Source organism: Phenylobacterium sp., assembly GCF_013911965.1.
Classification (GTDB): domain Bacteria; phylum Pseudomonadota; class Alphaproteobacteria; order Caulobacterales; family Caulobacteraceae; genus Phenylobacterium.
In genome coordinates this window covers 164426-219442 of sequence record NZ_JACESE010000004.1, presented here as the reverse complement: position 1 = coordinate 219442, position 55017 = coordinate 164426, and the positions used below count along the sequence as shown (strand labels likewise).

Here is a 55017-nt window from a genome sequence, read left to right as displayed (position 1 = left end):
CGATCCGCGGCTTCGGCCGCCTGACCAACGCCATCGGCACCGATCCGTCCGTGGCCCTCTATTCGGACGGCATCTTCTCCAACTCGATGGCCGACGCCTCGACCCCGCCGCTCTTCATCGAGCGGACGGAAGTCCTGCGCGGCCCGCAGGGCACGCTCTACGGCCGCAACTCCATCGGCGGCGCGATGAACGTCATCTCCAAGCGCCCCACCGACGACTTCCGCGGCGAAGTCCGCGGCACGATCGGCAATTACGGCCACTACCGCACCGACATGCTGCTGCGGGGCCCGGTCGCCGAGAACCTGCGCTTCCTGATCGGCGGCTCCTACGAGCAGCGTGAGGACGGCTTCATCGAGAACAGCGGCCCGGCCGAGGACGTGGGCAAGCTCGACCGCTGGCTGATCGAGGCCCAGCTCGAGGCCGACCTGGGCGAGAACATCACCGCCCGGATGCGCTATTCGAAGTTCAACTGGGACGACTCCTACGGCGTCGGCAACACCTACGAGAACGTCGTCTCGCCTTACGACACCGTGTCGCTCACGGGCGTGGGCACCTCGGCGCTCTACTACAACACCGCCTTCGGCTTTGCGGGGACCAATCCCGCCACGACTGACTACCTGTCGCAGAACACCAACTTCACCTCGATCGGGAAGCTCAGCGATCACCATCGCCTGCACTTCGACCTGACCTGGGACATGGACTGGGCGACGCTGAAGTACTACGGCGGCTACCAGCAATACACCTACGACACCGCTTCGGACTCCGACCTGACGCCGCGCGCCGGGCCGCAGAACATTCCGATCGATCTGGACGGCCCGGGCCCGCTGCCGGGCTTCACCGCCACCAACGTGTCCACCGACGCGCGCACCTTCTACCAGGAGCGGCAGAAGTGGTATTCCAACGAAATCAACCTGTCGTCCAACAGTGACGGTCCGCTGCAGTGGATCCTGGGCGTCTACCAGTACCACCAGCGCTATGATCAGCCGCAGGGGATCCGCGTCGTCGGCGACCCCTCCATGTTCCAGCCGCTCACCCTGGCTGGCACGCCGGCTTCGCCGAACGAGCGGGGCGCCTTCCTCTATGTGGACGGTCACATTGAGGTCGATTCCTACGCCGCCTTCGGCCAGATCGACTACGAGATCACGCCCGCCTGGACGCTGACCGCCGGTCTCCGCTACACCCAGGACGAGAAGGAAGGCTACGACATCGCCCGCTACGTGGCGCGTCTGCCGACCCTTGCGGCCAACTTCTTCCTGAACGGCGGCGTGCCGCTGCAGGTGGCGCAGGGCTTCGCCGTCGACATCACCACCCTGCAGGTGTGCGGCACCACCACGCTCGCCGGGTGCGCGGCCAATCCGGCCACGGCCGACCTGGTCGCCAATCCGGGCGGCGGCCTGCGCCGGGACCTGGCCGGCGACTGGGACGCCTGGACCGGCACGCTCGGCCTGCAGTGGGAGCCTGACAGCGCCACCAACGCCTATCTGCGCTATTCCCGCGGCTACAAGTCGGGCGGCTGGGTCGGCTCCAACGGCCTGACGCCCAACCCGTACGCCGATCCGGAATACGTGGACTCCTACGAACTCGGCCTGAAGCGCGACTTCGCCGGCAATCTGCGGGTCAATGCGGCCCTGTTCTACTCCGACTATCAGGGCTTCCAGACGCCGCTGACCGTGCCGCTCGGCACCGTGACGGCCACCCAGTTCCTGAACCTGGACGCCACCGTCTGGGGCCTGGAAACGGAAATCCAGTGGTCGCCGATCGACAATCTGCAGATGTTCCTGAACTACGCCTATCTCAACACCGAGCTTGAGACCGGCTGCTGCTTCGTCGACACCGCCGACCCGTTCGCCACCCAGCCGGGTGCCAACCCGGTGGGCGCGCCCTTGCCGAACGGCAACCGTCTCCAGTCGCTGGTCGGCAACGACCTGCCGCTGGCGCCGGAGAACAAGGTGTCCGTCGGCGGCACCTATAACTGGGACTTCGCCACCGGCACCCTGACGGCGGGCGCGACCCACACCTATACGGCTGAGAAGCAGACCACGATCTTCGCCCAGCCGGGCTATACGGCCGGCGACACGAACGTGACCGACTTCCGCCTGCTGTGGCGCGATATCGAGGACCGCTACACCCTGATCGGCTTCGTGAAGAACGCCTTCGACGAAGAGGGGCTCGACTCCTCTAACGTCACGACGCCTTCGGCGACGGGCGCGCGCCAGACGGTCAAGCCGATCTTCCCGCGCACCTTCGGCGTGGAGATCCAGTACCGCTTCTGATCCCGGCGCATCCGGGAACGGGAAGGGCGGCGCGGGCATCCGCGCCGCCCTTTTTCTTCGCCCCGAGCCCGCCCGCGAAGCGGCCGGCATAGTCCGGATGGATCATGCGGCCCCCCGCCGGGCGTGGTGGAGGAGGTGCGACGTATCGCAGTCTCTTCCAGGGGGTTTTCCACCATGCGTATCATCGCCGCCGGCTTCGCGGCCCTCACCCTCGTGCTTGCGCCCGCAGGCGCGGCGCTCGCCCAGTCGGCCAACAGCACGGTCACCCTGCCGGACGGCACGACCATCGTGACGACGATCCGGGGCCTCAACGACATCACCGTCCAGATCTCCGGCGGCCCGGACTTCGGGGCCAACCCCGCGACGGTGAACTTCACCAGCGTCGTGCCCAGCGGCTCGACCATCGACTACACCGGCACGATCAGCCAGGGCGGCACGACGACGCCGTTCAACTGCACCCTGAACACCGTCACCGAGACCGTGACCGGCTCCGGCGCCTGCGCCGTCGCGTTCGGCCAGCAGAGCAGCTCGACGCCGACGACCCCCACCACGCCGACCACGCCGACGACTCCCACCACGCCGACGACCCCGACCACGCCCACCACGCCCACCACGCCCACGACTCCGACCACGCCGACCACCCCGACGCCGCCGCCTCCGGTGGACGACGGCTCGATCACGGTGACCAATCCGGACGGGACGACGGTGCGGCTCAGCGTGCCGGAGCAGCAGCTGATCTCGGCGGCGGAGGCCGACCAGGTCGTCGGCGCCCTGATCGGCGACCGCCTGCAGTTCGGCAGCCTGGAAGGCTTCGTGAACGGCCGCCTGCGCACCATGGGTCTGGCGGCCCTGCAGAGCCAGCGTCCCATGCAGCGGACCGACCGCGGGGGCTATCGCGGCGCCTCGGCCGGCTCGGCGGCGGCGCAGGCCGGCGCCTGGGTCAACGCCACGGGCTCCTATGTCGAGGACGATCGTCCGGGCGCGTCACAGGACGGCTACGGCGGGGCCGTGGCGGTGGGCCTCGACCTGGCCGCCGGGCCGTTCGTCCTGGGCGGCTATGTCGGCCGCAGCCAGACCGACCTGGACGGGGCCAACGTCTCCTACGACTCCGACGGCTGGAACGGCGGCCTCTATGCGAGCTGGTCGGAGAGCCCTGTGCTGCGGATCACCGCCACCGTCGGCTACGGCGCCTATGATGTGGAGTACGGCCGCACCGCCGGCGCCCTGCGCACCTTTGGCGAAACCGACCGGACCCAGACCTTCGGATCGTTCTCGGTCGAGACGCAGCAGAACCTGGGCGACAACTGGGTGCTGATCCCGGGCGTCTCGGTGGCGGCGTCGCGTTCGGAGACCGACGCCTACCAGGACAACGCCAACCGCCCCATTGCGGGCAGCGAGGTGGAGATGACGCTCTTCTCGGGCGGCGCCTCGCTCTTCTATGTCGGCGGCGCCTGGTTGCCCTACGTCGCGGCCAGCTTCAACCACCAGTCGGACGACACGCCCGGAGTGGACGGCGAGTACGGCGTGATCGGGGCGGGCGTCGCCATCCCCCTGAGCGACCGGCTGAGCCTGGCGGTCTCGGGCCAAACCCTGATCGGCAAGGAGAACGAAGGCCAGTCGGTCCTGGGCTTCACCCTGCGCCGGGCCTTCTGATCCTCCGATGTGGCGGCGCCTGTCACCCCTGGCTCTGGCGTCGCTGCTGATCGCATCCCCCGTCGCCGCCCGACACGTCCACCCCCTGGGCGACGGGGGGATGCGGTTCGAAGTGACGGCGGCGGGGCGTCCCCTCGCCGCCGTCATGCCGTCCGGCCTCTCGGACCGGGAGGTTCTGACGGTGGTGATCGAGGGCGATGGCCAGGCTCATGACCGGCGCGGCCGGCCGACAGCCGACCCGACGCCGCACAAGCCGGTCGGACTGGACATCGCCCGCGCCTGGCCGGGCGGGGCCGCCTGGCTCGGCCGTCCCTGCCAGTTCGTCGCCGATCGCGCCTGCGCGCCCGCCGACTGGACGAGCGCACGGTTCTCCGAGGCGGCGGTGACGCAGCTGAGCGCCGGGATCGACGCCCTCAAGGCGCGGGCGGGGGCGGATCGCGTGGTGCTGGTCGGATGGTCCGGCGGCGGCGTCCTGGCGACGCTGCTGGCCGCCCGCCGGGACGACGTGTCGGGTCTCGTCACCATCGCCGCCCCGCTCGACCTCGCCGCCTGGACCCGCAGCCGTGGGCTTACGCCGCTGGCGGGCCTCGACCCCGCCGCCCTGCCGCCCATGCCGCAACTGCCGCAGGTCCATCTGGCCGGCGCCTTCGACCCGGTCGTGCGGCCGCAGACCACACGCGAAACGGCCCGGCGTCTGGCCGGGCCGCGGGGCCAGGTGGAGGCCTGGCGGGAAACCCATCAGTGCTGCTGGGCCAGGCGCGCCGACGCGATCGCCGAGCGCCTGGCTCGAGCCAGCCGATAAGGCCTACTTGCCGCCGAGCGTGGCGCGCAGCATCCAGGCGTGCTTCTCGTGCGCCTCGAGGCGGTCGGAGACGATGCCCGCGCTCGCCTCGTCGTCGGCCTCCTGGGCGGCGGCCAGGGCCGCCCGCGCGGTGGCGATGACCGTCTCGTGGTCGCCCACCAGGGTCTTCAGCATGCCGTCGGCGTCGTTCTCCGGGTCGCCGTCCGAGATCGAGGACAGGTTGGCGAAGGTGCGGTAGCCCTGCGGCGCGAACTCGCCCAGCGCGCGGATGCGCTCGGCGATGGTGTCGATCGCCGCCCACATCTCGGTGTACTCCTCCATGAAGAGGGCGTGCAGCGACGAGAAGTTCGGGCCGCGGACGTTCCAGTGGAAGCCGTGCGTCTTCAGATAGACCGCATAGGTGTCGGCCAGCAGCTTCGAAAGCGCTTGGGCGACCGCCGCGCGGTCCTCGGGCTTCAGTCCGGTCTTGATCTTCTCGGCCATCGAGTCAGCTCCTTCGGTTATGGCTCAGCTTGTCGCCGAACGGCCGGCGACAGCAAGGGTTCCAGTCTCCGCAGACCGCTGAACGGCGCGGGTGTCGGCCCGCGCCCAGGCGCGCTCATGGATCGCGAAGGCGATGGTCTGGAATATGGGTTCGACCATGCCGATCGCCAGGGCCGCCCGCCAATCCCGGGTCAGTACGTAGGCCACGGCGAAGGCGACGGTCAGGTGCATCACCGAATAGGTGACGGTCTTGAATGCGGTCTTCTTCATCGGCTTCGACCTTGCTGCGAATGAATCGCATATAGTCCGCCGAATGCCCATGGGAAGGGGTTGTTGCGAGTTGGTCGCAAAAAATGGCGGCCAGGTCGAAACGAAAAGGGGGCCGCCCCGAAGGGCGACCCCCTGAAAGCCGGAACGTGTCCGGGGCTTAGAAGATCTCGAAGAGACCCGCCGCGCCCATGCCGCCGCCGACGCACATGGTGACGACGCCGTACTTGGCCTTCCGCCGCTTGCCCTCATAGAGGATGTGGGCGGCGCAGCGGGCGCCGGTCATGCCGTAGGGGTGGCCGATGGAGATGGCGCCGCCCGAGACGTTCAGCTTGTCGTTCGGGATGCCGAGCGTGTCGCGGCAGTAGAGCAGCTGGGAGGCGAAGGCCTCGTTCAGCTCCCACAGGTCGATATCGTCCATCTTCAGGCCGTTGCGGGCCAGCAGCTTCGGAATGGCGAAGACCGGGCCGATGCCCATTTCTTCCGGACCGCAGCCGGCCACGGCCATGCCGCGATAGGCGCCCAGCGGCTCCAGGCCGCGCTTCTCGGCTTCCTTGGCTTCCATCAGCACGAGCGCCGCGGCGCCGTCCGACAGCTGGCTGGCGTTGCCGGCGGTGACGAACTTGCCTTCCTGGACGTAGCGGCCGCCCTTGAAGACCGGCTGCAGCTTCTGCAGGTCTTCCAGCGTCGTCTGCGGACGGTTGCCCTCGTCCTGGGCGATGGTGATCTCCTTTTCGGAGGCCTGACCCGTCGCCTTGTCGACCACCATCATCTTGGTGGTCATCGGCACGATCTCCTGGGCGAAGCGGCCCTCGGACTGGGCCTGGGCGGTGCGCTGCTGCGACTGCAGGGCGTACTCGTCCTGGGCCTCGCGGCTGACCTTGTAGCGGTCGGCGACGATTTCGGCGGTCTCGATCATCGAGACCTGCAGCTCCGGCACGTGCTCGGCCAGCCATTCGTCGCGGGCGCGGAACAGGTTCATCTTGTCGTTCTGGACGAGCGAGATGGACTCAAGGCCCGCGCCGACGGCGATCGGGGCGCCGTCGTTGATGATGTACTTGGCCGCCGTCGCCACGGCCATCAGGCCCGACGAGCACTGGCGGTCCATCGACATGCCCGAGACGGTGACCGGCAGGCCGGCGCGCAGGGCGGCCTGACGCCCGATGTTCTGGGAGGTCGTGCCCTGCTGAAGGGCGCAGCCCATGACAACGTCGTCGATCTCGGCCGGGTCGATCTTGGCCCGGGCCACGGCCGCGGCGATGGCATGGCCGCCCAGGGTCGGGGCGGTCGTGTTGTTGAAGGCCCCACGATAGGCCTTGCCGATGGGCGTCCGCGCCGCGGACACGATGACGGCTTCACGCATGGAATAGTCCTGCTTCTGCTTGGGGAGGAGAAACTAGAGGTCCTTGAAGGACTTGCCTTCGGCGACCAGCTTTTCGAGGAGCGGCGAAGGCTTGAACTGATCGCCCATCTTCGCCTGGAACTCCTTCATCTTGGCCAGCACCTTGGGCAGGCCGACATGATCGCCATACCACATCGGGCCGCCGCGATAGACCGGCCAGCCGTAGCCGTTCTGCCAGACCACGTCGATGTCGGAGGGCCGGATCGCCTTGCCCTCCTCGAGGATCTTCGCGCCCTCGTTGATCATCGGATAGATGCAGCGCTCCAGGATCTCCTCGTCGGAGACTTCGCGCGGATTGGCGCCGGTCTTGACGATGAAGTCCTTGATGACCTTCTCGGTCACCGGCGAGGGCTTGGCGTTGCGGTTCTCGTCGTAGTCGTAATAGCCCGCGCCGGTCTTCTGGCCGCGGCGGTCCATCTCACACAGGACGTCGCGGATGGACTCGCCCTTGGACTTCTCCTTCACCCAGCCGATGTCCAGGCCGGCCAGGTCGCTCATGGCGAAGGGGCCCATGGGGAAGCCGAAGTCGTAGAGGACGCGGTCGATGTCCCAGGGCATGGCGCCTTCCATGACCAGCTTCTGCGCCTCGCGCTGGCGCTGGCCGAGGATGCGGTTGCCGACGAAGCCGGGGCAGACGCCGACCAGAACGGCCACCTTGCCGATCTTCTTGGCCAGCTTCATGGAGGTGGCGATCACCTCCTTGCTGGTGTGGTCGGCGCGGACGATCTCCAGCAGGCGCATGACGTTGGCCGGCGAGAAGAAGTGCAGGCCGATGACGCTCTCGGGCCGCTTGGTGACCGCGGCGATCTCGTCGATGTCGAGGCCCGAGGTGTTGGTGGCCAGGATCGCGCCGGGTTTGCAGATGGCGTCGAGCTTGGTGAAGATGTCCTTCTTGATGTCCATGCGCTCGAACACCGCCTCGATCACGAGGTCGACGTCGGCGAGCGACTCCATCTCCAGCGAGCCGGTGATGAGCGCGCAGCGCTCCTCGACCTGCTGCGCCGTGATGCCGCCGCGCGAGGCGGTGCGCTCATAGTTCTTGCGGATGGTGGCGAGACCCCGGTCCAGCGCCTCCTGCTTCACCTCGATCAGCACCACCGGGATGCCGACATTGGCGAAGTTCATGGCGATGCCGCCGCCCATGGTGCCGGCGCCGATGATGCCGACCTTGTTCACGGGGATGGTCGGGGTGTCGTCCGGAACGTCGGGGATCTTCTGGGCCTGGCGTTCGGCGAAGAACGAATAGCGCTGGGCCGCCGACTGCGGACCGCTCATCAGCTCCAGGAACAGCTTGCGCTCGGTCGCCAGCCCCTCCTCGAAGGGCTGGTTCACCGCCGCCTCGACGCAGCGGATGTTGTATTCCGGCGCCAGGAAGCCGCGGAACTTCCGCGCATTGGCCTTGCGGAAGTTCTCGAAGATCTCGGGCTTGCCCTTGGCGGCCTCCAGCTTCTCGTTCTGGTCGCGGATCTTGCGCAGGGGCCGGCCCTCGGCGACCACCTTCTTCGCAAAGGCGATGGCCTCTTCGCGCAGCTTGTCCTCGGACACCAGCTCGTCGACCAGGCCCAGCTCCTTGGCCTCCTTGGCCGGCACGTGGCGGCCCGAGGTCATCATGGAAAGGGCGGTCTCGACGCCGACGACGCGCGGCAGGCGCTGGGTGCCGCCGGCGCCCGGCAGCAGGCCGAGGTTCACCTCGGGCAGGCCGAGCCGGGCCGAGGGGACGGCCACGCGGTAGTGGGCGCAGAGCGCCACTTCCAGACCGCCGCCCAGGGCCGTGCCGTGGATCGCGGCCACGACCGGCTTCGAGGCGCCCTCGATGGCGTCCTGGACCTCGGGCAGGGAGGCGCCGGCCATGGCGCCGCCGAACTCGGTGATGTCGGCGCCGGCGATGAAGGTGCGGCCGTCGCAGATCAGCACGATCGCCTTGGCGGCCGGATCGGCGTCGGCCTTCCGGAAGGCCTGATGCAGGCCGTCACGCACGGCCGCCGACAGGGCGTTCACCGGCGGGGAGTTCAGGGTGACGACGGCGACGTCGCCTTCGAGCGTCAGGTCGGTGACCGGGTTGATCTCTGTCATGCGCGTCCTCGATTTCAGGGGGGCCGCTTCTCCGACGGGCGACCTTGCGGATTCAAACGCGTGTTATAGGCCTGACGGGGCGGGGGCGAGTCAATCGGCCATCGCCTTGAGGATCGCTGCGGTCCGACTCACGCAAGGGCAGGCCGCACAAGGGAAAACGACAGTCAGGAGGACCGCCGATGGCGCTCGATCTCTTCACCCTGCAGGGCCGCACGGCCCTGGTCACCGGCGGCTCGCGCGGCATCGGCAAGATGATCGCCGCCGGCTTCATCGCTCAAGGCGCCAAGGTCTACATCTCTTCGCGCAAGGCCGATCAGTGCGACGCCACGGCCGAAGAGCTGTCGCAGGGCGGCGGCGTCTGCCTCTCGATCCCGCAGGACGTCTCGACCGTCGAGGGTTGCCGCGCCCTGGCCGCCGAGATCGAAGCCCGCGAAGGCAAGCTCGACATCCTGGTGAACAACGCCGGCGCCGCCTGGGCCGCGCCGTTCGAGGACTTCCCCGAGCACGGCTGGGACAAGGTGATGAACCTAAATCTGAAGTCGCCCTTCTTCCTGACTCAGGCCCTCCACGGGGCGCTGAAGGCGGCGGGCTCGCCGGATCGTCCGGCGAAGGTCATCAACATCTGCTCGATCGACGGCATCCGGCTGAATCCGCTGGAGACCTACTCCTACCACGCCTCGAAGTCGGGCCTGATCTACCTGACGCGGCGCCTGGCGGCCCGGCTGATCGCCGACAACATCGCCGTCACCGGCATCGCGCCCGGCGCCTTCGCCTCGGAAATGAACCGCGCAGCCCGCGACCATGGCGAGGCGGTGTCCAAGGCGATTCCCGCCCGCCGCATCGGCCGCGACGAGGACATGGCCGGGGCGGCCATCTATCTGGCCAGCCGGGCGGGCGACTATGTGGTCGGCGAGACCATCGCGGTCGACGGCGGCGTGGCCCTCGCCAGCCTCGGCGCGGCGGGCCTGGAGTAGCGCCGGAGGCGCGCGCGCCTTACGTGAAGGTCAGCCCTTCGGTAAACAGGGTATGTCCCGGCGCGCCTCCCCGCCCGGCGGGGCGGGGATACGGAGCCGGAGCCTTCAATGGCGCAACGTGGGGTCGCGCGCGCGACCGACCGATATGAACGCAAGCGCGAGGAAATCCTCGACGCCTCCACCGAAATCCTGAACCGCAAGGGGGTGAAGGGGCTGACGCTCAGCGTGGCCGCCGCCGCCGTGGGGCTCTCGACCACCAGCGTCACCTACTACTTCAAGCGCAAGGACGAGCTGGCCGCCGCCTGCCTGATGCGCGGGGTCGACTGGCTGGATCACGTCGCCGACGAAGCCCTGGGCGAGGCCGAGCCGGAGGCGCGCCTTCGCCGCATGCTGGCCGCGCATCTGGAACGCCTGCGCCAGACGGCGGCCGGAGAGTCGCCGCCCCTGCCGATCCTGTCGGACATCCGGGCGCTCAATCCGCCGCATCGGACCGACGTCTTCCAGGCCTACATGAAGGTCTTCCGCAAGATGCGGCAGATCTTCGACGCGCCGGACCTGGCCTGGCTGACGCGAGGGCGGCGTACGGCGCGGACCCACATGCTGCTGGAGCAGATCTTCTGGGCGGCGGCCTGGCTGCCGAAGTACGAGCCGGAGGACTACGGCCGCATCCGCGACCGCATGGTCGACATTCTGCTGAACGGCCTCGCCGTCGAAGGCGCGGAATGGGCGCCGCGCCCGCCGCCGATGAGCGAACTCGCGCCGGGCGAGGGGCAGGAGATGAGCCGTGACGCCTTCCTCCGGGCCGCCACCCGCCTGATCAACACGCGCGGCTACAAGGGCGCCTCGGTCGACAAGATCTCGGCCGAGCTCAACGTCACCAAGGGCTCCTTCTACCACCATATCGAGGCCAAGGACGACCTGGTGGTCACCTGCTTCGAGCGCAGTTTCGAAGTCATCCGCCGGGTTCAGCGCCTGGCCCTGGCGCGCGATGGCGATCAGTGGAGCAAGCTGTCCAGCGCCGCGGCCGCGCTCGCCGAGTACCAGCTCTCCGACTACGGACCGCTGCTGCGGAGCTCCGCCCTGACCAGCCTGCCCGAGGAGATCCGGGACGAGATGGTCCAGCACTCCACGCGCGTCTCCGACCGCTTCGCCTCGATGATCTCCGACGGCATAGCCGAAGGCTCGATCCGGCCGGTGGATCCCTTCATCGCCGCCCAGATGCTGAACGCCACGCTGAACGCCGGCGCCGAGCTCGGCTTCTGGGTGCCGGGCGTCCGGCAGAAGGCGGCGCCGGCCGTCTTCGTTCGGCCGATGCTGATGGGCGTCTTCAGCCGATAGGCGCCGGCTCAGCCGCCGCGCGGACCCGGCTCCTCGATGCCGTCGGCGCCCGCTTCGGCGGCCAGGCGGGCGACCGACTCCCGGTGGCCTTCGCGGGTGATGCCGTAGAAGGCGACGAAGGCGATGGCCGCCGCATAGAGCGCGCCCAGGATCGGAACGTAGAGCAGGCCGAGGTCGCGGATCACCTCGTCGGGCACCTGGCCCGGCTGCGCCCCCTGCGGGAAGGCGATCAGCAGCAGGATCAGGCTGGAGGCGAAGATGCCGATGCCCGAGACCGCCTTGTTCACGAAGCTGGCGGCGGCGAAGAACAGGCCCTCGGACCGGCGGCCGGTCTTCAGTTCGGAATTCTCCACCACGTCGGCGATCATCGAGGAGATGAGGATCGAGGCGGTGATCGAAAGCCCGGTCGAGAGTGTCGTCTGCACGAACAGGATCGGCACGATGATCGGGTCGCCGTTCTCCGGGAAGACGCCCAGGAGGCGCAGGGTGATGGGCGTCGCCCCGATCACGAAGGACAGCACCTTGGTCACCTGCGCCGCGCCCTTCTTGCCCATCTTCAGCGACAGGGGCGCGGCCAGGCCGAACGCGATGGCCGCGGAGATGAAGTTGCCGATGGCGAAGATCGAGATCTCCCGCGCCGTCAGCTCCCAGAAATAGGTGTTGAAGTAGAGGTTGAGCGACAGCACCAGGCCGCCGGCCATGGCGTTGAACAGGCCCGCGCAGATCAGCACCAGGAACGGCTTGTTGGCCAGCGTCCCGGCCATCTCCTTCATCGTCTGGCCGAAGGTGAGCTTCCGCTGCGGCGGCGTCACCAGGTCGGGGATGTGCCGGTGCGTGCCGATGGCCGAGACCAGGATGGCGAACAGCATGACCGCGGCCGCGCAGAGGCCATAGTTGACGTAGCCCGCCGGGTTGAGCTGGCCCACCGGATGCTCGGCGTCGGGGCGCAGAAAGACCTGGAAGGCCGCCAGGGTCATGGCCAGCCCGCCCCACCAGGCGAAGAAGTAGCGGTAGCTCAGGACCTTGGTGCGCTCGTCGTAGTCGGTGGTCAGTTCGGCGGCCAGGGCGGTGGAGGGGATCTCGTAGAGGGTGATGAAGGTGCGGATCATCACCGCCACGACGAGCAGGTAGAAGAACAGCGCCGTCTGCGACATCTCCGGCGGGTTCCAGAGCAGGCCGTAGGTGATCGCCACGGGCAGGGCGGCGGCGTACATGAACGGGTGTCGCCGGCCCCAGCGGCTGCGCCAGTTGTCCGACATCTGGCCGATCACGGGATCGGAGATGGCGTCGAAGATCATGGCGATCATGATCACCAGCCCGACCATCTGGGCCGGCATGCCGATGACCTGATTGTAGAAGATCAGCAGCAGGTAGGAGAAACCCTGGTCCTTCACCCCGAAGGCCACGGTGCCGAAGCCGTAGAAGAGCTTGGTCGGCAGGCTGAGCCGCTTGGCGGCGGGGCGGACGGGGGCGTCGGTCACGGCGTCATCCTGGACATGGCGGCGCCGGAACGCGGCGCATACGAAACACGGCGGCCCCGGTTTCCCGGCGCCGCCGCGCATCTAAGTTGCGGCCAAGCTCTGCGACAAGGCCAAAGAGGTTCGCGCAATCCCTTGCGCCTCAAGGGATCAGCCGCGCGGAACCGGCGGCGACTCCGGCCCGGCGGGGCCCACGGCGGCGGGCGTCCCGGTTTCGGCCTCCGCCCCGGTGGTCCGGGCCTTCAGCGCCGCCTCCTCCAGCTTGCGCAGGTTCTCCTCGTGCGTCGCCCGGTCGATGCGGAAGAGGAACAGGCAGCCGATGGCGATGGCGTAGAAGATCAGCAGGGTGGGCAGATAGATCAGCGCCATGTTGCGCAGCACCTCCTCGTCGACCCCGCCGCGCTGGGCGTTCTGCGGGAAGGAGACGGTGGCCAGCACCACGCCGGAGACGAAGACGCCGAGCCCTGAGACCATCTTCTTGAAGAGGTTGTCGGCCGAGAAGAGCAGGCCCTCCGAGCGGCGCCCGGTCTTCACCTCGGCGTCCTCGACCACGTCGGCGATCATGGAGGCCAGCATGACGCCGGTCATCATCGCCATGGCCCCGTTGGCCAGCACGTCGACGAAGAGGATGTAGAAGAGGATGTCGCTGCCATTGGGCGGCATCAGCCCGACCAGGCGAAGGGCGATGGGCCCCAGCAGGGCCAGAACGGCGCCGGCGAACATGGTGATCGCCCCGTTCCGCTTGCCCATGGCCGCGGCCACCTTGGGCGCGAGCGTCACGCCCACCATGCTGGCGATCACGCCGGCGACGGTCAGCAGCGAGAGCTGCGCCTGGTTGAGCTCCCAGAAGTAGATGAAGAAGTAGAGCTCCAGCCCGCCCTTCACGCCCAGCGACAGGGACATGAACATCCCCGAGATGGTCAGGACGACGAAAGAGCGGTTGTTCAGGGTGTGGGCGACCTCGCGCGCCATGCCCTTCAGCGTGACCTTCCGGGCGGGCGGCTGGCGCAGATAGGGGATCTGGCGGTGGGTGCCCGCCGTCGAGGCCAGGATGATGAGGAAGATCATCCCCGCGGCGAACAGGGCGTAGCTGAAGTAGCCGTCGCGGGCCAGGACGCCGCCCGTGCCGTCGGGGTTCTCCTTCAGGAAGACCTGATAGGCCAGCAGGGTCATGCCCAGCCCGCCGACGACGCTGAAGAAATAGCGCAGGGAGATCAGGCTCGTGCGCTCGTCGTAGTTCTTGGCGAGTTCCGGGGCGAGCGCGCTGGACGGCAGCTCGAAGAAGGTGTCGAACAGCCGGATCGTCAGCAGGCAGGCGAGCATGAAGGCGAAGATCTGCGCCTGCTCCCAGCCCTGCGGCGGATTCCAGATCAGGAAGAAGGCCACCGCCACCGGCAGGGCCGCGGCGTACATGAAGGGATGGCGCCGGCCGAGCTTGGAGCGGAAGTTGTCCGAGATCTGGCCGACCATCGGGTCGACGAAGGCGTCGAAGATGAGCGCCACCATCAGGGCGGTGGACACCATCTGCGGCGGCAGGCCGATCACCTGATTGTAGAAGATCAGCAGGAAGGTCGACAGGCCGCGCTGCTTGATGGCGCTGGCGGCGCCGCCGGCGCCGTAGAGGATCTTGGTCGGCCAGTTCAGGCGCGGGGCGTCAGCCACCGGCGCGGAGGTCGCGGTCGCGGTCATGTGAAGCCCCTCAAGCCTTGGACGTCGCAGGCGGCGCGCCGCCGGAGAGGGTTCCGTAACCGGCTTCCTCGGCCAGGCCGGCCTCCTCGGCCCTTGCGCCCGCCTCGTCCAGCTTGCGGAGGTTCTCCTCGTGCTTGGCCTTGTCGATGTTGAAGAGCGAGAGGCAGACGATGCCCATGCCGTAGAGGAAGGTGACCACGGGCAGGTAGATCAGGCCCATGTTCTGCAGGATCTCCGGAGAGACCTCGCCGCGGCGGGCGCCTTCGGGGAAGCTGACCCAGGTGAGCACGGCGCCGGCGATCAGCACGCCGAGGCCCGAGACCACCTTCTTGAAGAGGTTGTCGGCCGACAGCAGAAGCCCTTCGGACCGGCGGCCGGTCTTGACCTCGGCGTCCTCGACCACGTCTGCGACCATGGCGAAGAGCATCACCCCCGTCGCCACGGCCATGCCGGAGTTCAGGAAGGTCTCGCCGATCAGGATGGCGAACAGCAGGTCCGTGCCGTTGGCCGGCATCAGGCCCACCAGGCGCAGGGTGATCGGCGCGATGCCGACGGCCAGGGCGCTGGAGAACATCAGGATCGCGCCGTGCTTCTTGCCGAGCGCCCGGGCCACGTGCGGAGCCACCGCCACGCCCCCCAGGCTGCCGGCCACGCCCACCGTGGCGAGGAGGGCGAGCTGGCTCTGGGTCAGCTCCCAGAAATAGAGGGCGAAATAGATCTCCAGGCCGTTCTTCGACCCGGCCGCCACGGCGATGAACATGCCGGTCAGGGTGGCGATGACGAAGGCGCGGTTGTTCAGCGTGTGCGCCACCTCCCGGGCCATGGCCTTGAAGGTGATCTTCCGCGTGGGCGCGGCGCGCAGATAGGGAATGCGGCTCTGGGTGCCGGCCGTGGACACCAGGATGACCACGAAGATCAGCAGGGAGGCGACCACGGAATAGGCGAAATAGCCTTCGCGGGCGAGGATCCCGCCGGAGCCGTCGGGGTTCTCGGCCAGGAAGTACTGGTAGGCCGCCACCGTCATGCCCAGGCCGCCGATGACGGTGAAGAAGGCGCGCATGGAGGTCAGGCTGGTGCGCTCATCATAGTTCCGCGTCAGCTCCGGCGCGAGCGCGCTGGAGGGCAGTTCGAAGAAGGTGTCGAACAGGCGCACGGTCAGCAGGCAGACCACCAGCCAGCCGACGATGGCCTGGTCGCTCCATCCCCCCGGCGGATTCCAGAGGAGGAAGTAGGCGACCGAGACCGGAAGGGCGGCCGCATACATGAACGGGTGACGCCGGCCGAGCTTGGATCGGAAATTGTCGGAGATCTGGCCCACCAGAGGATCGACGAAGGCGTCGAAAACCAGGGCCATCATCAGGACGCCGGCCACCGTCGCCGGCGGCAGGCCCACCACCTGATTGTAGAAGACCATCAGGAAGGTCGCCAGGCCCCGCTGCTTCACCGCATTGGCCACCGAGCCCAGCGAGTAGAGCAGCTTGGTGTGCACCGGCAGCGGGGGGATTTCCGAGGGTGTCGCCGTCATCAAAATCTCCGGGCGGCAAAGGCTGAAATATGTGGGCAGGGCATGGGGCGGCGCTGAAATACGGGTGCGCCGGAGCGGCGGCGACGAAGGCCGCGGAATTCGGAAGGATGGGCGGTTTCGACCGGCGGCATCTGGCTCAGCCGACGGGGACCGTCTGAGGGGACGGGCAGGTCACAGCGCATTCCTCCTGCCGGGCGTCTTTCGGCCCGGTCGTTCTTGCATCGCGTCCGGTGGGGCGGCCCCGCAGGGGAGCGTCCGACCGCGCGATCAGGCGCAAGCGTGCGGGAGCGCTATCGCAGCGTCAACGCTTATGATCTTACAAGTCTGACACAAATTATCCGATGTGCGCCAACGGGTTGCGGCGGCCCGATCAGTCGCCTCGCCACAGCGCCGCCACGCTGCGGCCGCGCCGCGCCCGATGCAGCGGCGCAGCACGGCCCGGCGGGCCGTTCTTGTGCGCGGTACAGCGTCCGCCGCGTCAGAGCGTCAGCACCACCTTGCCCACGTGACCGCCGGCTTCCAGATGGGCGTGGGCCAGGTCGGCCTGGCTCAGCGGAAAGGTCTTGTCGATCTGCGGGCGCACCTTGCCGGCCGCGATCCAGGGCCAGACCGTCGCTTCCACCGCCGCGGCCAGGCGCGCCTTCTCGTCGGCGTCGCGCGGACGCAGGGTCGATCCGGTGACGACCGCCCGCTTCTGCATCAGCTGACCGATGTTCAGCTCGGCCTTTCCGCCGCCGAGGGAGGCGATGAAGACGATGCGCCCGCCGGTGTTCAGGGCCGCGACGTTCTTGGCGAAATAGTCGCCGCCGACCATGTCGAGGATCACATCGACCCCGCCTTCGGCGCGGGCGACCTCGGCGAAGTCCTCGGCCGTGGCGTCGATCGCCACGTCGGCGCCGAGGTCCTTGGCCTGGCGGGCCTTGGTCGCACCCCGGGCGGTGGCGATCACCTTGGCGCCGGCGGCCTTGGCCATCTGGATCGCCGTGGTCCCGATGCCGGAGGTGGCGCCGTGGACCATGAGCGTCTCGCCCGCCTTCAGTCCGCCATGCTCGAAGACGTTGGCGTAGACGGTGAACACGGTCTCCGGCAGGCCGGCCGCCTCGACGGCGCTCAAGCCTTGAGGAATGGGCAGGGCGTGGCGGGCGTCGCAGACGGCGTACTGCGCATAGCCGCCGCCGCCCAGCAGGGCGCAGACCCTGTCGCCGACCTGCCAGCGGCCGGCGGCTGCGACCACCTCGCCGGCGATCTCCAGGCCGAGCGTGTCCGGAGACCCGGCGGGCGGCGGGTAGTAGCCCAGGCGCTGCAGGATGTCGGGGCGGTTCACCCCGGCGGCCTCGACGCGGACCAGGATCTGGCCGGGCCCCGGGGCCGGCGTGGGCGTCTCGACCACGTGCAGCGCCTCGGCGGGACCTTTGCCATCCTTGACGGCGACGGCGGTCATCTGGTCGGGGATGGTCGTTTGACCCATGGGTGTGGCCTCCTCGTGCTTGCGCTCTGATCGGCGTTGGGGCTTGGATAGACCCTCGGGGGGACCGGAGGCAAAGGGGAGGCGGCCCAGGCGATGGACGAACCTGCCGAGGCGCGCATGGGCCGGGGCCAGCGGTTGGCCGAGGCCGCGCGCGAGGATCTCGAACTCTACGGCGTGGAGGAACTCGAGGCGCGGGTGGCCCTTCTGGAGGCGGAGGTCGCCCGCACGCGGGCCCAGATCGACAAGAAGCGGGCGGGACGCGCGGCGGCCGACGCTCTTTTCAGGACGAGTAGCGAGTAGTCGCCGGCCCGCCGGCCCTGCGCCCATTCCGGGGCGTGACGCCATGGCGCAGGGTGGGGGATGGCACGGGGGTTGCACACCGCAGGACCACGGACGATGGCTCGTCCGGCAGTGCGGCAGTCAGGGGCTTGATGATGATTATGAACGAACTCAACGCGCAGGAGACGCCCTGGCGCGCCGATGTCGTCCAGGACTTCGCCCGCTCCGAACTGTTCGAGCGCACCTTCCTGGAAGGCATGGAGCTGGTCGAGATCACCGCCGCCTATCTGGACGGGGCGGGCCGGCAGGAATCCAAGCGCCTGGACCGCAGCGCCGCCCTGGCCTACGCCGCCGAGAGCATGCGCCTCACGACCCGCCTGATGCAGGTGGCGTCCTGGCTGCTGGTGCAGCGGGCCGTCAAGGAAGGGGACATGGCCCCTGAGGCCGCCTGCGAGGACCGCTACCGTCTCGCCGCTGACGCGCCGCGGGGACCGGCCGAGGCGCTAGAGCTGCTGCCGGCGGGCCTGGTCGAACTGGTGGAACGCTCCGAGCGGCTGTTCGAGCGCGTCCGCCACCTGGACCGCCGCATGTATGTGGATGCGGGCGAGGTCGCCGGCCCCAATCCGGTGCTGAGCCAGTTCGACCGTCTCAAGAGCGCCTTCGGCGCCGCCTGAGCAGGGGCGGTTTCAGGCACGGAAAAACGCCGGAGGCGCAGGCCTCCGGCGTTTTTCGTGTCCGCGGTGCGTGTCCGGCCGCCGGAGCGGCCGGGAACGGCTTACTTGCGGGTGAAGGCGCCGAACTTGGCGTTGAAGCGCGACACGCGGCCGCCGCGGTCCAGCAGGGTCTGCGAGCCGCCGGTCCAGGCCGGGTGCGTCTTCGGATCGATGTCCAGGTTCAGGGTCGCGCCTTCCTTCCCGTAGGTCGAACGGGTCTGGTAGGTCGTGCCATCCGTCATCACCACCGTGATGAAGTGATAGTCCGGGTGGGTGTCTTGTTTCATCGCGAGGACAACCGACGTAAGAGCAGCAGGTCATGCGCAGCCGGGCTTAAGGGCCGGCGCGCAAACGAGCCGCGCGTATACAGAAACGGCGGCCCTGAAGCAAGGGCGCACGGATTCCATGAGTGACATCACCCCCCAGCCCGACCCGTCCGAGGCTCCGGCCGAGGGACGGCCCGGCGCCGGGGCGGAACTGGCCCAGAGCCTGGACGAGGCGGCCGCGCGGCGGCCGCGCAGCCGCAATGTCGGCGCCCTGCGCCGCCTCCTCCCCTATGCCCGCCGCCATGGCGCCGACGCCCTGGGCGCGCTCGTCTTCCTGCTGACGGCGACGGCGGCCACGCTGGGCCTTTCGGGCGCAGTGCGCCTGCTGGTGGACGGCCTCACCCGGCCCGGCGTCGCGGCCGAACGGGTCGATCTCTGGTTTCTGCTGATCGGGGGCGTGGCGCTGGCGCTCGCGGCCTCCTCGGCGCTGCGGTACTTCTTCGTCACCAAGCTCGCCGAGCGGATCGTCGCCGACCTGCGTCAGGCGGTCTATGGCCACATCCTGACGCTCGACCCGGGATTCTTCCTGCGCCTGCGGACGGGCGAGGTGCTCTCGCGCCTGACCACCGACATCCAGATCGTCGAGAACCTGCTGGGCGCCTCGGTCTCCTCGGCCTTGCGGAACCTGCTGACGCTGATCGGCGCCGTGGCCCTCCTGGTCTGGGTCAGCCCCCGCCTGACCGGCCTGGTGCTGCTGATCTTCCCGGTGATCCTTGCGCCGCTCTTCCTCTTCGGACGCCGCGTGCGCCGGCTGACCGTCTCCACCCAGGACCAGTTCGCCGGCGCCGTCGGCCAGGCGGGCGAGACCCTGGAGGCGCTCGAGACCGTCCAGGCCTTCGGAGGCGAGGCCGGAGCGTCGCGGCGCTTCTCCGGCGCGGTCGAGGCGGCCTTCTCGACCTCCCTGCGCCGCATGCGGGCGCGGGCGGTGATGACGGCGCTGGTCATCGGTCTCGTCTTCGGCGGCGTGGTGGCGGTCTTCTGGCTGGGCGTGCATGCCGGCCTGCGCGGCGAGATGAGCTGGGGCGCGCTCTTCCAGTTCGCCTTTCTGGCGGTGATGGCCGCCGGCTCGGTGGGCGCGCTCGGCGAGACCTGGGGCGAGGTGCAGAAGGCGGCCGGCGCCATGGACCGCATCGCCGAGCTGCTCGACGCCCGGCCGACCATCGCCGCGCCGGCTCGGCCGACCGCCCTGCCGGTCCCGGCGCGGGGCGAGATCGGCTTCGAGGACGTCACCTTCGCCTATCCGGGCCGGCCGGAGCTTCCCGCGCTCCGGGGCTTCTCCCTGAGCGTCCGGCCGGGCGAGCGGGTGGCCCTGGTCGGGCCTTCGGGATCGGGGAAGAGCACGGTCTTCCGCCTCCTGCTCCGCTTCTACGATCCGCAGACCGGCGTGATCCGTCTGGACGGCGTCGACCTGCGCCAGGCCGATCCTCGCGAGGTTCGCGCCCGCACGGCTCTGGTGGCCCAGGACTCGCCGCTCTTCTCCGGCTCGGCCGCGGAGAACATCGCCTTCGCCCGCCCGGACGCCTCGCCGCAGGAGATCGCCGCCGCCGCCCGGGCGGCCCAGGCCGAGAGCTTCGTGGCCGCACTGCCCCAGGGGTTCGATACGCCGCTCGGCGACCGCGCCCGCAGCCTCTCGGGCGGCCAGCGCCAGAGGCTGGCGATCGCCCGCGCCCTGGTCCGCGAAGCGCCTGTCCTGCTGCTCGACGAGGCGACGAGCGCGCTGGACGCCGAGAACGAACGCCTGGTCCAGCAGGCGCTGGACGAGGCCATGAGCGGCCGCACCACCCTCGTCATCGCCCACCGTCTGGCCACCGTGCTCAAGGCCGACCGGATCGTGGTCATGGACGAAGGCCGGGTGGTCGAGGAGGGGACGCACGCCGAGCTCTCCGCGCGCGGCGGGCTCTATGCGCGCCTGGCGGCCCTGCAGTTCGGCGAGGCGGCCTGAGGCCTCAGCCGTCGAACACCTCCGCCCGCACCCGGGCCGCCAGGTCCGGGAAGTCGGTGAAGACGCCGTCGACGCCGGCGGCGTAGAGGGCGCGCAGGATGGCCGCGGCGTCGCCGTGGGCGGCGGGGTCCTGGCCCTTCTGCAGGACCGGCGGCAGGAAGACGTTCTCCGCGCGCACCGTCCAGGGATGGACCTGCATGCCCGCGGCCTGCGCCTGCGCGATCAGGGGCGTGGGCGCCAGGTCGGGCGTGCTCATGTCGAGCACCATGCGAAGCTCCGGCCCGAAGCCGTCGGAGAACTCGGCCAGTTCGGCCAGCAGGTTCTCGGGCAGGGGCCCGGCGCCGGCCAGCATGACCGTCGGGGTCTTCGACAGGCCGCGGAAGGCGCGCAGCGGCCCGGGTTCGAAGCACTGGACGAAGACCGGCGCGTCGCGGGCGTCCAGGCCGTTGTCCTTCAACGCGCCGACCAGGGTCTCGACCATCGGCAGGCCGATCTTCCCGAAATAGGTCGGATGCTTCATCTCGGGATAGACGCCGATCGTCCGGCCGGTCCGGACGCTTTCGGCGCGGGCCAGGTCGACCACCTCCTGGAAGGTCGGGATCGTCTCCTGGCCGCTGAAGGCGGCGCTCTGCGGCCGCAGCTTCGGCAGGCGTTCGACCGCACGCAGGGTCTTCAGCTCGGCGAGGGTGAAGTCCTCGGTGAACCAGCCTTCGATCGTGGCCCCGTCGATCGTCTTCTTCGTCCGGCGGCCGGCGAATTCCGGACGGCTGGCGATGTCGGTGGTCTCGGAGATCTCGTTCTCGTGACGCGCGACCAGCACGCCGTCCCTGGTCATGACCAGGTCGGGCTCGATGTAGTCGGCGCCCTGCTCGACCGCACGGCGATAGGCCATGGGCGTATGCTCCGGCCGCTCCCCGCTGGATCCGCGGTGAGCGATGACGATGGGGCGTTTCGCCGGCGCCGCGAAGGCCGGCGCGGCGAGAGCGGCCAGGGAGACGGCGGCGAAGCCGCGGCGGGTCAGGCGTGTCATGCCCGCGGTCTAGCCTGGGCCTGTGACGTTTCCGTCAAGCTTCCCGGCCGGGGTCTCAGGCCGCCGCGCGCAGGCGCTCCAGGAGCTGCGGATGCAGTTCGAGATTGGCCGCGCAGACCGAGCGGGCGGCGAGCACGTCCTCGCCGCCGTCGGCGTCGGTCACCTTGCCGCCGGCCTCGGTGATCAGCAGGATCCCGGCCGCCAGGTCCCAGGCGCTGAGGTCGCGCTCCCAATAGCCGTCGAAGCGGCCCGCGGCGACATAGGCCATGTCCAGCGCGGCCGAGCCGAAGCGGCGGACGCCGGCCACGCGCTGGCTGATCTGGTGCAGCTCCTTCAGGAACTTGGCGTGCTGGCCGTGGCCCAGGAAGGGGATGCCGGTGGCGAAGACCGCCTCGTCGAAGCGCTTGCGCGCCGCCACCCGCAGGCGGTGGTCGTTGAGGAAGCAGCCCTTGCCCTTCTCGGCCCAGAACAGCTCGTTGGTCACCGGATTGTAGGTCACCGCCGCGACGATCGCCCCCTCGCGCTGAAGGGCGATGTTGATGGCGAAGTGCGGGATGGCGTGCAGGAAGTTGGTGGTGCCGTCGAGCGGGTCGACGATCCAGGTGTGGGTCTTGTCGGTCCCCTCCACCATGCCGCGTTCCTCGCCGAGGAAGCCGTAGCCGGGGCGTGCGGCGGTGAGCGCCTCGAAGAGGGTCTGCTCGGCCTTGATGTCGGCGGCCGAAACGAAATCGGCGGCGCTCTTCTTGGAGACCTGCAGTTCGGTCAGTTCGCCGAAGTCGCGGTTGAGCCCGCGCGCAGCCTTGCGGGCCGCATCGGACATGACTTTCAGGAGTGCGGTTTGGGTGGCCACGGTCTTATCCAGTGCGCGCTTGGTCCGCCGGCAGGTCGGGCCTGGCGTCGTCTCGGGCGGGAAATCGGCGGCGGAACCTAGTCGGGCGACCCGCCGGTGGCAAGGCGCGCCCGTCGCTCTAGCCCGCGCGCGATGGCCGCATCGAGGGCCGCGACCGCCCGGGCCGGGCCTTCCGGATGGTTCCAGACCCCGCCGGAGACGGCCAGGAAGTCGGCGCCGGCGGCGGCCAGGTCCTCGGCGTTGTCGGCCGTGATCCCGCCGATGGCGACGCAGGGGACCTCCATCGTCTCCTGCCAGATGGTGAGGATCTCCGGCTCGGCCCGGGTCTTGGCCGCCTTGGTGGCGGTGGGAAAGAAGGCGCCGAAGGCGACGTAGTCGGCGCCGGCCTCGGCCGCCTCCATGGCCAGGTGGCGGCTGTCGTGGCAGGTCACCCCGATCATGGCGTCGCGGCCCATGATCCGGCGGGCCTCGTCATAGGGCATGTCGTCCTGGCCGATATGGACGCCGTCGCAGCCGAGGCGGGCGGCGAGGTCGGGCCGGTCGTTCAGGATCACCGCGACGCCGCGGCTCTGGGCGATCGGGGCGAGCGCGTCGACGGCGGCGGCGACGATCTCATCGGGGGCGTCCTTCAGGCGGATCTGCAGGGCGGCGACGTCGCCGGCGTCCAGCGCATGGGCGAGGTCGCGGCCGAAGGCCGCCAGATCGGAGATGACGGGGGGCGTGATCAGATAGAGGCGGCAGTCGGGCGCGGTCATGGCGGGCTTCTAGCGGCGATGGTCGGCCATGGGGAGGGGCTCATTCGAGACCGAGCAGGGCGCGCAGGGCGTAGGCCACGGCCGCGGTGGCGCCGAGACCGGCCAGGGCCAGGCCGGCGAACCAGGCGAGGCGTCGCCAAAGCGGCGCCGGCGCAGCCTCGTCCTCCGGCGGACCCTCAATGATATCCGGCATCGGCCCCGACCTTGCCGCGGAAGACCCAGTAGACCCAGATCGTATAGGCGATGATCATCGGCAGCAGGATGGCGACTCCCACCAGCATCAGGGCCAGCGCATTGTCCTCCGAGGCCGCCTCCCGATAGGTCAGGTCGTAGGGGACGATGTCGGGGAAGAAGCCGACGGCCAGGCCGATATAGCCCGACAGGAAGACGATCAGCGAGCCGAGGAAGGGCTGCAGGTGGCTGTGGCGCTTCAGGCCCCGCACGATCAGCAGCAGGCCCGCCAGGCCCAGCAGGGGGATGGGCGAAAGCAGGCCCAGCCGGTCGAAGTCGTAGTCCCCGATGGCGAACCCCCAGCGCGCCGCCACCTGCGGGTGGACGAACAGGGTGGCCAGGCTGACGGCGCCCAGCAGGACCGCCGTGGCGATCGCCGAGCGCCAAGCCCAGCGGCGTGCGTCGCCGTGCAGCTCGTCCTCGGTGCGCCAGATGAGCCAGGTGGCGCCCAGCAGGGCGTAGCCCGCCACGAGGCCCACCGCCACCAGCAGGGTGTAGGGGGTGAGCCAGTCGAGGGGGCCGCCGCCGAAGGCCTCTCCGTCCAGCGAGACGCCCTGGATGAAGCCGCCCAGGACGAGCCCCTGGGCGAAGGCCGCCGCGGTGGAGCCCGCGGCGAAGGCGGCGGTCCAGAAGGCCTTGCCGCGTTCGCCGCCGCGGGGCCGGAACTCGAAGGCCACGCCCCGCAGGATCAACGCCATCAGCATCAGCAGGACCGGCGCGTACAGGGCCGGCATGAGCACCGCATAGGCCACGGGGAAGGCGGCGAAGAGGCCGCCGCCGCCGAGGACCAGCCAGGTCTCGTTGCCGTCCCAGAAGGGGGCCACCGTGTTCATCATGACGTCCCGGTCGCGCGGCGAGCGCGCGAAGGGGAACAGTATGCCCAGGCCCAGATCGAACCCGTCGAGCATGACATAGAGCAGGACGGACAGGGCGATGATGCCGGCCCAGATGAGCGGCAGGTCGAGGGTCATGGACGATCCTCCCCATTCGGGTCGGCCTTGTCGCTGGCCTTGTGGCCCGGCTCGCCGGGATCTTCCGGCGCGGCGGCCAGGGCCCAGCCGGGCGGCCGATGCGGCGTCGGCGGCTCTTCGTGGACGCCGGTGACCGGCCCTTGCGCCAGCAGCCGCAGGATGTAGAGGGCGCCGACGCTGAAGACGACGGCGTAGACCACCAGGAAGGCGAGCAGCGAGGTGGAAACCTCGCCGGCCCCGATGGGGGAGACGGCGTCCTCCGTGCGCAGGACGCCGTAGATGACGTAGGGCTGGCGGCCGATCTCGGCGACCATCCAGCCGGCGATGACGGCCACGAAGCCCATGGGCGACATCAGCACGCAGGATCGCAGGAAGGCGGCGGCGTGGATGATCTTGCCGCGCCAGCACAGCCAGGCGCCCCAGAAGCCGAGGCCGATCATGGCCACGCCCAGGCCGACCATGACGCGGAACGCCCAGAAGACCGGCAGCACCGGCGGCTGGTCCTCGCGCGGGAAGTCCCGCAGGCCCTGAATCTCGGCGTCCGTGGCGCCGCCGGTGATCCAGCTGCCGAGCTTGGGGATGGAAAGCTCCCAGTGGTTGCCCTGGATGTCACGGTCGGGCCAGGCGACGATGTGGAAGGCCTGCTCGGAGCGGGTCTCCCAGAAGCCTTCGATGGCGGCGAGCTTGGCGGGCTGGTGCCGCTCCACGTCCTTGCCCGACAGGTCGCCGACCAGCAGTTGCATGGGGGCGACGATGGCCAGCATGCCCACGGCCATCCTCAGGGCCAGGGCGGATTCGCCTTCGCCCGGATCGCGCAGCAGGCGGTAGGCCGAAGCCCCCGCCACGACGAGGGCGGTGGTCAGATAGGCCGCCAGCACCATGTGGACCAGGCGTTCGGGGAAGGTCGGCGAGAAGATCACCTGCAGCCAGGAGACGGCCCGCAGGCCGGTCTCCACCGTACCTTCGAAGCCGGCCGGCGACTGCATCCAGCTGTTGGCCGAGATGATCCAGAAGGCCGACATCAGCGTGCCGAGGGCGACGAGCACGGTGGCCAGGAAGTGCAGCCGCGGCCCCACCTTTTTCCAGCCGAACAGCATGACCCCCAGGAAGGACGCCTCCAGGAAGAAGGCGGCCAGCACCTCGAAGGCGAAGAGGGGGCCGATCACCGGGGCGGCGACGGCCGAGAAGACCGCCCAGTTGGTGCCGAGCTGGTAGCTCATCACCACGCCGCTCACCACGCCCATGCCGAAGGAGATGGCGAAGACCTTCACCCAGAAGAGATAGAGGGACTTGAAGGCCTCGTTCTTGGTCACCAGCCACAGGCCCTCGAGTACGGCCAGGTAGCTCGCCAAGCCGATCGTGAAGCTGGGAAAGATGATGTGGAACGCGATGGTGAACGCGAACTGGATGCGTGACAGCAGCAGGGCGTCGAAATCCATTCCGTCCCTCATTTCCCCGGCCGGAACTGCGTCCGGCGACCCGTCGGCGACCTAACGTCCTGCCCCGCCCGAAGGGTCCCGCGACATACGGTCGCGCTTCCCCGGGCTGCGACGGCGCGTCGCTCTGCAAATGAGTTGCAACGACGTTCGCATCTGGTAAACCTGTCGGCGTGTCTTGGGGAGTCGGTCGTCTCGTGTACGTCTGCAACTGTAACGGCATCCGGGAACGCGAGGTTCGCGCCGCCATCGCAGCGGGGGCCTCCCGGCCGGCGGAGATCTTCAAGGCCTGCGATGCGGCGCCTCAGTGCGCCCGCTGCGTGTGCGAGATGCGCGAAATCCTGCAGGAACAGCGGGAAGCGCTGCGTTACGCGGCCGAATAGGCCGCCGCCAAGGTCTCGCCACAGAGCGAGAACAACACCGCAAATCAGTTGCAAACATAGGCTTTGACAACTCGGTCCTCGCGAACGAGTTTGCCGGTCGAATCCTATTCCGTGCAAAGATCAGGGGTGCGCCATGCAGGGCGACAAGGCGATCATTCGGCTTCTCAACGCCGTCCTCACCAACGAGCTTACGGCGGTGAACCAGTATTTCCTGCATGCGCGCATGTTCGAAAACTGGGGCCTGAAGCGCCTTGGCAAGATCGTCTATGAAGAGTCGATCGGCGAGATGAAGCATGCCGACATGCTCATCAAGCGCATCCTCTTCCTCGACGGCCTGCCGAACCTGCAGGACCTGCACAAGCTCAAGGTGGGCGAGACGGTCGGCGAGTGCATGTCGGCCGATCTCGATGTCGAGCTGGGCGGCCGCCAGACGCTGATCGAGGGGATCAAGCTCTGCGAATCCTCGGCCGACTTCGTGTCCCGCGAACTGCTGCGCGAGATCCTGTCGGACACCGAGGAGCACATCGACTTCCTCGAGACCCAGCTGAACCTGCTGAAGTCGCTCGGCGAGCAGAACTATATGCAGTCGGCCATGGGCGAGATGGAGGGCGAGGGCTGAGGCCCGCCGCTCCACCGAGGGACCGAAAATAGAAAAGCGCCAGCCAGGACAGCCTGGCCGGCGCTCTTCGTTCTGACGGGCGCTCCGCCTATTCGGCGGCCTGGCGGGTGACCCCGATCTTGGGATCGAGTTCGCCCGAGGCGTAGCGCTTGGCCATGGCCGACATCGGCAGCGGCTTGATCTTGTCGGCCCAGCCGGCCGTGCCGAACTCCTCGAAGCGCTGGCGCACCACGGCGCGCATCGCCTCCATGGCGGGCTTCAGATACTTGCGCGGGTCGAACTCCGAGGGGTTCTCGGCGAACACCTTCCGGATGGCGCCGGTCATGGCCATGCGGTTGTCGGTGTCGATGTTGATCTTGCGCACGCCGTGCTTGATGCCGCGCTGGATCTCTTCCACCGGCACGCCCCAGGTCTGGGGCATCTCGCCGCCGTACTTGTTGATGATGTCCTGCAGTTCCTGCGGCACCGACGAGGAGCCGTGCATCACCAGGTGGGTGTCGGGCAGGCGGCGGTGGATCTCCTCGATCACGTTCATGGCCAGGACGTCGCCGTCCGGCTTGCGCGTGAACTTGTAGGCGCCGTGGCTGGTGCCCATGGCGATGGCCAGGGCGTCGACCTGGGTGGCCTTCACGAATTCCACGGCCTGGTCGGGATCGGTCAGGAGCTGATCGTGGCCGAGCTTGCCCTCGAAGCCGTGGCCGTCCTCCTTCTCGCCCATGCCGGTCTCAAGGCTGCCGAGCACGCCGAGTTCGCCCTCCACCGAGGCGCCGACCCAGTGGGCCATGTCCACCACGTTGCGGGTCACGCGGACATTGTAGTCGTAGTCGGCGGGCGTCTTGGCGTCGGCCATGAGCGAGCCGTCCATCATCACCGAGGTGAAGCCGAACTGGATGGCCGTGGCGCAGGTGGCCTCGTTGTTTCCGTGGTCCTGGTGCATGCAGATCGGGATATGCGGATACATCTCCGCAAGGGCGTCGATCAGGTGCTTCAGCACGATGTCGTTGGCGTAGGAGCGCGCGCCCCGGCTCGCCTGGATGATGACCGGCGCGTTGACCGCGTCGGCGGCCTCCATGATCGCCAGGCCCTGTTCCATGTTGTTGATGTTGAACGCCGGCACGCCGTAGCTGTGCTCGGCGGCGTGATCGAGAAGCTGTCTCAGGGTAATCCGGGCCATCGCCGTATCCGTCCGTTTCTCTTCTTGTCTCTTACTGGCTCAGAGCCGCCACGCCGGGCAGGGTCTTGCCTTCCATCCATTCAAGGAACGCGCCGCCGGCCGTCGAGACGAAGGTAAAGTCCTCCGCGCAGCCCGCCGCGTTCAGAGCCGCCACCGTATCACCGCCGCCGGCCACGGCCACCAGCCCGCCGGACTTGGCCAGGCCCGCGGCGTGTTTTGCCGCCGCAACGGTCGCCTTGTCGAAGGGCGGCACCTCGAAAACGCCCAAGGGGCCGTTCCAGATCAATGTGGCCGAGGCGTCCATGGCCGCGATCAGGCGAGCGAGCGTCTTGGGGCCCGCGTCGAGGATCTTCTCCTCGGCGCCGACGGCGTCCAGGGCGCGAACATGGCTGTCGGCCCCCGGCGCGACTTCCGTCGCCACCACGACGTCCAGCGGCAGCAGCAGCTCGCAGCCGGCCTGTTCGGCCGCGGCCATGATCTGGCGGGCGGTGTCGCCCAGGTCGTGCTCGCAGAGCGAGCCGCCCACGTCCACGCCCTTGGCCGCCAGGAAGGTGTTGGCCATGCCGCCGCCGATGGCGAGCGCATCGAGCCTGCCCACCAGATTGTTCAGCAGGTCGAGCTTGGTCGAGACCTTGGAGCCGCCGACGACGCCCAGGACCGGCCGCTTCGGCGCGCCGAGGGCGGCGTTCAGGGCGTCCAGCTCGCGGCGCATCTGCTCGCCCGCATAGGCCGGCAGCAGGCGGGCCAGGCCCTCGGTCGAGGCATGCGCCCGGTGGGCGGCGGAGAAGGCGTCGTTGACATAGAGGTCGCCGTTGGCCGCCAGAGCCTGGGCGAAGTCGGCCGCGTTCTTCTCCTCGCCGGGATGGAAGCGGACATTCTCCAGCAGCAGGACGTCGCCGTCCTTCATCGCGGCGACGGCCGCCGCGGCGTCGTCGCCCACGCAGTCCTGGGCGAAGGCCACGTCGCAGCCCAGCACCTCCGCCAGCGGCCGCACCACCGGAAAGAGGCTCATCTCCGGCACGCGCTGGCCCTTCGGCCGGTCGAAGTGGGCCAGCAGGATGACCTTGGCGCCGCCCGCCCGCAGCTTGTCCACCGTCGGCTTGGCGGCCTTCAGACGGGTGTCGTCGGTGACCTCGCCCTTGGCCATGGGCACGTTGAGGTCCACGCGGACCAGGGCGCGTTTTCCGGAGAGGGCGGCGTCGTCTAGGGTCTTGAAGGTCATGGGGCCTTTGGCGGTCCGGGAGAGGGGCTTTGCGGGCCCGACCGTCCGGACCGCCGGCGGCCCGAGGTCGAAGCCCTCTTCGGCGGCGGTGCTCGGTCCTTGACTAGATCAGCTTAGCCATGGCGAGCGCGGTGTCGCTCATGCGGGTCGAGAAGCCCCACTCGTTGTCGTACCAGGAGAGCACGCGGCCGAGCTGGCCTTCGATCACCTGGGTTTGGGGCAGGGCGGCCGTCGAGGAGGCGGCCACGTGGTTCAGGTCGATGGAGACCAGCGGGTCGTTCGACACCGCCAGCACGCCCTTCAGGGCGCCCTCGGCGGCCGCCTTCAGCGCGGCGTTGATCTCGTCCTTGGTCACGCTGCGGCCCGGAACGAACTTCAGGTCCACGACCGAGACGTTCGGCGTCGGCACGCGGATCGAGGAGCCGTCCAGCTTGCCGTTCAGTTCCGGCAGCACCAGGCCCACGGCCTTGGCCGCGCCGGTGGAGGTCGGGATCATGGACATGGCCGCGGCGCGGGCGCGGTAGAGGTCCTTGTGCATGGTGTCCAGGGTCGGCTGGTCGCCGGTGTAGGAGTGGATCGTGGTCATGTAGCCACGCTCGATCCCGCACAGCTCGTGGATCACCTTGGCGATCGGGGCCAGGCAGTTGGTGGTGCACGAGGCGTTGGAGACCACCAGGTCGTCCTTGGTCAGGACGTCGTGGTTGACGCCATAGACGATGGTCTTGTCGGCGTTGTCGCAAGGCGCGGAGACCAGCACGCGCTTGGCGCCGGCTTCCAGGTGGGCGGACGCCTTGTCCTTGGAGGTGAACAGGCCCGTGCATTCCAGGGCGATGTCGACGCCCAGATCCTTGTGCGGCAGCTCGGCCGGGTTGCGGATCGCCGTCACCTTGATCGGGCCGCGGCCCACGTCGATCGTGTCGCCGTCGACCTTCACCTCGCCCGGGAAGCGGCCGTGCACGCTGTCGTAGCGGAAGAGGTGGGCGTTGGTCTCCACCGGGCCCAGATCGTTGATCGCCACCACTTCGATGTCGGTGCGGCCATGCTCGATGATGGAGCGCAGGACGAGCCGGCCGATGCGGCCGAAACCGTTGATGGCGACGCGGACGGTCATGTGGAGTTCTCCTGCGATCTTGAGGCCGGACGGCGGCGATTTCCGATTGAATTGCGGGGGTTTTGTGCGGGCGCCCGCGCGCGAGTCAAGGCTTAGTGAACCCGATCCGGCGCGGGGCCGGGCGAAAGTGGCGGACGCGCCGCCTCAAGCCCTGCGCAAGCGGTGAATCACCCGGTGTTTCAGATCGATCTGCGTCGCCTCGCCGACGGAGGCGATCCCCTCAACCGCCGCGGACGACGCGCACCTTGTCGGCCGCCTCGACGGCGCGGGCGCGGGCGGCCTCCGCCGTTTCGGCGCGGGCGAGCGCCACGCCCATGCGCCGGCGCTCGAAGGCCTCCGGCTTGCCGAACAGGCGCAGGTCGGCGCCCGGCACGGCGAGGGCTTCGGCGACGCCGTCGAAGGCGACACCCTTGGCGTCCATCCCGCCATAGATCACGGCGCTGGCGCCGGGCTCGCGCTGGGCCACGTCCACCGGCAGGCCGAGGATGGCGCGGGCGTGCAGGGCGAATTCGCTCTGGTTCTGGGTGGCCAGGGTGACGAGGCCGGTGTCGTGCGGCCGCGGACTGACCTCGGAGAACCAGACCTCGTCGCCCTTCACGAAGAGTTCGACCCCGAAGAGGCCGAGACCGCCGAGGGCGGCGGTCACCCGGCCGGCGATCTCGCGGGCGCGCTTCAGCGCCGCCGGGCTCATGGCCTGGGGCTGCCAGCTCTCCACATAGTCGCCGCGCACCTGACGGTGGCCGATGGGGGCGCAGAAGTGGGTGGAGACCTCCCCGTCGAGGCCGCGCGCCCGGACGGTGAGCTGGGTGATCTCGAAGTCGAAATCGATGCGGCCCTCGACGATGACGCGGGCCTGCTCGACGCGCCCGCCTTCGAGGGCGTAGCGCCAGGCTCCGGCGACGCCCGCCGGATCCTCCACATAGGACTGGCCCTTGCCCGAGGAGGACATGACCGGCTTGACGAAGCAGGGATAGCCCACCGCCGAGGCGCCGGCGGCCAGCTCCGCCTCGGTGGAGGCGAAGGCGTAGGGCGAGGTCGGGAGGCCGAGCTCTTCGGCCGCCAGTTTGCGGATGCCCTCGCGGTTCATGGTGAGCTGGGTGGCCCGGGCCGTGGGGATGACGGTCGCCAGGCCGTCGGCTTCGATGCGGGCCAGCTCGTCGGTGGCGATGGCCTCGATCTCCGGCACGATCAGGTGCGGCCGTTCGGCCTCGACGAGGGCGCGCAGCGCCGCCGCGTCCGTCATGGCGACGACGTGCGCGCGGTGCGCCACCTGCATGGCCGGCGCGTCGGCATAGCGGTCGACCGCGATCACCTCGCAGCCGAGCCGCTGCAGCTCGATCACCACCTCCTTGCCGAGCTCGCCCGAGCCCAGCAGCATCACCCTGACGGCGCTCGGCGAGAGGGGCGTGCCCAGGCGCATGGCGGAGGTCCCTTAGAGCTTGGCCTTGACCGCGGCGGCGAGCGCCTCGGCGGTGATGCCGAACTCCTTGTAGAGCCGGTCATAGGGGGCGCTGGCGCCGAAGCCGCTCATGCCGACGAAGACGCCGTCCTCGCCGATGAACCGCTCCCAGCCCAGACGCACGGCGGCTTCCACCGCCGCGCGGATCTTGGAATGGCCGATGATGCGGGCCTTGTAGGATTCGTCCTGCGCCTCGAAGAGCTCCCAGCAGGGGACGGAGACCACGCGGGTGGGCACGCCTTGCGCCTGCAGCAGGTCGCGGGCGGCGACGGCGATGGAGACTTCCGATCCGGTGGCGAACAGGGTCGCCTGCGCCTCGCCGCCCTCGGCCGCGCGCAGCTCGTAGGCGCCGCGGGCGCTGAGGTTCTCGTCCGCCGCCTCGAGCCGGACCGCCGGGACTTTCTGGCGCGAGAGCGCCATGATCGAGGGCGTGGTCTTGGTCGACAGGGCCAGCTTCCAGCACTCGGCGGCTTCCACCGCGTCGGCCGGACGATAGACGTTCAGGTTCGGCATGGCCCGCAGGGACGCCAGATGCTCCACCGGCTGGTGGGTGGGGCCATCCTCGCCCAGGCCGATGGAGTCGTGGGTCATCACATGGATCACCCGCACGCCCATCAGGGCGCCGAGCCGGATGGCCGGACGGCTGTAGTCGGAGAAGACGAGGAAGGTGCCGGAATAGGGGATGACGCCGCCGTGCAGCGCCATGCCGTTCATGGCCGCGGCCATGCCGTGTTCGCGGATGCCGTAGTGGACGTAGCGGCCGGCATAGTCGGGCGCGTCGAAGGCGGGCGTGCCCTTGACGAAGGTGTTGTTGGAGCCGGTCAGGTCGGCCGAGCCGCCGACCATTTCCGGCACCGCGGGGACGAGCTGCTCCAGCGCCGAGCCCGAGTGCACGCGCGTGGCGTTGGCGGGCTTGGCGGCCGGCAGGTCGGCGAGATAGGCGTCGAGCCGTTCGAAAGCGTTCTCCGGCAGGTCGCCGGCCATGGCGCGCTTGAACTCGGCCCCGAGCGGGGCGGCGGCCAGCTTCTGCTCCCAGGTCTTGCGCGCCTTGCGGCCCTTGCGGCCGGCGGCGCGCCAGGGCTTGTAGACCTCGTCGGGGATGACGAAGGGTTCGCTGCTCCAGCCCATGGCCTGGCGGGCGTCGGCGATTTCGTCGTCGAATAGGGTGTAGCCGTGGCTGTGGGGGTCGCCTTCCTTGCGGCCCGCGCCCTTCGAGATCTTCGTCTTGCAGGCGATCATGGTCGGCTTGTCCTGCCGCATGGCCCAGCGCAGGGCCCCGGCGATCTTGCCGTAGTCGTGACCGTCGATGGCCTTCACCGCCCAGCCGGCCGCCTTGAAGCGGGCCATCTGGTCGCCGGTCTCGGAGATGGTCGCCTCGCCGTCGATGGTGGTGTTGTTGTCGTCGAAGAGGACGGTCAGCTTGTTGAGCCTGAAGCGGCCGGCCATGGAGATGGCCTCCTGGCTCACGCCCTCCATCAGGCAGCCGTCGCCGGCGATCACCCAGGTGCGGTGGTCGACCAGATCATCGCCGAAGCGGGCGGCCAGATGGCGCTCGGCCATGGCCATGCCGACGGCGGTGGCGATCCCCTGGCCGAGCGGGCCGGTGGTGGTCTCCACGCCGGGCGTGTGGCCGTATTCGGGGTGGCCGGCGGTGGTGGAGCCCCACTGACGGAAGTTCTTCACCTCCTCCATGGTCACGGCCTTGAAGCCGGTGAGGTGGAGAAGCGAATAGAGCAGCATCGAGCCGTGGCCGGCCGAGAGCACGAAGCGGTCGCGGTCGGCCCAGTCCGGGGCGGCGGCGTCGTACTTCATGAACTTCGACCAGAGCACGGTCGCCACGTCGGCCATGCCCATGGGCATGCCCTGGTGACCGGACTTGGCGTTGTGGACGGCGTCCATGGACAGGACGCGGATGGCGTCGGCCATGGTTTGGAGCGGAGCGGGCATGGGCTGCGTTCTGCGGAGGCTGCTGGAAGTCAGGGGCGAGGCGAGGGCGCGGGGTGGCACGCGACGGGAGCGGGGTCAAGAAATGCGCCGCTTTCGGGCCCCGCCCGGCGCAGTCTATAGATTAACGGTCACACTTCAGGAGTCCCGTATGATCCGAGATCCCGCGAGCGAAAGCGCCCTCGACCAGGCCGCCAGGCGGCTGGAGCGCGCGGTCGCCCTGCTGGAGCAGCGGATTGGCGAGCGCCTGTCGCGCGCGGGGGCCGAGGCGGGGGGGCTGTTCGACCAGGACCGCTCCAAGCTGGCGGCCGACCTGGACGAGGCGCGCGCCCGCCAGCGCGAACTGGAGGCCGCCGGCGCGGAGGCCTCTGCGGCGCTCGGTCGCGCCATCGGCGAAATCCGCGCGGCGCTCGAAGAGCCGGCGGAGGAGGCGCCTTTCGATCTGACGCCCGAGGACGACGATTCGGATGCGGCGAGGGAGCACTGAGCCATGGCCCAGCTGACCATCGATGTGAACGGCCGGCCCTATCAGGTGGGCTGCGAGGACGGCCAGGAGCCGCACCTGCTGGAGCTCGCCCGCCTGTTCGACCGCCAGGTGCGCGCGGTCTCCCAGGACATGGGGCAGCTTTCGGAGACGCGGCTCTTCCTGATGGCGGCCCTGCTGCTGGCCGATGAGCTGTGGGATTCGCGCAGCCGGATGGCCTCGGTCCAGGCCGAACTCGCCCGGCTTCAGTCCGATCACGCGCGCATCGAGGCCAAGGCCGTCGCCGCCCTCGACGCGGCGGCCAAGCGCATCGAGAAGCTGGCCGCCGAATAGTCCGCATCCGCCGCTTGTGGCCGGCGGGGCGGCTCCCTAACTTAGCGCTCCGGCGGGTCTTGCTGCGGCTCGCGTCGAAGGCAACCTAATTCCAGCGACCTTAATTGTCTCGAAGGGAGCTGTCCCTGTCCGGAGCCGTGGCTTCGGGCAACACGGCGCCCACCTGGTTATCCAGGTCGAGGGAATTAAAACGTCCTTCACGGCTCACGCGGCGCCGCCACCGACTTTCCCTTCGGCCGCCTTTTCCCTTCGGCCAAGGGTTCGGCTAAGACCTTGGCCGTGACCGACCTTCCCCTCGACAAGGCGCAGATGCGCCGCCGCTACCGGGCGCAGCGCGTACGACTGGCCGCCGCCGATCCCGACGCCGCCGTGCGCGCCGCCCAGGCGACGCCGCTGGAGCGCCTGCCGGGTCTGGTGATCGGCGGCTATCTCGCCCAGGGCTCGGAGCTTGATCCCGCCCCGCTGATGGCGCGGCTGGCGACGGCCGGCCGCCGCCTGACCCTGCCCGCCGCCGCCGACCGCTCCGGGGCGCTGGTCTTCCGGGCCTGGATGCCGGGCGATCCGCTGGCGCCCGACGCCTTCGGCATCCCGGCGCCGCTGCCCGAGGCCGAGGTGCTGACGCCGGACCTGCTCATCGTGCCGCTGCTCGCCTTCGACCGCGCCGGCGGGCGTCTGGGGCAGGGGGCCGGCATCTATGACCGCACCATCGCGGCGCTTTCCGGCGAACGCACCCCCTACCTCGTGGGTTACGCCTATGCCGGCCAGGAGGCGCCCCGGGTGCCCATGGAGCCGCACGACCAGCCGCTCGACGCCATCGCCACCGAGGCGGGCTTCGTCGAAGTGCGATAGGATAGATTTATGCGTTTCGCCTTTTTCGGAGATGTGGTCGGCCGTTCAGGTCGCGACGGCCTGGCCGACCACCTGCCCATGCTGCGCCGACGGCTCGGCCTGGAGTTCGTCATCGTCAACGCCGAGAACGCCGCCGCCGGCTTCGGCATCACTGAGAACACGGCGCGGGAGCTGTTCGAGTCCGGCGCCGACTGCCTGACGCTCGGCAACCACTCGTGGGACCAGAAGGAGGCGCTGACCTTCATCGTCCGCGAGCCGCGGCTGATCCGGCCGTTGAACTACCCCATCCTGGCCGATGCGCCCGGTCGGGGCGCCAATCTGTTCGAGACCGACTCCGGACGCCGGATCCTGGTCATCAATCTGCTGGGCCGCGTCCACATGGACTCCCTCGACGACCCCTTCGCCGCCGTGGACCGCGAGCTGGAGAAGGCGCCCATGGGCCTGGCCGCCGACGCCGTGGTCGTGGACATGCACGCCGAGGCCACCAGCGAGAAGATGGCCATGGGCCATTTCTGCGACGGCCGCGCCAGTCTGGTGGTCGGCACCCACACCCATGTGCCCACCGCCGACTGCCAGATCCTGCCGAACGGCACCGCCTACCAGACCGACGCCGGCGCCTGCGCCGACTATGACAGCGTGATCGGCAACCAGAAGGAAGAGCCCCTGCGGCGCTTCACCACCCGCATCTCCGGCGGCCGCTACAAGCCGGCCGAGGGCCCGGCCACCGTCTGCGGCGTCTTCGTGGAGACCGACGACGCCACGGGCCTCGCCCGCCGGATCGAGCCGATCCGCGTCGGCGGCCGGCTGACGGAGACCATCCCGCACGTCGAGGCCGTTTCGGCCTGAGCCCTCAGTCCCTCCGCCGCGGCGGTCCGCCCGGCGGGTTGGGCAGGGTGTCCAGCGTCAGGACCCCGTCGCCGTCGGCGTCGAGCAGGGAGAAGCGCCGGCTGGCCGCCGCCCGCCACTCCTCCAGCGAGACACGGCCGCTCAGGTCGGCGTCGGCGCCGCGCACGGGCTGGGGGATGTTGAGAAGGGACCAGCGGGCCGCGCCGTCGCGGCGTTCGCCGCCGGCTTGTGGGCCCTTGCCCAGCAGGCCGCGGAGTCCGCCGTCGCCGCCGCCCGGCGGAGGTCCGCGGCGCCCGCCCTCGGGCCGCCGGCCGGCCGGTCCGCCGCCGAAGGGGCCGGCCAGGCGGGTGATCTCCGGGACGACGTCGCGCTCATAGGCCTGGTTCTCGAAGCCGTCGATCGTGCCGTTGCCGTCGGCGTCGAGCACGGCGAAGAAGCGTTCGGCGTCCAGCCGGAATTCCGCCTCGGTCAGCAGGGTGTCGCCGTCCCGGTCGGCCCCGGCGAACCATGCCGCCCGACCGTCGCCCTGACGGAACGGCTCGCCCGCGGGACTGATGAACAGCCGGCCGCCGCCTGGAGGGCCGTCCGGCTCCGGGGGCGGGCGCTCGCCTTCCAGGGGTTGAGCCAGGGCGCCCGTCGCCCACAGACAGCCGGCGGCCAGCATGATCCAACGCATGTCTCGTCCCTCGAACTCGGCCCGCCCCGGCTGGGCTGTGGCGCGCGGTTGCGGCGGAATTTGGCCCTCGGGGTGACGTTCGGGCGCGATTGGTTGATGATGCCCGCACAATTTGCGTCCTGGGGGGCCCGCATGCTGGCCAGATTCATCGTCCGCGCCATCTTCGCCGCCATCGGCCTTTGGCTGTCGTCCATGCTGGTGGCCGGCGTCGCCTTCACCGACATGGGCAGCCTGATCCTGGCTGCGGTGCTGCTGGGCGTCGTCAACGCCATCCTGCGGCCGGTCCTGTTCATCGTGACCCTGCCGCTGACCCTGCTGACGCTGGGCCTCTTCCTGCTGGTGCTGAACGCGGCGATGATCGGCCTGGTGGCCGTCATGCTCGACGGCTTCATGGTCGACGGCCTGTGGCCGGGCCTCGTCGCCGCCGTCGTCACCGGCGTGACGAGCTGGATCGGCCACATGATCCTCCGCGAGGACCAGAAGGGCGCGTGAGCCCGCCGGCCGACGACAGGCTGATCCGCCGCATCCTGCGCGTCGACCATGGCGGGGAATACGGCGCCGTCCGCATCTACCGCTCGCAGCTGGCCGTCGCCCGTTGGCGTACGCCGCGCCTGGCCCCCTTCCTGGCGGAGATCCTCGAACACGAAGAGGCGCACGAAGCGCGGTTTCGCGCCCTGATGCCGGCGCGCGCGGCCAGGCCGTGCCGGCTGATGTGGCTCTGGGGCGTGGGCGGCGGCGCTTTGGGGCTGCTGACAGCCCTTCTCGGCTCGCGGGCCGTGCTTGCCTGCACCGCGGCGGTCGAGCGCACGGTCCACGTGCATCTCCAGGACCAGATTCGGGCCGTCTCCGACCGCGACCCGGAGCTCCGCCGCACGCTGCAGGAGATCCTGGCGGAGGAGGAGGCGCACCTCGCCTTCGCCGAGACGAGGCTGCCGCAGGGGCGCCGAGGTTGGCTCGAGCCGCCGATCGCCGCCGTGACCGAGGCGCTCATCTGGCTGTCCACGCGCGGCGAGTCCGCGCGTCTGGCCCGCGCGCTCGACCCATAGAAAAAGGGCGGAGCCCGGAGGCTCCGCCCTTCGTCCTGTCAGCTCTGGAGGGCCGGACTTAGAAGTCCATGCCGCCCATGCCGCCCATGTCGGGCATGCCGCCGCCGGCCGGAGCGTTCTTCTTCGGCGCTTCGACGATGGCCGCTTCGGTGGTGATCAGCAGACCGGCGACCGAAGCCGCGTCCTGCAGGGCGGTGCGCACGACCTTGGCGGGGTCGATGACGCCGGCCTGGACGAGGTCGACATACTCTTCGGTCTGGGCGTTGAAGCCGAAGGTGGCCGAGTTGGAGTCCAGCACCTTGGCGACCACGATCGAGCCTTCCACGCCGGCGTTCTCGGCGATCTGACGGATCGGGGCCTGCAGGGCGCGGCGGACGATGGCCACGCCGGCTTCCTGGTCGTCGTTGTCGCCCTTGAAGCTTTCGAGGACCTTGGAGGCCTTCAGCAGGGCGACGCCGCCGCCCGGGACGATGCCTTCCTCGACCGCGGCGCGGGTGGCGTTCAGCGCGTCGTCGACGCGGTCCTTACGCTCCTTCACCTCGACCTCGGTGGCGCCGCCGACGCGGATCACCGCGACGCCGCCGGCCAGCTTGGCCAGGCGCTCTTGCAGCTTTTCCTTGTCGTAGTCCGAGGTGGTGTCCTCGATCTGCTTCTTGATCTGGGCCACGCGGCCTTCGATGCCGGCCTTGTCACCCGAACCGTCGACGATGGTGGTGTCGTCCTTGGTGATGGTGACCTTCTTGGCGCGGCCGAGCATGTCGAGCGACACGTTCTCGAGCTTGATGCCCAGGTCTTCGCTGATCAGCTGGCCGCCGGTCAGGATGGCGATGTCTTCCAGCATGGCCTTGCGGCGGTCGCCGAAGCCCGGCGCCTTGACGGCGGCGACGCGCAGGCCGCCACGCAGCTTGTTGACCACCAGGGTGGCCAGAGCCTCGCCTTCCACGTCCTCGGCGATGATCAGCAGGGGACGGCCCGACTGGACCACGGCTTCCAGGACCGGGAGCAGGGGCTGCAGGCTGGAGAGCTTCTTCTCGTAGAGCAGGATGAGCGGCTCTTCGAGATCGGCCTCCATCTTGTCGGCGTTGGTGATGAAGTAGGGCGACAGGTAGCCGCGGTCGAACTGCATGCCTTCGACGACGTCGAGTTCGGTCTCGGCGGTCTTGGCTTCCTCGACGGTGATGACGCCTTCGTTGCCGACCTTGTCCATGGCCTTGGCGATCATCTCGCCGACCTCAGTGTCGCCATTGGCCGAAATGGTGCCGACCTGGGCGATCTCGGAATTGGCCGAGACCTTCTTGGCGTTGGACTTGATCTCTTCGATGACCTTGGTGACGGCCTTGTCGATGCCGCGCTTCAGGTCCATCGGGTTCATGCCGGCGGCCACCGACTTCAGGCCCTCGGTGACGATGGCCTGGGCCAGCACCGTGGCGGTGGTGGTGCCGTCGCCGGCCTTGTCGTTGGTCTTCGAGGCGACTTCGCGGATCAGCTGGGCGCCGAGGTTCTCGAACTTGTCAGCCAGTTCGATTTCCTTGGCCACCGACACGCCGTCCTTGGTCGAACGCGGAGCGCCGAAGGACTTCTCGATGACGACGTTGCGGCCCTTGGGGCCGAGCGTCACCTTGACCGCATTGGCCAGGGTGTTGACGCCGCGCAGCATGCGGTCGCGGGCGTCGGCGGAGAAATAGACGTCTTTCGCAGCCATCTCTTCTTCTTTCGTCTTGAGGCCGGATGGGCGCCGCTCCGGATCTGCCGGTAGACCGCGCCGCAAAGGGCCGAAGGGTTTGCGCCCGCCGGGGTCGGCGGGCGGGACGTCAGCTCGATCCGGGCGTTACTCGACGACGCCCAGGATGTCGCTTTCCTTCATGATCAGCAGGTCTTCGCCCTCGAGCTTGATCTCGGTGCCCGACCACTTGCCGAACAGCACGCGGTCGCCGGCCTTCACGTCGAGCGGCTGGATCTTGCCGTTCTCGTCGCGAGCGCCCGGGCCGACGGCGATGATCTCGCCTTCCTGCGGCTTTTCCTTCGCCGTGTCGGGGATGATGATCCCGCCCTTGGTCTTCTGTTCTTCCTCGACGCGCCGCACGAGGACGCGGTCTCCCAAAGGACGAAACGCCATGTTGGTCTTGCTCCGTTCGGAACTATCTGAATTGCGGTGACGCGAGCCTCCGGCTGGCTGTTAGCAGCCACCCAGTCCGAGTGCTAACGTCGGCCGGGAGGTAGGTAAGACGCGGCCCGGAGTCAACACTCCGCACGGCGGTTGCGCGAACGCCCTTTACATCGTGGACGCGAACAGTCTTTCGCGCTTAGCTGTTAACCTCTTCGGGCAAGGAGGGGTTGGCCATGAGCCTTTCGTCCTATTTGCACGAGACCGTTCGCGAGGGCCGGCTGAGGGTGGATCTGCCGGGCGGGCGGTCGCTGAACCTGGGAGACGGCTCCGGACCGCCGTTGCGCGTCCGGATCAACTCGCGCCGATGGCTGGCCCGGATCGCGGCCGATCCCGATCTGCGCGTCGGCGAAGCCTATATGGAAGGCGGCCTCCTCCTGGAGGAGGGCGGCCTTTACAATCTGGTCGATCTGATCGGGCGCAACGCCCGCTATCGCCGTCAGCCGCGGCCTGGCCCCTTGGCCCGCTGGTGGCTCGACCGGCGGCTTCAGGCCAACGCCCGGCGGGCCGCGCGCCGCAACGTCGCCCACCACTACGACCTGTCGGTGGATTTCTACCGCCGCTTCCTCGACGCCGACCTGCAGTATTCCTGCGCCTATTTCCCCAGGCCCGGCGCCAACCTGGAGACCGCCCAGTGGGTCAAGAAGAAGCGTCTGGCCGACAAGCTGCTGATCTCTCCCGGTCAGCGGGTGCTCGACATCGGCTGCGGCTGGGGCGGCCTGGCGCTGTCCATCGCCCAGCAGACGGGCGCGCAGGTGGACGGGGTGACGCTGTCGACGGAACAGCTGGCCACGGCCCGGGCCCGGGCCGAGGCGGCCGGTCTGGCCGAACGGGCGCGGTTCTCGCTGACCGACTACCGCGACGTGGCCGGCCCCTATGACCGCATCGTCTCGGTGGGCATGTTCGAACATGTCGGCCGGCCCAACTACCAGGCCTATTTCGACCAGGTGGCGCGCCTCCTGACCGACGACGGCGTGGCCGTCGTCCATTCCATCGGCCGCTCCGACGGGCCCGGCTTCACCCAGGCCTGGGTGGCCAAGTACATCTTTCCGGGCGGCTATATTCCAGCCCTCTCCGAAGTGCTGCCGGCGGTGGAGCGGGCGGGCCTGGTCGTCTGCGACATCGAGATCCTGCGTCTGCACTACGCCGAGACCCTGCGCTGCTGGCGCGAGCGGTTCACCGCCCAGCGCAAGGAGATCGCCGCCCTCTACGACGAGCGTTTCTGCCGGATGTGGGAGTTCTATCTCTGCGTCAGCGAAATCGCCTTCCGCCACCGCGATCACATGGTCTTCCAACTGCAGCTCGCAAAGCGCGTGGACGCCGTGCCGATCACCCGCGACTATCTGGAACGTGGAGAGCCCGTGGGCGCCGCCGGCCTGCGCCGGGTCGCGTGAGGCTCGGCAGAGAGGGGCGAAAATGATCGACCACATGACGCTGCATGTCAGCGACTTCGTCCGGTCGCGGGACTTCTACGGCAAGGCGCTGGCGTCGCTCGGCGCGCGGGAGCACATGGGCGACGGCCAGGCCTATGCAGGCTTCGGCGTCGACAAGCCCAGCTTCTGGATCGGCCTGGGGCAGGTGGGCGAGCCGACCCACGTGGCCTTCGCCGCGCCCGACCGGAAAACGGTGGACGCCTTCTACGCCGCCGCGATCGCCGCGGGCGGACGCGACAACGGCGGCCCGGGTCTGCGGCCGCACTACCATCCCAACTATTACGGCGCCTTCGTGCTCGACCCCGACGGGCACAATATCGAGGCCGTCTGCCACCGGCCCGAGTAGGCCTGAGGGCGCGCTGCCCGGTGCTTGGCCGAAGAGTGCGTCTTTCCGATCACAGCCTGGCCGGCGCAGGCGGACTCTGTCCGAACCTTAACTGGAATGAAGCCATGGCGGCCCCCATATGCAGGCCATGGTCAAGCTGTTCAAACTTCTTCCGGCGCTCGTCGCCCTGGCTGGCGTCATCAGCCTGTTCCTGCTCACCCAGCGGTCCGGCATCTGACGCCGCCGCCGGGGCGGCGTGCTTGACGACTGCGCCCGGGCCGTCCCAATGCGCAGGTCATGGCGAAAACCGACACCGTCCAGGCGGGCGCGACCCGCGGCCGCCGGCCCAAGGGTCAGGGGCCGGACCTTCGGGAATCCATACTCGACGCGGCCGAAGAGCTGTTCTCGCGGCACGGCTTCTATGGCGTGACCGTACGCCAGGTGGCGGCCGAGGCGGGCGTCGACACCGCCCTGATCCACTACTATTTCGGCGCCAAGCGGCAGCTGTTCGATGCGGTGTTCGCGCGCCGGGCCGAGATCCTCAACCGGGTCCGGCTGGAGGCCATGGCGGCCTACCAGGCGGCGCATCCGGACGACATGCGGGTGGAGGGGGTCATCGAGGCCTTCATCGGGCCCCTGCTCGACCTCTCACTGACCCAGGATCCCGGCTGGAAGAACTATTTCCGTCTCGTGGCCCTGGTGAACAACACGCCCGCCTGGGGCGGCGAGACCATGCACCGGTTCTTCGATCCCGTCGTCCACGCCCTGATCGACACGCTGAAGGCCGCCCTGCCGGAGGCCGAGGTCAAGGACCTGTACTGGTGCTATCAGTTCCTCACCGGGGCGATGATGCTGGCCCTGTCCGAGACGGGCCGCATCGACCAGCTCTCGGAAGGCCTGTGCCGGTCCTCCGACCTGCAGGCGGTGCGCGAGCGGCTGTTCACCTATTGCGCGGCCGGGCTGGAATCGGTCGTGCGGCGCCGCGCGTGAACCGTGGCCCTCCCGGGCGCCGCAACGGCACTGTTGCGGAATTTCATCAGGTGACGAAACTTTCCACGCTCGCAGGGGCCTGGCCCCTGGCGCGGCCGGCGCAAGTGTGGCCACACTCCTCGGAATTCACCACCTGGTGAGATTCGGGCGACGCCGCGCATCAAGATGCGGCGCGCTGGGGAGGAAAACATGAAAGCCATCTTCAAGGCTGCGCTCCTGGCGAGCGCGGCGATCACGGCGACGCCTGTCGCCGCCGCGGCTCAGGCGACGTCGCAGGGCCCCTCCGTCGTCGACGAGCTGGTCGTCACCGCACGCCGCCGCGAGGAAAGCCTCAAGGACGTGCCCGTGGCCGTGACCGCCGTCACCGGCGAGCGCCTGGCCGCCACCGGTGCGACGGACATCACCAACCTGCAGCAGACCACGCCGAACCTGACGGTGCAGGTCGCGCGCGGGTCGAACTCCACGCTCATCTCCTTCATCCGCGGCGTGGGCCAGCAGGACCCGCTCTGGGGCTTCGAGCCGGGCGTCGGCCTCTATGTGGACGACGTCTATGTCGCCCGGCCGCAGGGCGCGGTGCTCGACATCTTCGACATCGAGCGCATGGAGGTCCTGCGCGGACCGCAAGGCACCCTCTATGGCCGCAACACCATCGGCGGGGCGATCAAGTACGTCACCGCCAAGATCGAGGGCGATCCCGAGCTGAAGCTGAAGGGCCAGTTCGGCTCCTATGACCAGCGCGACTTCATCGGCTCGGCCAAGGGCATGGTGTCCGACACCCTGGGCGTGGGCCTCACCTGGGCCAGCTTCAACCGAGACGGCTACGGGACCAATCTGAACACCGGCGCCGAGCACTACAACAAGGAGGTCGCCGCGGCCCGAGCGACGGTGGAGTTCTCGCCCACGCCGGACCTCTTCTTCCGGCTGGCGGGCGACATCGTCACCGACCGGTCGAACCCCCGCCACGGCCACCGGGAGACCCCGGCCTTCAATTCGCTGAACCAGCCCATTCCCGGCGGCGAGGTGCTGCCGGACGTCTACGACACCCGCGCCGGCTCCGGGGACCACAACCTGGTGGAAAGCCGCGGCGTTTCGCTGCTCGGCGAATGGTCGGTGAGCGACACTCTGACCTTCAAGTCGATCAGCGCCTATCGCGCCGGCGAGACCGAGGGGACGATCGATTTCGACACCCTGCCGGCGCCCTATCTGGACATCCCGGCCCGCTACAACGACCACCAGTTCACCCAGGAACTGCAGCTGCTCTACACCGGCGACCGGGTGCAGGCGGTCGGCGGCCTCTACTATCTGAACGCCACGGCGGCCGGCGCCTTCGACACCATCCTCAGCCAGGCCAATCTTTCCATCGCCACGGCCGGCTATGTGGACACCGAGAGCTGGTCGGCCTTCGCCGACGTGACCTACGCCTTCACCGATGCGCTGAGCCTGTCGCTCGGCGGCCGCTACACCCGCGACGAGAAGACCGGCCGCGTCTATCGCCAGAACTTCACCGGCGTCGGCTCGCCCCTGTTCGGCAACAATCTGGCGGTTCCGGGCCTGCTGCGTTCGGACTTCACCAGCACCGACACCTACGAGAAGTTCACGCCGCGGGTCAGCCTCAGCTACGACCTCAACACCGAGCTGACCGCCTACGGCTCCTACAGCCAGGGCTTCAAGTCGGGCGGCTTCGACATGCGCGCCGACGCCATCCTCACGCCGGATTCGCGCGACGGCTACGATCCTGAGACGGTGGACTCCTACGAGCTCGGTCTGAAGGGCTACTTCTTCGACCGCCGGCTCAGCCTGAACACCGCGGCCTTCTACGCCCAGTACCAGGATCAGCAGGTCACCCTGCAGACGCCGGTCGGGGCCTCCATCGCCAGCCAGGTGCTGAACGTGGGCGAGTCGCACATGTCCGGCGTCGAGCTGGAGGGCGCGGCCTTCTTCACCCCCGACCTCAGCGCCAATTTCTCGGTAGGCTACATCAAGGCCGAGTTCGACGAGTACCGGGCGCTGAACCCGCTGACCGGCCAGGTCGAAGACTTCGCCGACAGCCGGGTGTTCCAGAACACGCCCGAATGGACCGGCGCGGTCAGCCTCACCTATCGCCGCGACCTGGGCGAGATGGGGCAGATCTCCTTCATTCCGGCGGCCTCCTACCGCTCGTCCTTCTCGATGTTCGAGACGCCGTCGATCCTCGATCAGGGCTCCTACTGGCTCTACGACGCCAGCCTCGTCTGGACCTCGCCGGACGAACGCTACCGGGTCGGCCTGCACGGCAAGAACCTGGCCGACGAGCGCTACCGCGTGGGCGGCTACACCTTCCCCGGCGGCCTCTTCGCCAACTCCGTCACGGCCTATTACGGCCCGCCGCGGACGGTGATGCTGTCGCTGGAAGCCAAGTTCTGAGGTTCCTTGGCCCGGCGCCCTGCGGCGCCGGGCGCCTGTCTGTCCGCGCGGAGATCCGATGGAGACGCCGACCCCGGCCCAGCCGTCCAGCCGTTACCGCATGATCGTGCTCGGCCTGCTGATCCTGGCCTACACGCTGAACTTCCTGGATCGGCAGATCCTCGGCATCCTCGCCGGCCCCATCAAGGCCGATCTCGGCCTGACCGACAGCCAGCTCGGCCTCATGGGCGGGCTGGCCTTCGCGCTTTTCTACACCGCGCTCGGCGTGCCGGTGGCCTGGCTGGCCGACCGGTGGAGCCGGACCTGGATCATGACCGGCGCCCTGGCTCTGTGGAGCGGCTTCACCGCCCTCTGCGGCCTGGCGACCGGCTTCTGGACGCTCTTCCTCGCCCGCATGGGGGTGGGGGTGGGCGAGGCCGGCGGGGTGGCGCCGGCCTATTCCCTCATCTCCGACTATTTTCCGAAGTCGCAGCGGGCGCGGGCGCTGGCGGCCTATTCCTTCGGGATCCCTATCGGCTCGGCCTTCGGCATCCTGTTCGGCGGCCTGATCGCCCACGCCATCGACTGGCGCGCCGCCTTCGTCATCGTCGGCCTGGCCGGCATCGCGCTCGCCCCCATCTTCCGGCTGGTGGTCAAGGAGCCCCGGCGCGGCGCCTTCGACGAGGCGCCGCCGGCGCCGGCGGAGACGCCCGCCGGATCGGTGGGGCCCCTGCTGCGCAAGCCCAGCTTCTGGCTGATCTCGCTGGGGGCGGCGGCCTCGTCGGTCTGCGGCTACGGCATCGCCTTCTGGCTGCCCTCCTTCTTCGAGCGCAGTCTCGGGATGAGTCTGGTGGACCGCTCCCTCTTCCTGGGCGCCATCACCCTGGTGGGCGGTCTGCTGGGCGTCTGGGCCGGCGGCTGGCTGGGCGACCGGCTGGGCGCCCGGCGGCCGGCGGCCTATCTGCTGGTGCCGGCGGCGGCCTTCATCGTCGCCCTGCCGTGCTTCTTCCTCGCGGTGCAGACCCAGTCCCTGGCGCTCGCCTTCTTCCTCTTCCTCATCCCCCAGGGCCTGAACCTCGCCTGGCTGGGGCCCGTGCTGACGGCGGTCCAGCATCTGGCGCCGGCGGCGCAGCGGTCGGTGGCCTCGGCCTGCTTCCTGTTCGTCAACAACCTGATCGGGCTGGGCCTCGGCACCTGGTACTTCGGCGCCGTATCCGACGCCCTGACGCCGCGCTTCGGTCTCGAATCCCTGCGCTACGCCATCTATTCGGGCCTCGGCTTCTACCTGGTCAGCGCCCTGCTGTTCGTCATCGGCGCGCGCCGCCTCAGCCGCGACTGGGTGGCCTGAGGCGGCGCGGCTCAGGCGCTCAGCGCGAGCCGACGGGCACGCGCTCGGCGTCGCGCTCGGCCCGGACCTTGGCGGCCAGATCGCCGTACCTGGCCAGCTCCAGGCGGGCGATGGTGCGGGCATGCACCTCGTCGGGACCATCGGCGATGCGCAGGGTCCGCTGGTTGGCGTAGGACCGGGCCAGACCGAAGTCGCTGGAGACGCCCGCGCCGCCATGAGCCTGAATGGCGTCGTCGATCACCTTCAGAGCCATGGTCGGGGCCTGGACCTTGATCATGGCGATCTCCATCCGCGCCACCTTGTTGCCCGCCTTGTCCATCATGTCGGCGGCCTTCAGGCAGAGCAGGCGGGTCATCTCGATGTCGATCCGCGCCCGGGCGATGCGCTCCTCCCACACCGAGTGTTCGGCCACCGCCTTGCCGAAGGCGGTGCGGGTCAGCAGGCGCTTGCACATCTTCTCCAGCGCCACCTCGGCCGCGCCGATGGTGCGCATGCAGTGATGGATGCGGCCGGGCCCCAGACGGGCCTGGCTGATCTCGAAGCCGCGCCCTTCACCCAGCAGCAGGGCGTCCTCCACAGGCACGCGGACGTTCTCCAGCACCACCTCGGCATGGCCGTGCGGCGCGTCGTCGAAGCCGAAGACCGGGAGCATGCGCACGATCTTCATCCCCGGCGCGTCCATGGGCACCAGGACTTGGCTCTGCTGCTGGTGCTTGGGCGCGGACGGATCGGTCTTGCCCATGACCACGGCCACCTTGCAGCGGGGATCGCCGACGCCGGAGGACCACCACTTGCGGCCGTTGATGACGTAGTCGTCGCCGTCCCGCTCGATGCGGGTCTCGATATTGGTGGCGTCGGAGGAGGCCACCTGCGGCTCGGTCATCAGGAAGCCCGAGCGGATCTCGCCCTCCATCAGCGGCTTCAGCCAGCGGTCCTTCTGGGCGCGCGTGCCGTAGCGGTTGAGGATCTCCATGTTGCCGGTGTCGGGCGCCGAGCAGTTGAAGACTTCCGAGGCGAAGCTGACCCGACCCATGATCTCGGCGATGGGCGCGTATTCAAGATTGGTCAGCTGCTCGCCCTCGAACACGAAAGTGTCGTCCACGTGCGCCACGCCGGAGGAGGGCGGCATGAACATGTTCCACAGCCCGGCGGCCCTGGCCTTGGCCTTCAGCTCCTCGACGACGGGGATCACCTTCCAGGGATCGCCCTCGGCGTGCTGGCGCTCATAGACCGGGACGGCCGGGTGGACGTGCTCGTCCATGAAGGCGGAGACCTTGGCGATCAGGGCCTTCTGGCGGGGGGAATAGTCGAAGTCCATGGCGTCGCGCCTTCCGATTCAAACAATTGTTTGAATTCTCCCTAGCGCTTCGCCTCGAACGATTGTTTGATATCCCGCAATTCTCGGCCGATGCTGCGCGCCAATCGAAAGCGCCATCGCCTTTTAGCCCGTGGGAGGACCTCCAGATGACCGTCACCGCCGAACGCGAACAATCCAGCTTCACGCTCAGCCCGCAGGATGAGCTCAACGACCTGCGTATGTCGGACAAGGCCATTCCCCTGCTCAACCACGTCAAGCGGTTCATCAAGGAGGTGGTCCAGCCGATGAGCGAGGAGTTCCACCGCCTGGGCGAGGGCAAGACCGACATCTGGTCCTATGCGCCCGGCCAGCTGGAGGTGCTCGAAGCGGCCAAGGACAAGGCCAAGGCTGAGGGCCTGTGGAACTTCTTCCTGCCCGACGCCCATACCGGCGAGGGGCTGTCGAACCTCGACTACGCCTATATCGCCGTCGAGCTCGGCAAGAACCCGATGGCGTCCGAGGTGATGAACTGCGCCGCGCCGGACACGGGCAACATGGAGGTGCTCGAACGCGTCGGCACGCCCGAGCAGAAGGAGAAGTGGCTGAAGCCCCTGCTGGAAGGGAAGATCCGCTCGGCCTTCGCCATGACCGAGCCGGACATGGCCTCCTCCGACGCCAAGAACATCCGCATGCGCGCCACGCTGGTGGGCGACGAGTACGTCATCAACGGTGAGAAGCACTACATTTCCGGCGCCGGCGATCCGCGCTGCAAGGTGATGATCACCATGGTGCAGACCGATCCCGACGGCCCGCCGCACCTGCGCCAGTCCCAGATCCTGGTGCCCATGGACACGCCCGGCGTGAAGGTCATCGGGCCGATGAACGTCTTCGGCGACCCTGACGCGCCGCACGGCCATATGCACATCGTCTTCGACAATGTGCGGGTGCCCAAGGAGAACATGCTGCTGGGCGAAGGCCGCGGCTTCGAGATCAGCCAGCTGCGCCTGGGTCCGGGCCGTATCCACCACTGCATGCGCGCCATCGGCCAGGCCGAGCGGGCGCTCGACCTGATGATCACCCGCGGCCTGACCCGCGAAGCCTTCGGCAAGCCGATCATCCAGCTGGGCGGCAATATCGAGCATGTCAGCCGCGCCCGCATCGAGATCGAGGCCATGCGCCTGATGGTGCTCAAGGCCGCCAAGGCCATGGACATCCTGCCCCGTGACGAGGCCCGCATCTGGATCCACATGGTCAAGGCCATGGTGCCCGAGCGCGTCTGCCAGATCATCGACCAGGCCATCCAGATGCACGGCGCGCTCGGCGTCTCGCAGAAGACGCCGCTGGCCAAGATGTACGCCTCGCAACGCACCCTGCGCCTGGCCGACGGCCCGGACGAGGTCCACCACATGGTGGTCGGCCGCAACGAGGTCCGCCGCTATCGCGACATGCCGCAGGATCCCTCGACCCCGGCGGTGTTCCGCAACTGATCGAAGCCTCATCGCAGGCTTGCGAAGGCCCCGGCGATCCGCCGGGGCCTTTTTCGTGGCCGCAAGCTTGGCCGGGGACCGCGACGGGTGTAAGCCGCGCGGGACCGCCGCGCATGGCGTGGCGTCCTCCATCGAGGCTCGGCTGCGGCCGGCCATGTCCGGGCGTTCGCCGCTGGCGGCTCGCAGCGCCCCATCCGTCCCGCGCGCGACGCGCTGCGGACCGGCGATCGGCGGCGGCCTGTGCCCTCCGTCGGGGCCGGCCGCTCCATCGGAGGACCAAAGCCGTGCCCCTCATCTCCATGCTTTTCATCCTGGTCGCGGCCTTCGCCACGGCCACCCTCTCGGGCGTCTTCGGCATGGCCGGCGGCCTTGTGCTGATGGGGGCGCTGGCGCTGGTCCTGCCGGTCTCGGCCGCCTTCGTCGCCCACGGCGTGCTGCAGCTCGTCGCCAACGGCTGGCGGGCCATCCTGCACCGCCGCCACGTCCGCTGGGACATCGTCGGCTGGTATGCGCTCGCCTCGCTGATCGCCGCCGGCCTCGTGTCGCTGCTGGCCTTCACGCCGTCCAAGCCGCTGCTCTTCCTGCTGCTGGGTCTTGTGCCCGGCCTCACCTGGCTGCCGCAGACCTGGCTGAGGCTCGACGCCGCCCGCCCGCCCCAGGCCTTCGCCTCGGGCTTCCTGGTCACGGGGCTGAACCTGCTGGCCGGCGTCGCCGGGCCGCTGCTCGACATCTTCTTCGTGCGCACCGAGCTCACCCGCCACGCCATCGTCGCCACCAAGGCGGCGACCCAGGTCTTCGCCCACCTGGCCAAGATCGTGGTCTATGGCGCGCCGCTGCTGATCGGCGCGCGCGAGGCGGCGCTGCCGCCGCTGTGGGTCTTCGCCCTGGCCGTCCCGCTCTCCATGACCGGCACCTATGTGGGCGGCCTGATCCTGGAGCGGATGAGCGACGTGAACTTCAAGCGCTGGACGCGCTGGATCGTCACCGCCGTCGGCCTCTTCTACCTGGCCCAGGCGGCCCAGCTCGTCCTGGCCGGGCGATGACCCCAGGGCTCGTCGCCTTCGTCCTGGCGGCGGTCTTCGCCGCCTCGGCCATTTCCGGCCTGTTCGGCATGGCTGGCGGCTCTCTGCTGATGGCGGCGCTGACCTACGCCCTGCCGGTCGGCGCGGCGCTCGCCCTGCATGGGGCCGCCCAGCTCGTCTCCAACCTGGCGCGGGCCGGGATGAACTGGCGCCACGTGCGCTACCGCACCCTCGGCTGGTTCGCCCTGGGCGCCGGCGCCGGCCTGGCGCTCCTCAGCCTCGTCGCCTACCAGCCCTCGCGGGCGGCCCTGTTCATCGCCATGGGCCTGCTGCCGGCGCTCGTCTGGATTCCGGCCCGGTGGGTCCCGCTCGACGCGGCCCGCCCGAGCCATGCGGCGGCGGGAGGGTTCCTTGTCTGCGCCCTGGCGCTGACGGCCGGCGTCTCCGGCCCCTTGAGCGAGCTCTTCCTGATCCGCTCCAGCCTCACGCGCCATCAGGTGATCGGGACCAAGGCGGCCATGCAGGTGTTCGCCCACCTGGCCAAGCTCCTCTTCTACGGCGGCGCCCTCCTGTCCCTGGACGGCGGGGAGGGCGTCCAGGCGGGGCTTCTGGCGGGCGTGGCGGCGGCGGCGGTTCTGGGGGCGTTCGCCGGACGCCGCTTCCTCGACGCCCTGTCGGAAGACCGCTTCCGACGCTGGCGGCGGTGGATCTTCACCGTGCTCGGGGCAGGTTTCCTGATCCAGGGCGTGGCGCTTCTGGCGGGGGCGTGAGGGCAAAAAAAGAGCCGCGGCCCAAGCCGGGCGCGGCTCTGAAGGTATAGGGAGGAAACGCCCAAAAGGGCGAGGCTGAGATAAGCCTATCGCCGGCAAACGCAATAGGGCATTTCGCAAATTTCTTCGTTCCAGAATGTCGCAGGCGCAAAAATGAGGCTTCCGCCCTCCATCATGCAGCATCGCCGTGTCCGCCTGGAGCCGCTCGGCGAACAGCATCGCGCCGACCTGCGGCAGGCCTGCGACGCCGACCCGGCGCTGTGGCGGGATCTCTACCCCTTCTCCATGGCCGGCGAGCATTTCGGCCCGGCCTGGGACAGGCTGATGCGCCAGGCGCAGGACGGAAGCTGGATTCCCTTCGCCGTGCTGGTCGACGGCGTCTGCCTCGGCATGACCAGCTACATCGCCCCGGACGAGGCCAATGCGACGGTCGAGGTCGGCGGCACCTACTATGCGCCGGACGCCCGCGGCGGCGCCGTCAATCCGGCGGCCAAGCGCCTGATGCTGGCCCACGCCTTCGCGGCCGGGGCCCGGCGGGTTCAGTTCAAGGTGGATGCGATCAACGCCCGCTCCCGCGCCGCCGTCCTCAAGCTGGGGGCTGTGCAGGAGGGCGTGTTGCGCCAGGACCGCATCACCTGGACCGGCCGCATCCGCGACACGGTGGTCTTCTCGATCCTGGCCGACGAATGGCCGGCCGTGCGCGAACGGCTGGACGAACGGCTGGCGGCGTTCGGCTAGCGCCGCCAGCCGTCCAGACTAGGCGCTCGCCGCCGTCCGCTCCGTGGCGTCGGCGAAGAAGACCTTGTCGGCGTTCTTGGCCACGTCCTGGGCGGTGTAGGGCTTGCCGGGATTGAAGCCGTCGGTCTGCATCATCTTGATCTCGCGCACGCCGCGCGAGGAGACGCCCAGCACCTTGCCCGAATGATCGGCGGCCAGGTCGGAGACCATGTAGAGCACGCCGGGCGCGATGTTCTCCGGCAGGCTCATCGGATCGGGCTCCTTACCCTGGCGGCCGGGCAGGTCGGCGGTCATGCGGGTGAAGGCGCCCGGCGCCAGGCCCATGACGCGGATGCCGTACTTCCGCCCTTCGATGGAGAGCACGCGCATCAGGCCGTAGATGCCGGCCTTGGCCGCCCCGTAATTGGCCTGGCCGAAGTTGCCGTAGAGGCCCGAGGTCGAGGAGGTCAGCACCATCACGCCGGGATGGTTGTTCTCCTTCATCCACTTCCACACCGGCCAGGCGCAGCAATAGGTCCCCTTCAGGTGGACCTTCACCACCAGGTCCCAGTCCGCTTCGGAGGTGTTGGCGAAGGTCTTGTCGCGCAGAATGCCGGCGTTGCAGACGAGGATGTCGATCTGGCCATAGTTGTCGAGGGCGGTCTTCAGGATGTTCTCGCCGCCGGCCAGGGTGGAGACGTCGTCCCCGTTGGCCACGGCCTCGCCGCCGGCCTCGCGGATCTCGTCGACCACCTTCTGCGCGGCGCTGCGATCGGCGCCGGACCCGTCGCGCGACCCGCCCAGGTCGTTGACCACGACCTTGGCGCCTTCCTTGGCGAACAGCTTGGCGTAGGCCTCGCCCAGGCCGCCGCCCGCGCCGGTGACGATGGCCACCTTCCCATCGAGCAGTCCCATGAAAACGTCCTCCCAAATGCGGCAATTCTTATGGGAGGTATTCTCCCGCCCTCCCGGGGCGGAAGGCAAGGCGCCTCAGCCGCTCGCAGAGCCCTTGGCGCGACGGGCGCGGAAGAAGCCGCGCAGCAGATCGGCGCTATCCTCGGCCAGCACCCCGCCGGTGACCTGCGGCCGCCAATGGCAGGTCGGCTGTTCGAAGAAGCGCGGGCCATGGACCACGGCCCCGCCCTTGGCGTCCTCCGCGCCGAAGACGACGCGGCCGATGCGGGCGTGGCTTATGGCGCCGGCGCACATGGCGCAGGGCTCGAGCGTCACCACCAGGGTCAGGCCGGTCAGCCGGTAATTGCCCCGTTTCCGGGCGGCCTCACGCAGGGCGACGATCTCGGCGTGGGCGGTCGGATCGTGGGCCCCGATCGGGCCGTTGGCGCCGATGGAGATCACCTCGCCCGTGGCCGGATCGACCACGCAGGCGCCGACGGGCGTTTCGCCGCGTGCGGCGGCGTCTTGCGCCGCTTGCAGGGCGATGCGCATGGTGCGGTGATCATGGTCCACGAACGGCAACGAACTCCGCGTCCCCCTTCCGGTCAAGCCAAGGCTGCTTACGACCCCGCCGACGAGACGCGGGGCGGGGGAACGCACGACCCCTCCGATGGCGGCGGCGAACGCGTCGCCAAGGCCCTGGCGCGCGCCGGCGTCGCCTCCCGTCGGGAGGTCGAACGGCTGATCGCCGCCGGCCGCGTGGCGCTCAACGGACAGGTTCTGACCACGCCGGCGGTGAAGGTGGAGCCCGGCGACATCCTCACCGTCGATGGCGAGGTGGTCGACGAGCGCGAGCCCGCGCGCCTCTTCCGCTACCACAAGCCCGCCGGCCTGGTGACCACCCACGCCGATCCGCAGAACCGGCCCACCGTCTTCCAGGCTCTGCCGGAAGGTCTGCCGCGCCTGATCTCGGTCGGGCGTCTCGACCTCAACACCGAAGGCCTGCTGCTGCTGACCAACGACGGCGAGCTGGCGCGCGCGCTGGAGTTGCCGGCCACCGGCCTGCAGCGTCGCTATCGCGCCCGCGCGCACGGCCGCATCACGCAGGACAAGCTCGACACCCTGAAGAACGGCGTAACCGTGGAGGGGGTGCGCTACGGCCCGATCGAGGCCCGGATCGACAAGGCCAGGGAAGGCCCGCAGGGGGCCAATGTCTGGATCAGCCTGACGCTCAGCGAGGGCAAGAACCGCGAGGTCCGGCGGGTCTTGGAGTCGCTCGGCCTGAAGGTGAACCGGCTGATCCGCCTCTCCTACGGACCCCTGGCGCTCGGCACGCTGGATGTCGGCCAGATCGAGGAGGTCGGCCCGCGCGTGCTGCGCGAGCAGTTCGCCGGCTTCATCGCGCCGGAGAACATGCCCAAGGGCGATCGGCCGGCCTACAACCCGCCGCGGCGGGCCAGCGCCGGCGCCGGCCGGCGGAGCCAGGCGGCGGCCGACGAGTCGGCCGTCGTGCCTGAGCCGAAACCGGCGGCGAAGAAGACCTACAAGCCGGGCTGGGCCAAGCCGAAGGCGCCTGCGCGGCCGCATGCGGCGAAGGGGCCGCGTCCGGTGAAGGGCAAGCCGCGCTCGGCCGCCGACGACCGCGTGATCGAGGCCAGGCCCGGCCGGGCCGAACGGGCTGGGGCTCCGAAATCCGCCGTCGGCACGTCTGGCGGCAAGCCCCCGGCCGGCAAGGCCCGGACCGGCCCGCCGCGTCCGGGCGGACCCAAGCGCCCCGGCCCGCGCAAGCCGAACCGCCGGGGCTAGGCGGATGCGCATCGTTTCGGGCGAGTTCCGCGGCAAGACGCTGGCCGCGCCGGCGGGCGCGACGACGCGGCCGACCTCCGATCGCGCGCGCCAGGCGGTCTTCAACATACTCGAGCACGCGCCCTGGTCGCCGGGCCTGCGGGACCTGCGGGTCATCGACCTGTTCGCCGGCTCGGGCGCGCTCGGCTTCGAGGCGCTCTCGCGCGGGGCCAAGTTCTGCCTGTTCGTGGAGACCGACGAGGCCGCCCGCGGCGCGATCCGCGAGAATGTCGACGCCA

General features: G+C 69.4%; 53 protein-coding genes and 1 other RNA gene (2 of these 54 only partly in view). 28 read left to right on the top strand and 26 right to left on the bottom strand.

The features are described 5' to 3' along the window. The 3 genes from H2041_RS06020 to H2041_RS06010 form a co-directional block, all read left to right on the top strand. A protein-coding gene (locus tag H2041_RS06020) for a TonB-dependent receptor (RefSeq protein WP_293410578.1) crosses the window boundary here: on the top strand, nt 1–2273 show its 3' portion. The gene continues 268 nt to the left of window position 1, outside the view; only the last 2273 of its 2541 coding nucleotides appear in the window; its start codon lies off the left edge, out of view; it ends in the stop codon at nt 2271–2273. A 174-nt stretch (nt 2274–2447) separates the two neighbouring features. Further along, a complete protein-coding gene (locus H2041_RS06015) occupies nt 2448–3926 on the top strand; it encodes an autotransporter outer membrane beta-barrel domain-containing protein (RefSeq protein ID WP_293410576.1) in 1479 nt (492 codons plus the stop codon). Nucleotides 3927–3933: 7 nt separating this feature from the next. After that, entirely contained in the window at nt 3934–4728 is a 795-nt protein-coding gene (locus H2041_RS06010) for an alpha/beta hydrolase (protein WP_293410574.1), read from the top strand. A gap of 3 nt (nt 4729–4731) precedes the next feature. Here H2041_RS06010 and H2041_RS06005 read toward each other — a convergent pair whose 3' ends face one another. The 4 genes from H2041_RS06005 to H2041_RS05990 all read right to left on the bottom strand — a co-directional run bounded on the left by H2041_RS06005 (nt 4732) and on the right by H2041_RS05990 (nt 8953). Next, nucleotides 4732–5211: a Dps family protein gene (locus H2041_RS06005; RefSeq protein ID WP_293410572.1), complete on the bottom strand. Its 480-nt coding sequence runs from the start codon at nt 5209–5211 to the stop codon at nt 4732–4734. 24 nt (nt 5212–5235) lie between these two features. Continuing rightward, a complete protein-coding gene (locus H2041_RS06000) occupies nt 5236–5481 on the bottom strand; it encodes a DUF2061 domain-containing protein (protein WP_293410570.1) in 246 nt (81 codons plus the stop codon). 157 nt (nt 5482–5638) lie between these two features. Further along, on the bottom strand, nt 5639–6841 hold the full coding sequence (locus H2041_RS05995) for an acetyl-CoA C-acyltransferase (protein ID WP_293410568.1): 1203 nt from the start codon (nt 6839–6841) through the stop codon (nt 5639–5641). 33 nt (nt 6842–6874) lie between these two features. Beyond that, nucleotides 6875–8953 carry a 3-hydroxyacyl-CoA dehydrogenase NAD-binding domain-containing protein gene (locus tag H2041_RS05990; protein ID WP_293410565.1) on the bottom strand — a complete coding sequence of 693 codons (2079 nt, stop codon included), beginning with the start codon at nt 8951–8953 and terminating at the stop codon, nt 6875–6877. Between the two features lie 179 nt (nt 8954–9132). Between H2041_RS05990 and H2041_RS05985 the strand changes: the two genes are divergently transcribed. After that, entirely contained in the window at nt 9133–9927 is a 795-nt protein-coding gene (locus tag H2041_RS05985; protein WP_293410562.1) for an SDR family oxidoreductase, read from the top strand. 108 nt (nt 9928–10035) lie between these two features. Further along, a complete protein-coding gene (locus tag H2041_RS05980; protein WP_293410560.1) occupies nt 10036–11265 on the top strand; it encodes a TetR/AcrR family transcriptional regulator in 1230 nt (409 codons plus the stop codon). A gap of 8 nt (nt 11266–11273) precedes the next feature. Here the strand turns inward: H2041_RS05980 and H2041_RS05975 are convergent, their stop codons facing one another. The 4 genes from H2041_RS05975 to H2041_RS05960 form a co-directional block, all read right to left on the bottom strand. Beyond that, nucleotides 11274–12746, bottom strand: a complete 1473-nt coding sequence (locus tag H2041_RS05975; protein WP_293410557.1) for an MFS transporter — start codon at nt 12744–12746, stop codon at nt 11274–11276. A gap of 147 nt (nt 12747–12893) precedes the next feature. Next, nucleotides 12894–14432, bottom strand: a complete 1539-nt coding sequence (locus H2041_RS05970) for an MFS transporter (RefSeq protein WP_293410554.1) — start codon at nt 14430–14432, stop codon at nt 12894–12896. A gap of 10 nt (nt 14433–14442) precedes the next feature. After that, a complete protein-coding gene (locus H2041_RS05965; protein WP_293410552.1) occupies nt 14443–15957 on the bottom strand; it encodes an MFS transporter in 1515 nt (504 codons plus the stop codon). 478 nt (nt 15958–16435) lie between these two features. Beyond that, nucleotides 16436–17425: an NAD(P)H-quinone oxidoreductase gene (locus H2041_RS05960; protein WP_293410549.1), complete on the bottom strand. Its 990-nt coding sequence runs from the start codon at nt 17423–17425 to the stop codon at nt 16436–16438. Nucleotides 17426–17518: 93 nt separating this feature from the next. Between H2041_RS05960 and H2041_RS05955 the strand changes: the two genes are divergently transcribed. Then, on the top strand, nt 17519–17725 hold the full coding sequence (locus tag H2041_RS05955; RefSeq protein WP_293410547.1) for a DUF1192 domain-containing protein: 207 nt from the start codon (nt 17519–17521) through the stop codon (nt 17723–17725). Between the two features lie 140 nt (nt 17726–17865). Next, nucleotides 17866–18378: a DUF1465 family protein gene (locus H2041_RS05950; RefSeq protein WP_293410545.1), complete on the top strand. Its 513-nt coding sequence runs from the start codon at nt 17866–17868 to the stop codon at nt 18376–18378. A 101-nt stretch (nt 18379–18479) separates the two neighbouring features. On the opposite strand, the gene rpmE is transcribed toward H2041_RS05950, so the two are convergent. Further along, on the bottom strand, nt 18480–18704 hold the full coding sequence (rpmE, locus tag H2041_RS05945) for a 50S ribosomal protein L31 (protein WP_293410543.1): 225 nt from the start codon (nt 18702–18704) through the stop codon (nt 18480–18482). A 118-nt stretch (nt 18705–18822) separates the two neighbouring features. Here rpmE and H2041_RS05940 point away from each other — a divergent pair, with 118 nt between their 5' ends. Next, nucleotides 18823–20685, top strand: a complete 1863-nt coding sequence (locus tag H2041_RS05940; protein ID WP_293410540.1) for an ABC transporter transmembrane domain-containing protein — start codon at nt 18823–18825, stop codon at nt 20683–20685. Between the two features lie 4 nt (nt 20686–20689). Here the strand turns inward: H2041_RS05940 and H2041_RS05935 are convergent, their stop codons facing one another. The 6 genes from H2041_RS05935 to H2041_RS05910 all read right to left on the bottom strand — a co-directional run bounded on the left by H2041_RS05935 (nt 20690) and on the right by H2041_RS05910 (nt 25961). After that, nucleotides 20690–21715, bottom strand: coding sequence for a glycerophosphodiester phosphodiesterase family protein (locus H2041_RS05935; RefSeq protein ID WP_293410537.1), 1026 nt, complete (start codon nt 21713–21715; stop codon nt 20690–20692). 55 nt (nt 21716–21770) lie between these two features. Next, complete coding sequence (locus H2041_RS05930; protein ID WP_293410534.1) at nt 21771–22565, bottom strand: inositol monophosphatase family protein; 795 nt, start codon at nt 22563–22565, stop codon at nt 21771–21773. A gap of 77 nt (nt 22566–22642) precedes the next feature. Further along, nucleotides 22643–23320 carry a thiamine phosphate synthase gene (gene thiE, locus H2041_RS05925; protein WP_293410532.1) on the bottom strand — a complete coding sequence of 226 codons (678 nt, stop codon included), beginning with the start codon at nt 23318–23320 and terminating at the stop codon, nt 22643–22645. A gap of 40 nt (nt 23321–23360) precedes the next feature. Continuing rightward, nucleotides 23361–23513, bottom strand: coding sequence for a hypothetical protein (locus H2041_RS05920; protein ID WP_293410530.1), 153 nt, complete (start codon nt 23511–23513; stop codon nt 23361–23363). Further along, nucleotides 23497–24522 carry a cytochrome d ubiquinol oxidase subunit II gene (gene cydB, locus H2041_RS05915; protein WP_293410529.1) on the bottom strand — a complete coding sequence of 342 codons (1026 nt, stop codon included), beginning with the start codon at nt 24520–24522 and terminating at the stop codon, nt 23497–23499. Before cydB ends, H2041_RS05920 begins: the two co-directional genes overlap by 17 nt. Continuing rightward, entirely contained in the window at nt 24519–25961 is a 1443-nt protein-coding gene (locus H2041_RS05910; protein ID WP_293410528.1) for a cytochrome ubiquinol oxidase subunit I, read from the bottom strand. The genes cydB and H2041_RS05910 overlap by 4 nt, the downstream gene beginning before the upstream one ends. Nucleotides 25962–26155: 194 nt before the next feature. Here H2041_RS05910 and H2041_RS05905 point away from each other — a divergent pair, with 194 nt between their 5' ends. Together H2041_RS05905 and bfr are read left to right on the top strand one after the other, a co-directional pair. After that, complete coding sequence (locus H2041_RS05905; RefSeq protein WP_293410526.1) at nt 26156–26341, top strand: (2Fe-2S)-binding protein; 186 nt, start codon at nt 26156–26158, stop codon at nt 26339–26341. A 133-nt stretch (nt 26342–26474) separates the two neighbouring features. After that, nucleotides 26475–26960 carry a bacterioferritin gene (bfr, locus tag H2041_RS05900; protein WP_293410524.1) on the top strand — a complete coding sequence of 162 codons (486 nt, stop codon included), beginning with the start codon at nt 26475–26477 and terminating at the stop codon, nt 26958–26960. 88 nt (nt 26961–27048) lie between these two features. Here the strand turns inward: bfr and fba are convergent, their stop codons facing one another. The 5 genes from fba to tkt all read right to left on the bottom strand — a co-directional run bounded on the left by fba (nt 27049) and on the right by tkt (nt 33873). Further along, nucleotides 27049–28134, bottom strand: coding sequence for a class II fructose-bisphosphate aldolase (gene fba, locus H2041_RS05895; RefSeq protein WP_293410521.1), 1086 nt, complete (start codon nt 28132–28134; stop codon nt 27049–27051). Nucleotides 28135–28165: 31 nt separating this feature from the next. Then, nucleotides 28166–29356 carry a phosphoglycerate kinase gene (gene pgk, locus H2041_RS05890; protein ID WP_293410519.1) on the bottom strand — a complete coding sequence of 397 codons (1191 nt, stop codon included), beginning with the start codon at nt 29354–29356 and terminating at the stop codon, nt 28166–28168. Between the two features lie 103 nt (nt 29357–29459). Next, entirely contained in the window at nt 29460–30467 is a 1008-nt protein-coding gene (gene gap, locus H2041_RS05885; RefSeq protein WP_293410516.1) for a type I glyceraldehyde-3-phosphate dehydrogenase, read from the bottom strand. Nucleotides 30468–30687: 220 nt separating this feature from the next. Further along, on the bottom strand, nt 30688–31887 hold the full coding sequence (gene purT, locus H2041_RS05880) for a formate-dependent phosphoribosylglycinamide formyltransferase (RefSeq protein ID WP_293410514.1): 1200 nt from the start codon (nt 31885–31887) through the stop codon (nt 30688–30690). A gap of 12 nt (nt 31888–31899) precedes the next feature. Beyond that, on the bottom strand, nt 31900–33873 hold the full coding sequence (gene tkt, locus H2041_RS05875) for a transketolase (protein ID WP_293410512.1): 1974 nt from the start codon (nt 33871–33873) through the stop codon (nt 31900–31902). A 148-nt stretch (nt 33874–34021) separates the two neighbouring features. On the opposite strand from tkt, the gene H2041_RS05870 reads away from it, so the two are divergent. From H2041_RS05870 to H2041_RS05850, 5 genes are all read left to right on the top strand, one after another. Next, the gene (locus H2041_RS05870; RefSeq protein WP_293410510.1) at nt 34022–34357 is read left to right on the top strand and encodes a DUF4164 family protein; all 336 of its coding nucleotides are present in this window, start codon (nt 34022–34024) and stop codon (nt 34355–34357) included. Between the two features lie 3 nt (nt 34358–34360). After that, entirely contained in the window at nt 34361–34687 is a 327-nt protein-coding gene (locus H2041_RS05865) for a cell division protein ZapA (RefSeq protein WP_293410508.1), read from the top strand. Between the two features lie 56 nt (nt 34688–34743). Beyond that, nucleotides 34744–34906: non-coding RNA, 6S RNA (gene ssrS, locus H2041_RS05860), on the top strand. 60 nt (nt 34907–34966) lie between these two features. Continuing rightward, nucleotides 34967–35536 (top strand): 5-formyltetrahydrofolate cyclo-ligase, encoded by a 570-nt coding sequence (locus H2041_RS05855; RefSeq protein WP_293410506.1) that lies wholly within the window; start codon nt 34967–34969, stop codon nt 35534–35536. A 9-nt stretch (nt 35537–35545) separates the two neighbouring features. Then, nucleotides 35546–36382 carry a TIGR00282 family metallophosphoesterase gene (locus H2041_RS05850; protein ID WP_293410504.1) on the top strand — a complete coding sequence of 279 codons (837 nt, stop codon included), beginning with the start codon at nt 35546–35548 and terminating at the stop codon, nt 36380–36382. Nucleotides 36383–36386: 4 nt separating this feature from the next. On the opposite strand, the gene H2041_RS05845 is transcribed toward H2041_RS05850, so the two are convergent. Next, on the bottom strand, nt 36387–37058 hold the full coding sequence (locus H2041_RS05845; protein WP_293410502.1) for a hypothetical protein: 672 nt from the start codon (nt 37056–37058) through the stop codon (nt 36387–36389). A gap of 135 nt (nt 37059–37193) precedes the next feature. Here H2041_RS05845 and H2041_RS05840 point away from each other — a divergent pair, with 135 nt between their 5' ends. Then, nucleotides 37194–37550 (top strand): phage holin family protein, encoded by a 357-nt coding sequence (locus H2041_RS05840; RefSeq protein WP_293410714.1) that lies wholly within the window; start codon nt 37194–37196, stop codon nt 37548–37550. Next, nucleotides 37547–38104, top strand: coding sequence for a demethoxyubiquinone hydroxylase family protein (locus tag H2041_RS05835; protein WP_293410500.1), 558 nt, complete (start codon nt 37547–37549; stop codon nt 38102–38104). Before H2041_RS05840 ends, H2041_RS05835 begins: the two co-directional genes overlap by 4 nt. 58 nt (nt 38105–38162) lie before the next feature. On the opposite strand, the gene groL is transcribed toward H2041_RS05835, so the two are convergent. Then, nucleotides 38163–39806 carry a chaperonin GroEL gene (gene groL / locus H2041_RS05830; RefSeq protein ID WP_293410498.1) on the bottom strand — a complete coding sequence of 548 codons (1644 nt, stop codon included), beginning with the start codon at nt 39804–39806 and terminating at the stop codon, nt 38163–38165. A gap of 126 nt (nt 39807–39932) precedes the next feature. Then, nucleotides 39933–40220: a co-chaperone GroES gene (gene groES / locus H2041_RS05825; RefSeq protein WP_293410496.1), complete on the bottom strand. Its 288-nt coding sequence runs from the start codon at nt 40218–40220 to the stop codon at nt 39933–39935. A gap of 224 nt (nt 40221–40444) precedes the next feature. Here groES and H2041_RS05820 point away from each other — a divergent pair, with 224 nt between their 5' ends. From H2041_RS05820 to H2041_RS05800, 5 genes are all read left to right on the top strand, one after another. Continuing rightward, nucleotides 40445–41662 (top strand): cyclopropane-fatty-acyl-phospholipid synthase family protein, encoded by a 1218-nt coding sequence (locus H2041_RS05820; RefSeq protein WP_293410494.1) that lies wholly within the window; start codon nt 40445–40447, stop codon nt 41660–41662. Between the two features lie 22 nt (nt 41663–41684). Continuing rightward, nucleotides 41685–42047 carry a VOC family protein gene (locus tag H2041_RS05815; protein WP_293410492.1) on the top strand — a complete coding sequence of 121 codons (363 nt, stop codon included), beginning with the start codon at nt 41685–41687 and terminating at the stop codon, nt 42045–42047. A 276-nt stretch (nt 42048–42323) separates the two neighbouring features. Next, a complete protein-coding gene (locus H2041_RS05810) occupies nt 42324–43016 on the top strand; it encodes a TetR/AcrR family transcriptional regulator (RefSeq protein ID WP_293410490.1) in 693 nt (230 codons plus the stop codon). A gap of 189 nt (nt 43017–43205) precedes the next feature. Beyond that, on the top strand, nt 43206–45419 hold the full coding sequence (locus tag H2041_RS05805; protein ID WP_293410487.1) for a TonB-dependent receptor: 2214 nt from the start codon (nt 43206–43208) through the stop codon (nt 45417–45419). A gap of 58 nt (nt 45420–45477) precedes the next feature. Next, complete coding sequence (locus H2041_RS05800; protein WP_293410485.1) at nt 45478–46746, top strand: MFS transporter; 1269 nt, start codon at nt 45478–45480, stop codon at nt 46744–46746. 19 nt (nt 46747–46765) lie between these two features. Here the strand turns inward: H2041_RS05800 and H2041_RS05795 are convergent, their stop codons facing one another. Further along, entirely contained in the window at nt 46766–48064 is a 1299-nt protein-coding gene (locus H2041_RS05795; RefSeq protein WP_293410483.1) for an acyl-CoA dehydrogenase family protein, read from the bottom strand. Between the two features lie 146 nt (nt 48065–48210). Between H2041_RS05795 and H2041_RS05790 the strand changes: the two genes are divergently transcribed. The 4 genes from H2041_RS05790 to H2041_RS05775 all read left to right on the top strand — a co-directional run bounded on the left by H2041_RS05790 (nt 48211) and on the right by H2041_RS05775 (nt 52060). Further along, nucleotides 48211–49530: an acyl-CoA dehydrogenase family protein gene (locus tag H2041_RS05790; RefSeq protein WP_293410480.1), complete on the top strand. Its 1320-nt coding sequence runs from the start codon at nt 48211–48213 to the stop codon at nt 49528–49530. A 284-nt stretch (nt 49531–49814) separates the two neighbouring features. After that, nucleotides 49815–50573: a sulfite exporter TauE/SafE family protein gene (locus H2041_RS05785; protein WP_293410477.1), complete on the top strand. Its 759-nt coding sequence runs from the start codon at nt 49815–49817 to the stop codon at nt 50571–50573. Then, nucleotides 50570–51322 carry a TSUP family transporter gene (locus H2041_RS05780; protein WP_293410474.1) on the top strand — a complete coding sequence of 251 codons (753 nt, stop codon included), beginning with the start codon at nt 50570–50572 and terminating at the stop codon, nt 51320–51322. The genes H2041_RS05785 and H2041_RS05780 overlap by 4 nt, the downstream gene beginning before the upstream one ends. Before the next feature lie 153 nt (nt 51323–51475). Continuing rightward, a complete protein-coding gene (locus H2041_RS05775; protein WP_293410472.1) occupies nt 51476–52060 on the top strand; it encodes a GNAT family protein in 585 nt (194 codons plus the stop codon). An 18-nt stretch (nt 52061–52078) separates the two neighbouring features. Here H2041_RS05775 and H2041_RS05770 read toward each other — a convergent pair whose 3' ends face one another. Further along, nucleotides 52079–52954 carry an SDR family NAD(P)-dependent oxidoreductase gene (locus tag H2041_RS05770; protein WP_293410470.1) on the bottom strand — a complete coding sequence of 292 codons (876 nt, stop codon included), beginning with the start codon at nt 52952–52954 and terminating at the stop codon, nt 52079–52081. A gap of 75 nt (nt 52955–53029) precedes the next feature. Further along, nucleotides 53030–53485, bottom strand: coding sequence for a tRNA adenosine(34) deaminase TadA (gene tadA / locus H2041_RS05765; protein ID WP_293410712.1), 456 nt, complete (start codon nt 53483–53485; stop codon nt 53030–53032). A gap of 12 nt (nt 53486–53497) precedes the next feature. Between tadA and H2041_RS05760 the strand changes: the two genes are divergently transcribed. Together H2041_RS05760 and rsmD are read left to right on the top strand one after the other, a co-directional pair. Beyond that, a complete protein-coding gene (locus tag H2041_RS05760; protein ID WP_293410468.1) occupies nt 53498–54739 on the top strand; it encodes a pseudouridine synthase in 1242 nt (413 codons plus the stop codon). A gap of 4 nt (nt 54740–54743) precedes the next feature. Beyond that, nucleotides 54744–55017, top strand: partial view of a 16S rRNA (guanine(966)-N(2))-methyltransferase RsmD gene (gene rsmD, locus H2041_RS05755; RefSeq protein WP_293410465.1) — the beginning only. Its footprint extends 299 nt past the window's final position; 274 of the gene's 573 nt are visible here — the first part of the coding sequence; it begins with the start codon at nt 54744–54746; its stop codon lies beyond the right edge, outside the window.

Excerpts from the sequence above, each read along its gene's own strand:
- H2041_RS05980 (WP_293410560.1), top strand. The coding sequence starts at position 10,036 with ATGGCGCAACGTGGGGTCGCGCGCGCGACCGACCGATATGAACGCAAG.
- purT (WP_293410514.1), bottom strand. The coding sequence starts at position 31,887 with ATGCGCCTGGGCACGCCCCTCTCGCCGAGCGCCGTCAGGGTGATGCTG.
- H2041_RS05950 (WP_293410545.1), top strand. The coding sequence starts at position 17,866 with ATGAACGAACTCAACGCGCAGGAGACGCCCTGGCGCGCCGATGTCGTC.
- rpmE (WP_293410543.1), bottom strand. The coding sequence starts at position 18,704 with ATGAAACAAGACACCCACCCGGACTATCACTTCATCACGGTGGTGATG.
- H2041_RS05800 (WP_293410485.1), top strand. The coding sequence starts at position 45,478 with ATGGAGACGCCGACCCCGGCCCAGCCGTCCAGCCGTTACCGCATGATC.
- H2041_RS05940 (WP_293410540.1), top strand. The coding sequence starts at position 18,823 with ATGAGTGACATCACCCCCCAGCCCGACCCGTCCGAGGCTCCGGCCGAG.
- H2041_RS05965 (WP_293410552.1), bottom strand. The coding sequence starts at position 15,957 with ATGACGGCGACACCCTCGGAAATCCCCCCGCTGCCGGTGCACACCAAG.
- thiE (WP_293410532.1), bottom strand. The coding sequence starts at position 23,320 with ATGACCGCGCCCGACTGCCGCCTCTATCTGATCACGCCCCCCGTCATC.
- H2041_RS05820 (WP_293410494.1), top strand. The coding sequence starts at position 40,445 with ATGAGCCTTTCGTCCTATTTGCACGAGACCGTTCGCGAGGGCCGGCTG.
- H2041_RS05810 (WP_293410490.1), top strand. The coding sequence starts at position 42,324 with ATGGCGAAAACCGACACCGTCCAGGCGGGCGCGACCCGCGGCCGCCGG.
- H2041_RS05955 (WP_293410547.1), top strand. The coding sequence starts at position 17,519 with ATGGACGAACCTGCCGAGGCGCGCATGGGCCGGGGCCAGCGGTTGGCC.
- H2041_RS05770 (WP_293410470.1), bottom strand. The coding sequence starts at position 52,954 with ATGGGACTGCTCGATGGGAAGGTGGCCATCGTCACCGGCGCGGGCGGC.
- H2041_RS06010 (WP_293410574.1), top strand. The coding sequence starts at position 3,934 with ATGTGGCGGCGCCTGTCACCCCTGGCTCTGGCGTCGCTGCTGATCGCA.
- tkt (WP_293410512.1), bottom strand. The coding sequence starts at position 33,873 with ATGCCCGCTCCGCTCCAAACCATGGCCGACGCCATCCGCGTCCTGTCC.
- cydB (WP_293410529.1), bottom strand. The coding sequence starts at position 24,522 with ATGACCCTCGACCTGCCGCTCATCTGGGCCGGCATCATCGCCCTGTCC.
- H2041_RS05815 (WP_293410492.1), top strand. The coding sequence starts at position 41,685 with ATGATCGACCACATGACGCTGCATGTCAGCGACTTCGTCCGGTCGCGG.
- H2041_RS05790 (WP_293410480.1), top strand. The coding sequence starts at position 48,211 with ATGACCGTCACCGCCGAACGCGAACAATCCAGCTTCACGCTCAGCCCG.
- pgk (WP_293410519.1), bottom strand. The coding sequence starts at position 29,356 with ATGACCTTCAAGACCCTAGACGACGCCGCCCTCTCCGGAAAACGCGCC.
- bfr (WP_293410524.1), top strand. The coding sequence starts at position 26,475 with ATGCAGGGCGACAAGGCGATCATTCGGCTTCTCAACGCCGTCCTCACC.
- H2041_RS05960 (WP_293410549.1), bottom strand. The coding sequence starts at position 17,425 with ATGGGTCAAACGACCATCCCCGACCAGATGACCGCCGTCGCCGTCAAG.
- H2041_RS05910 (WP_293410528.1), bottom strand. The coding sequence starts at position 25,961 with ATGGATTTCGACGCCCTGCTGCTGTCACGCATCCAGTTCGCGTTCACC.
- groES (WP_293410496.1), bottom strand. The coding sequence starts at position 40,220 with ATGGCGTTTCGTCCTTTGGGAGACCGCGTCCTCGTGCGGCGCGTCGAG.
- H2041_RS06000 (WP_293410570.1), bottom strand. The coding sequence starts at position 5,481 with ATGAAGAAGACCGCATTCAAGACCGTCACCTATTCGGTGATGCACCTG.
- fba (WP_293410521.1), bottom strand. The coding sequence starts at position 28,134 with ATGGCCCGGATTACCCTGAGACAGCTTCTCGATCACGCCGCCGAGCAC.
- H2041_RS05935 (WP_293410537.1), bottom strand. The coding sequence starts at position 21,715 with ATGACACGCCTGACCCGCCGCGGCTTCGCCGCCGTCTCCCTGGCCGCT.
- H2041_RS06015 (WP_293410576.1), top strand. The coding sequence starts at position 2,448 with ATGCGTATCATCGCCGCCGGCTTCGCGGCCCTCACCCTCGTGCTTGCG.
- H2041_RS05805 (WP_293410487.1), top strand. The coding sequence starts at position 43,206 with ATGAAAGCCATCTTCAAGGCTGCGCTCCTGGCGAGCGCGGCGATCACG.
- H2041_RS05995 (WP_293410568.1), bottom strand. The coding sequence starts at position 6,841 with ATGCGTGAAGCCGTCATCGTGTCCGCGGCGCGGACGCCCATCGGCAAG.
- H2041_RS05850 (WP_293410504.1), top strand. The coding sequence starts at position 35,546 with ATGCGTTTCGCCTTTTTCGGAGATGTGGTCGGCCGTTCAGGTCGCGAC.
- H2041_RS06005 (WP_293410572.1), bottom strand. The coding sequence starts at position 5,211 with ATGGCCGAGAAGATCAAGACCGGACTGAAGCCCGAGGACCGCGCGGCG.
- H2041_RS05795 (WP_293410483.1), bottom strand. The coding sequence starts at position 48,064 with ATGGACTTCGACTATTCCCCCCGCCAGAAGGCCCTGATCGCCAAGGTC.
- gap (WP_293410516.1), bottom strand. The coding sequence starts at position 30,467 with ATGACCGTCCGCGTCGCCATCAACGGTTTCGGCCGCATCGGCCGGCTC.
- H2041_RS05870 (WP_293410510.1), top strand. The coding sequence starts at position 34,022 with ATGATCCGAGATCCCGCGAGCGAAAGCGCCCTCGACCAGGCCGCCAGG.
- H2041_RS05920 (WP_293410530.1), bottom strand. The coding sequence starts at position 23,513 with ATGCCGGATATCATTGAGGGTCCGCCGGAGGACGAGGCTGCGCCGGCG.
- H2041_RS05775 (WP_293410472.1), top strand. The coding sequence starts at position 51,476 with ATGAGGCTTCCGCCCTCCATCATGCAGCATCGCCGTGTCCGCCTGGAG.
- H2041_RS05845 (WP_293410502.1), bottom strand. The coding sequence starts at position 37,058 with ATGCGTTGGATCATGCTGGCCGCCGGCTGTCTGTGGGCGACGGGCGCC.
- H2041_RS05865 (WP_293410508.1), top strand. The coding sequence starts at position 34,361 with ATGGCCCAGCTGACCATCGATGTGAACGGCCGGCCCTATCAGGTGGGC.
- H2041_RS05985 (WP_293410562.1), top strand. The coding sequence starts at position 9,133 with ATGGCGCTCGATCTCTTCACCCTGCAGGGCCGCACGGCCCTGGTCACC.
- tadA (WP_293410712.1), bottom strand. The coding sequence starts at position 53,485 with ATGCGCATCGCCCTGCAAGCGGCGCAAGACGCCGCCGCACGCGGCGAA.
- H2041_RS05780 (WP_293410474.1), top strand. The coding sequence starts at position 50,570 with ATGACCCCAGGGCTCGTCGCCTTCGTCCTGGCGGCGGTCTTCGCCGCC.
- H2041_RS05760 (WP_293410468.1), top strand. The coding sequence starts at position 53,498 with ATGGTCCACGAACGGCAACGAACTCCGCGTCCCCCTTCCGGTCAAGCC.
- H2041_RS05990 (WP_293410565.1), bottom strand. The coding sequence starts at position 8,953 with ATGACAGAGATCAACCCGGTCACCGACCTGACGCTCGAAGGCGACGTC.
- groL (WP_293410498.1), bottom strand. The coding sequence starts at position 39,806 with ATGGCTGCGAAAGACGTCTATTTCTCCGCCGACGCCCGCGACCGCATG.
- H2041_RS05970 (WP_293410554.1), bottom strand. The coding sequence starts at position 14,432 with ATGACCGCGACCGCGACCTCCGCGCCGGTGGCTGACGCCCCGCGCCTG.